The 55,450-nt window shown below is 67.8% G+C and carries 58 protein-coding genes (2 of these 58 only partly in view); 39 read left to right on the top strand and 19 right to left on the bottom strand.

Going from position 1 to position 55,450, the window contains the following annotated elements; all coding sequences use genetic code 11:
- Both ACNQR1_RS26265 and nrdF read left to right on the top strand, forming a co-directional pair.
- Positions 1-347 carry the final stretch of a flavin-containing monooxygenase gene (locus ACNQR1_RS26265; protein ID WP_418048555.1) on the top strand. The gene continues 1,195 nt to the left of window position 1, outside the view, so the window shows 347 of its 1,542 coding nt (coding positions 1,196-1,542); its start codon lies off the left edge, out of view; it ends in the stop codon at positions 345-347.
- 75 nt (positions 348-422) lie between these two features.
- Positions 423-1,385 (top strand): class 1b ribonucleoside-diphosphate reductase subunit beta, encoded by a 963-nt coding sequence (gene nrdF, locus ACNQR1_RS26260; protein ID WP_064865507.1) that lies wholly within the window; start codon positions 423-425, stop codon positions 1,383-1,385.
- Here nrdF and ACNQR1_RS26255 read toward each other — a convergent pair whose 3' ends face one another.
- From ACNQR1_RS26255 to ACNQR1_RS26245, 3 genes are all read right to left on the bottom strand, one after another.
- Positions 1,386-2,447, bottom strand: coding sequence for a YihY/virulence factor BrkB family protein (locus ACNQR1_RS26255; RefSeq protein WP_418048554.1), 1,062 nt, complete (start codon positions 2,445-2,447; stop codon positions 1,386-1,388). It lies immediately after the preceding gene.
- 31 nt (positions 2,448-2,478) lie between these two features.
- Positions 2,479-2,682, bottom strand: coding sequence for a hypothetical protein (locus ACNQR1_RS26250; protein WP_418048553.1), 204 nt, complete (start codon positions 2,680-2,682; stop codon positions 2,479-2,481).
- A gap of 107 nt (positions 2,683-2,789) precedes the next feature.
- Complete coding sequence (locus ACNQR1_RS26245; RefSeq protein WP_418048552.1) at positions 2,790-3,332, bottom strand: hypothetical protein; 543 nt, start codon at positions 3,330-3,332, stop codon at positions 2,790-2,792.
- A 126-nt stretch (positions 3,333-3,458) separates the two neighbouring features.
- Between ACNQR1_RS26245 and ACNQR1_RS26240 the strand changes: the two genes are divergently transcribed.
- A complete protein-coding gene (locus ACNQR1_RS26240) occupies positions 3,459-4,835 on the top strand; it encodes an alpha/beta hydrolase-fold protein (RefSeq protein WP_418048551.1) in 1,377 nt (458 codons plus the stop codon).
- 2 nt (positions 4,836-4,837) lie between these two features.
- Here the strand turns inward: ACNQR1_RS26240 and ACNQR1_RS26235 are convergent, their stop codons facing one another.
- The gene (locus ACNQR1_RS26235) at positions 4,838-6,289 is read right to left on the bottom strand and encodes an LLM class flavin-dependent oxidoreductase (protein WP_418048550.1); all 1,452 of its coding nucleotides are present in this window, start codon (positions 6,287-6,289) and stop codon (positions 4,838-4,840) included.
- A gap of 144 nt (positions 6,290-6,433) precedes the next feature.
- On the opposite strand from ACNQR1_RS26235, the gene ACNQR1_RS26230 reads away from it, so the two are divergent.
- The gene (locus ACNQR1_RS26230) at positions 6,434-6,784 is read left to right on the top strand and encodes a DUF3349 domain-containing protein (RefSeq protein ID WP_418048549.1); all 351 of its coding nucleotides are present in this window, start codon (positions 6,434-6,436) and stop codon (positions 6,782-6,784) included.
- Between the two features lie 111 nt (positions 6,785-6,895).
- Here the strand turns inward: ACNQR1_RS26230 and ACNQR1_RS26225 are convergent, their stop codons facing one another.
- From ACNQR1_RS26225 to ACNQR1_RS26210, 4 genes are all read right to left on the bottom strand, one after another.
- Positions 6,896-8,479, bottom strand: coding sequence for a transposase (locus ACNQR1_RS26225; protein WP_418045203.1), 1,584 nt, complete (start codon positions 8,477-8,479; stop codon positions 6,896-6,898).
- Positions 8,480-8,624: 145 nt separating this feature from the next.
- Entirely contained in the window at positions 8,625-9,677 is a 1,053-nt protein-coding gene (locus ACNQR1_RS26220; RefSeq protein WP_418048548.1) for an NAD(P)-dependent alcohol dehydrogenase, read from the bottom strand.
- 161 nt (positions 9,678-9,838) lie between these two features.
- A complete protein-coding gene (locus ACNQR1_RS26215; protein WP_418048547.1) occupies positions 9,839-10,114 on the bottom strand; it encodes a YciI family protein in 276 nt (91 codons plus the stop codon).
- Between the two features lie 10 nt (positions 10,115-10,124).
- A complete protein-coding gene (locus tag ACNQR1_RS26210) occupies positions 10,125-10,802 on the bottom strand; it encodes a TetR/AcrR family transcriptional regulator (RefSeq protein WP_418048546.1) in 678 nt (225 codons plus the stop codon).
- A 223-nt stretch (positions 10,803-11,025) separates the two neighbouring features.
- Here ACNQR1_RS26210 and ACNQR1_RS26205 point away from each other — a divergent pair, with 223 nt between their 5' ends.
- Genes ACNQR1_RS26205 through ACNQR1_RS26155 form a run of 11 tightly spaced genes read left to right on the top strand, consistent with a single transcriptional unit; the run spans position 11,026 to position 22,681 of the window.
- A complete protein-coding gene (locus ACNQR1_RS26205) occupies positions 11,026-13,083 on the top strand; it encodes a dipeptide ABC transporter ATP-binding protein (RefSeq protein ID WP_418048545.1) in 2,058 nt (685 codons plus the stop codon).
- Positions 13,083-13,952, top strand: a complete 870-nt coding sequence (locus ACNQR1_RS26200; RefSeq protein WP_418048544.1) for an ABC transporter permease — start codon at positions 13,083-13,085, stop codon at positions 13,950-13,952. Before ACNQR1_RS26205 ends, ACNQR1_RS26200 begins: the two co-directional genes overlap by 1 nt.
- 13 nt (positions 13,953-13,965) lie before the next feature.
- Positions 13,966-14,970 carry an ABC transporter permease gene (locus ACNQR1_RS26195; RefSeq protein WP_418048543.1) on the top strand — a complete coding sequence of 335 codons (1,005 nt, stop codon included), beginning with the start codon at positions 13,966-13,968 and terminating at the stop codon, positions 14,968-14,970.
- On the top strand, positions 14,971-15,606 hold the full coding sequence (locus ACNQR1_RS26190; protein WP_418048542.1) for a cysteine hydrolase family protein: 636 nt from the start codon (positions 14,971-14,973) through the stop codon (positions 15,604-15,606).
- Positions 15,603-17,183, top strand: coding sequence for an ABC transporter substrate-binding protein (locus tag ACNQR1_RS26185; RefSeq protein ID WP_418048541.1), 1,581 nt, complete (start codon positions 15,603-15,605; stop codon positions 17,181-17,183). Before ACNQR1_RS26190 ends, ACNQR1_RS26185 begins: the two co-directional genes overlap by 4 nt.
- Complete coding sequence (locus ACNQR1_RS26180; RefSeq protein ID WP_418048540.1) at positions 17,183-18,034, top strand: N-acyl homoserine lactonase family protein; 852 nt, start codon at positions 17,183-17,185, stop codon at positions 18,032-18,034. Before ACNQR1_RS26185 ends, ACNQR1_RS26180 begins: the two co-directional genes overlap by 1 nt.
- Positions 18,027-19,322, top strand: a complete 1,296-nt coding sequence (gene allB, locus ACNQR1_RS26175; RefSeq protein ID WP_418048539.1) for an allantoinase AllB — start codon at positions 18,027-18,029, stop codon at positions 19,320-19,322. The genes ACNQR1_RS26180 and allB overlap by 8 nt, the downstream gene beginning before the upstream one ends.
- Positions 19,319-20,071 (top strand): aspartate/glutamate racemase family protein, encoded by a 753-nt coding sequence (locus tag ACNQR1_RS26170; RefSeq protein WP_418048538.1) that lies wholly within the window; start codon positions 19,319-19,321, stop codon positions 20,069-20,071. Before allB ends, ACNQR1_RS26170 begins: the two co-directional genes overlap by 4 nt.
- Positions 20,068-21,093, top strand: a complete 1,026-nt coding sequence (gene alc, locus ACNQR1_RS26165) for an allantoicase (protein WP_418048537.1) — start codon at positions 20,068-20,070, stop codon at positions 21,091-21,093. The genes ACNQR1_RS26170 and alc overlap by 4 nt, the downstream gene beginning before the upstream one ends.
- Complete coding sequence (locus ACNQR1_RS26160; RefSeq protein ID WP_418048536.1) at positions 21,090-21,623, top strand: hypothetical protein; 534 nt, start codon at positions 21,090-21,092, stop codon at positions 21,621-21,623. The genes alc and ACNQR1_RS26160 overlap by 4 nt, the downstream gene beginning before the upstream one ends.
- Entirely contained in the window at positions 21,620-22,681 is a 1,062-nt protein-coding gene (locus ACNQR1_RS26155; protein ID WP_418048535.1) for an isopenicillin N synthase family dioxygenase, read from the top strand. Before ACNQR1_RS26160 ends, ACNQR1_RS26155 begins: the two co-directional genes overlap by 4 nt.
- Here ACNQR1_RS26155 and ACNQR1_RS26150 read toward each other — a convergent pair.
- Positions 22,674-23,756, bottom strand: coding sequence for an iron-siderophore ABC transporter substrate-binding protein (locus ACNQR1_RS26150; protein ID WP_418048534.1), 1,083 nt, complete (start codon positions 23,754-23,756; stop codon positions 22,674-22,676). The two genes, ACNQR1_RS26155 and ACNQR1_RS26150, sit on opposite strands and share 8 nt — an antisense overlap.
- A gap of 176 nt (positions 23,757-23,932) precedes the next feature.
- On the opposite strand from ACNQR1_RS26150, the gene ctaD reads away from it, so the two are divergent.
- The 3 genes from ctaD to ACNQR1_RS26135 are packed head-to-tail and all read left to right on the top strand — an operon-like array spanning position 23,933 to position 27,302.
- Complete coding sequence (gene ctaD, locus ACNQR1_RS26145; protein ID WP_418048533.1) at positions 23,933-25,660, top strand: cytochrome c oxidase subunit I; 1,728 nt, start codon at positions 23,933-23,935, stop codon at positions 25,658-25,660.
- Positions 25,661-25,702: 42 nt separating this feature from the next.
- The gene (gene serB / locus ACNQR1_RS26140; protein WP_418050514.1) at positions 25,703-26,947 is read left to right on the top strand and encodes a phosphoserine phosphatase SerB; all 1,245 of its coding nucleotides are present in this window, start codon (positions 25,703-25,705) and stop codon (positions 26,945-26,947) included.
- Positions 26,948-26,993: 46 nt separating this feature from the next.
- Entirely contained in the window at positions 26,994-27,302 is a 309-nt protein-coding gene (locus tag ACNQR1_RS26135) for a hypothetical protein (RefSeq protein ID WP_418048532.1), read from the top strand.
- Positions 27,303-27,311: 9 nt separating this feature from the next.
- On the opposite strand, the gene ACNQR1_RS26130 is transcribed toward ACNQR1_RS26135, so the two are convergent.
- A complete protein-coding gene (locus ACNQR1_RS26130) occupies positions 27,312-28,751 on the bottom strand; it encodes a PLP-dependent aminotransferase family protein (RefSeq protein ID WP_418048531.1) in 1,440 nt (479 codons plus the stop codon).
- Between the two features lie 64 nt (positions 28,752-28,815).
- On the opposite strand from ACNQR1_RS26130, the gene ACNQR1_RS26125 reads away from it, so the two are divergent.
- From ACNQR1_RS26125 to ACNQR1_RS26090, 8 genes are all read left to right on the top strand, one after another.
- The gene (locus ACNQR1_RS26125; protein WP_418048530.1) at positions 28,816-28,962 is read left to right on the top strand and encodes a hypothetical protein; all 147 of its coding nucleotides are present in this window, start codon (positions 28,816-28,818) and stop codon (positions 28,960-28,962) included.
- Positions 28,959-29,675, top strand: a complete 717-nt coding sequence (locus ACNQR1_RS26120) for a YczE/YyaS/YitT family protein (protein WP_418048529.1) — start codon at positions 28,959-28,961, stop codon at positions 29,673-29,675. The genes ACNQR1_RS26125 and ACNQR1_RS26120 overlap by 4 nt, the downstream gene beginning before the upstream one ends.
- Positions 29,606-30,475, top strand: a complete 870-nt coding sequence (locus ACNQR1_RS26115; RefSeq protein WP_418048528.1) for an ABC transporter ATP-binding protein — start codon at positions 29,606-29,608, stop codon at positions 30,473-30,475. The genes ACNQR1_RS26120 and ACNQR1_RS26115 overlap by 70 nt, the downstream gene beginning before the upstream one ends.
- A complete protein-coding gene (locus ACNQR1_RS26110) occupies positions 30,472-31,341 on the top strand; it encodes an NUDIX hydrolase (protein ID WP_418048527.1) in 870 nt (289 codons plus the stop codon). The genes ACNQR1_RS26115 and ACNQR1_RS26110 overlap by 4 nt, the downstream gene beginning before the upstream one ends.
- Positions 31,338-32,006 (top strand): enoyl-CoA hydratase, encoded by a 669-nt coding sequence (locus tag ACNQR1_RS26105; protein WP_418048526.1) that lies wholly within the window; start codon positions 31,338-31,340, stop codon positions 32,004-32,006. The genes ACNQR1_RS26110 and ACNQR1_RS26105 overlap by 4 nt, the downstream gene beginning before the upstream one ends.
- A gap of 79 nt (positions 32,007-32,085) precedes the next feature.
- The gene (locus tag ACNQR1_RS26100; RefSeq protein WP_418050513.1) at positions 32,086-33,048 is read left to right on the top strand and encodes a class I SAM-dependent methyltransferase; all 963 of its coding nucleotides are present in this window, start codon (positions 32,086-32,088) and stop codon (positions 33,046-33,048) included.
- 9 nt (positions 33,049-33,057) lie between these two features.
- Positions 33,058-34,230, top strand: a complete 1,173-nt coding sequence (locus ACNQR1_RS26095; RefSeq protein WP_418050512.1) for a THUMP-like domain-containing protein — start codon at positions 33,058-33,060, stop codon at positions 34,228-34,230.
- Between the two features lie 75 nt (positions 34,231-34,305).
- A complete protein-coding gene (locus ACNQR1_RS26090; protein WP_418048525.1) occupies positions 34,306-34,995 on the top strand; it encodes an esterase in 690 nt (229 codons plus the stop codon).
- A 7-nt stretch (positions 34,996-35,002) separates the two neighbouring features.
- Here the strand turns inward: ACNQR1_RS26090 and ACNQR1_RS26085 are convergent, their stop codons facing one another.
- Positions 35,003-36,286 (bottom strand): PQQ-binding-like beta-propeller repeat protein, encoded by a 1,284-nt coding sequence (locus ACNQR1_RS26085; protein WP_418048524.1) that lies wholly within the window; start codon positions 36,284-36,286, stop codon positions 35,003-35,005.
- A 117-nt stretch (positions 36,287-36,403) separates the two neighbouring features.
- On the opposite strand from ACNQR1_RS26085, the gene ACNQR1_RS26080 reads away from it, so the two are divergent.
- Positions 36,404-37,147 (top strand): acyltransferase, encoded by a 744-nt coding sequence (locus tag ACNQR1_RS26080; protein ID WP_418048523.1) that lies wholly within the window; start codon positions 36,404-36,406, stop codon positions 37,145-37,147.
- 9 nt (positions 37,148-37,156) lie between these two features.
- Here ACNQR1_RS26080 and ACNQR1_RS26075 read toward each other — a convergent pair whose 3' ends face one another.
- The 6 genes from ACNQR1_RS26075 to ACNQR1_RS26050 all read right to left on the bottom strand — a co-directional run bounded on the left by ACNQR1_RS26075 (position 37,157) and on the right by ACNQR1_RS26050 (position 43,682).
- A complete protein-coding gene (locus ACNQR1_RS26075; RefSeq protein ID WP_418050511.1) occupies positions 37,157-37,753 on the bottom strand; it encodes a hypothetical protein in 597 nt (198 codons plus the stop codon).
- Between the two features lie 71 nt (positions 37,754-37,824).
- Positions 37,825-38,583, bottom strand: a complete 759-nt coding sequence (locus ACNQR1_RS26070) for an ArsR/SmtB family transcription factor (RefSeq protein ID WP_418048522.1) — start codon at positions 38,581-38,583, stop codon at positions 37,825-37,827.
- Positions 38,576-39,970, bottom strand: a complete 1,395-nt coding sequence (locus ACNQR1_RS26065; RefSeq protein WP_418048521.1) for an MFS transporter — start codon at positions 39,968-39,970, stop codon at positions 38,576-38,578. The genes ACNQR1_RS26070 and ACNQR1_RS26065 overlap by 8 nt, the downstream gene beginning before the upstream one ends.
- Before the next feature lie 40 nt (positions 39,971-40,010).
- Positions 40,011-41,252: a glycosyltransferase family 4 protein gene (locus tag ACNQR1_RS26060; protein ID WP_418048520.1), complete on the bottom strand. Its 1,242-nt coding sequence runs from the start codon at positions 41,250-41,252 to the stop codon at positions 40,011-40,013.
- A 91-nt stretch (positions 41,253-41,343) separates the two neighbouring features.
- A complete protein-coding gene (locus ACNQR1_RS26055; RefSeq protein ID WP_418048519.1) occupies positions 41,344-42,900 on the bottom strand; it encodes a 1,4-alpha-glucan branching protein domain-containing protein in 1,557 nt (518 codons plus the stop codon).
- Positions 42,897-43,682, bottom strand: coding sequence for a class I SAM-dependent methyltransferase (locus ACNQR1_RS26050; RefSeq protein WP_418048518.1), 786 nt, complete (start codon positions 43,680-43,682; stop codon positions 42,897-42,899). Before ACNQR1_RS26050 ends, ACNQR1_RS26055 begins: the two co-directional genes overlap by 4 nt.
- A gap of 217 nt (positions 43,683-43,899) precedes the next feature.
- Here ACNQR1_RS26050 and ACNQR1_RS26045 point away from each other — a divergent pair, with 217 nt between their 5' ends.
- From ACNQR1_RS26045 to ACNQR1_RS25990, 12 genes are all read left to right on the top strand, one after another.
- A complete protein-coding gene (locus tag ACNQR1_RS26045; RefSeq protein ID WP_055112679.1) occupies positions 43,900-44,691 on the top strand; it encodes an electron transfer flavoprotein subunit beta/FixA family protein in 792 nt (263 codons plus the stop codon).
- A gap of 33 nt (positions 44,692-44,724) precedes the next feature.
- The gene (locus ACNQR1_RS26040) at positions 44,725-45,681 is read left to right on the top strand and encodes an electron transfer flavoprotein subunit alpha/FixB family protein (RefSeq protein ID WP_418048517.1); all 957 of its coding nucleotides are present in this window, start codon (positions 44,725-44,727) and stop codon (positions 45,679-45,681) included.
- Positions 45,682-45,965: 284 nt separating this feature from the next.
- Complete coding sequence (locus tag ACNQR1_RS26035) at positions 45,966-46,709, top strand: SDR family oxidoreductase (RefSeq protein WP_418048516.1); 744 nt, start codon at positions 45,966-45,968, stop codon at positions 46,707-46,709.
- Between the two features lies 1 nt (position 46,710).
- Positions 46,711-47,121 (top strand): cupin domain-containing protein, encoded by a 411-nt coding sequence (locus ACNQR1_RS26030; RefSeq protein ID WP_418048515.1) that lies wholly within the window; start codon positions 46,711-46,713, stop codon positions 47,119-47,121.
- Complete coding sequence (locus tag ACNQR1_RS26025; RefSeq protein ID WP_418048514.1) at positions 47,121-47,780, top strand: nitroreductase; 660 nt, start codon at positions 47,121-47,123, stop codon at positions 47,778-47,780. The genes ACNQR1_RS26030 and ACNQR1_RS26025 overlap by 1 nt, the downstream gene beginning before the upstream one ends.
- An 87-nt stretch (positions 47,781-47,867) precedes the next feature.
- Positions 47,868-48,716, top strand: a complete 849-nt coding sequence (locus ACNQR1_RS26020) for a GNAT family N-acetyltransferase (RefSeq protein ID WP_418048513.1) — start codon at positions 47,868-47,870, stop codon at positions 48,714-48,716.
- Positions 48,710-49,555 carry a lysophospholipid acyltransferase family protein gene (locus ACNQR1_RS26015; protein ID WP_418050510.1) on the top strand — a complete coding sequence of 282 codons (846 nt, stop codon included), beginning with the start codon at positions 48,710-48,712 and terminating at the stop codon, positions 49,553-49,555. The genes ACNQR1_RS26020 and ACNQR1_RS26015 overlap by 7 nt, the downstream gene beginning before the upstream one ends.
- A 47-nt stretch (positions 49,556-49,602) precedes the next feature.
- Positions 49,603-50,829 (top strand): cysteine desulfurase family protein, encoded by a 1,227-nt coding sequence (locus ACNQR1_RS26010; RefSeq protein ID WP_418048512.1) that lies wholly within the window; start codon positions 49,603-49,605, stop codon positions 50,827-50,829.
- The gene (gene mnmA, locus ACNQR1_RS26005) at positions 50,826-51,896 is read left to right on the top strand and encodes a tRNA 2-thiouridine(34) synthase MnmA (protein WP_418048511.1); all 1,071 of its coding nucleotides are present in this window, start codon (positions 50,826-50,828) and stop codon (positions 51,894-51,896) included. The genes ACNQR1_RS26010 and mnmA overlap by 4 nt, the downstream gene beginning before the upstream one ends.
- Complete coding sequence (locus ACNQR1_RS26000) at positions 51,893-52,903, top strand: methionine synthase (protein WP_418048510.1); 1,011 nt, start codon at positions 51,893-51,895, stop codon at positions 52,901-52,903. The genes mnmA and ACNQR1_RS26000 overlap by 4 nt, the downstream gene beginning before the upstream one ends.
- 69 nt (positions 52,904-52,972) lie before the next feature.
- Positions 52,973-53,467, top strand: coding sequence for an SRPBCC family protein (locus tag ACNQR1_RS25995; protein ID WP_418048509.1), 495 nt, complete (start codon positions 52,973-52,975; stop codon positions 53,465-53,467).
- The gene (locus ACNQR1_RS25990; protein ID WP_418048508.1) at positions 53,464-53,787 is read left to right on the top strand and encodes an ArsR/SmtB family transcription factor; all 324 of its coding nucleotides are present in this window, start codon (positions 53,464-53,466) and stop codon (positions 53,785-53,787) included. Before ACNQR1_RS25995 ends, ACNQR1_RS25990 begins: the two co-directional genes overlap by 4 nt.
- Here ACNQR1_RS25990 and ACNQR1_RS25985 read toward each other — a convergent pair.
- Both ACNQR1_RS25985 and ACNQR1_RS25980 read right to left on the bottom strand, forming a co-directional pair.
- Positions 53,784-55,358, bottom strand: a complete 1,575-nt coding sequence (locus ACNQR1_RS25985; RefSeq protein WP_418048507.1) for a 4-coumarate--CoA ligase family protein — start codon at positions 55,356-55,358, stop codon at positions 53,784-53,786. The genes ACNQR1_RS25990 and ACNQR1_RS25985 overlap by 4 nt on opposite strands.
- Positions 55,359-55,370: 12 nt before the next feature.
- On the bottom strand, positions 55,371-55,450 hold the end of the coding sequence (locus tag ACNQR1_RS25980) for an MmcQ/YjbR family DNA-binding protein (RefSeq protein WP_418048506.1). Its footprint extends 322 nt past the window's final position; 80 of the gene's 402 nt are visible here — the last part of the coding sequence; the start codon falls outside the window, past its right edge — the gene reads right to left on this strand; it ends in the stop codon at positions 55,371-55,373.

Raw genomic sequence — 55,450 nt, 5'->3', positions numbered from 1 at the left:
CGCTGGGGCACAACTCGGTGGTGTTCATGATCGAGCAGCAGATCCGCTACGTGGGTCAGGCGATCGCCGCCGTCGACAAAGCAGGCGCCGAGGCGCTCTCACCCAGCCCCGGTGCCCAGGCGGCGTTCAACGCCGAGCTGCAACACGATCTGGCCGACACGGTGTTCAACACCGGAGGTTGCCGGAGCTGGTACATGGACGCCCACGGCGTCAACCGCACCTTGTGGAGCGGCATGACCTGGCAGTACTGGCTGGCAACGCGCAAGCTGGACCCCGCGGAGTTCGATTTCATCCATGAGGCGCGCGACACGGAAACACAAGGTGTTGCGGTCACCGCTGGTGGCTGACCCCAGGGGTAGTGTCGTGGGTGCCGTCCGGCAAACACATCAACCTGGCGAAATGGGGTTCCGGTGAGCGAAGGCATGAAGCTGATCGACCGTGTCTCAGCGATCAACTGGAACCGACTCCAGGATGAGAAGGATGCCGAGGTCTGGGATCGGCTGACCGGTAATTTCTGGTTGCCGGAGAAGGTGCCGGTGTCCAACGACATCCCGTCGTGGGGAACGCTGACCGCGCACGAGAAGCAGCTCACCATGCGGGTGTTCACCGGTCTGACGCTGCTGGACACCATCCAGGGCACCGTCGGCGCGGTCAGCCTGATCCCCGATGCGCTCACCCCGCACGAGGAAGCCGTCTACACCAACATCGCCTTCATGGAGTCGGTGCACGCCCGCAGCTACTCCAACATCTTCTCGACGCTGTGCTCGACGGCCGAGATCGACGACGCGTTCCGCTGGTCGGAGGAAAACCCGAACCTGCAGCGCAAGGCCGAGATCGTCATGCAGTACTACAAGGGTGACGAGCCGCTCAAGCGCAAGGTGGCCTCCACGCTGCTGGAGAGCTTCTTGTTCTACTCGGGCTTCTACCTGCCGATGTACTGGAGCAGCCGGGCCAAGCTGACCAACACCGCCGACATGATCCGGCTGATCATCCGCGACGAGGCCGTGCACGGCTACTACATCGGCTACAAGTACCAGCGCGGCCTGGCCCTGGTCGACGAGGAAAAGCGTACGGAGCTCAAGGATTACACCTACGAGCTGCTCTTCGAGCTCTACGACAACGAGGTCGAGTACACCCAGGACCTCTACGACGAGGTCGGCCTGACCGAGGACGTCAAGAAGTTCCTGCGCTACAACGCCAACAAGGCGCTGATGAACCTCGGCTACGAGGCGCTGTTCCCCAAGGACGAGACCGACGTGAACCCGGCGATCCTGTCCGCGCTCTCGCCGAACGCCGACGAGAACCACGACTTCTTCTCGGGCTCGGGTTCCTCATACGTCATCGGCAAGGCCGTCGTCACCGAAGACGAGGATTGGGACTTCTAGTCACACGCGGCGGCCGCGCGTGCGCCGCAACAGTCGGCCGCTCAGCAGTCCGCGGCGCTGCTTCTTGGCGCTCTTGTCGATGGCGTCGGTGTCGCGCAGCGGCAGCTGCAGTTCGTCTTCGCCGGGGATACCTGCCTGCAGCTGACGGCCGCGCTCGAGTTCGGCGTCGATCTCCGCGCCGAACAGCAAGGCCACGTTGGTGATCCACAGCCACAGCAGGAACACCGCCACGCCGGCCAGCGAGCCGAATGTCTTGTTGTAGCTGCCGAAATTGGCAACATAGACCCCGAACATCAGCGACGCCACGGCCCACACCACGATGGCGATGCCGGCGCCCACGCTGATCCAGCGGAACTTCGGCTGCTGCACGTTGGGCCCGAAGTAATACAGCACGGCCACGCCGACAGCCACCAGGGCCAGCAGCGCCGGCCAACGAGCCACGGTCCATACCGTCACCGTCGTCTCGCCCAGGTGCAGTGCCGAACCGACAGCCTTGGCGACGTCACCGCTGAGGGTCAACAGCAGCGCCCCGACGGCGCCGCCTATCAAACCAACTGCGGTGAGCAACAACTGCTGCGAACGCAGCTTCCAGGCGGGGCGGCCCTCCTCGACGTCGTAGATCCGGTTCATCGCCCGTCCGAACGCCCCGGCATAACCCGACGCCGACCACAGCGCGCCCAGAATCCCGATCACCAGAGCCAGACCGGCCGTGGGTGCATCGACGAGCTGCTCGATGGGCTGGCGCAGCGTGTCAGCCGCTCCGCCGGGACTGATGTCACCGACGATCTCCAACAGAGTCTGCGCCGTTCGCCGGCCCTGTCCGATCACCCCCACCAGCGACACCACGACCACCAGAGCAGGGAACAACGACAGCACCGCGTAGTAGGTCAACGCAGCGGCCAGGTCCATACACTGATCACTGCTGAACTCGGAGAAGGTCCGCCGCACCACGTAGCGCAGCGAGGGTCGGGTCAAGTCGGTGGGCGAGTCCGGCTTACTCGGCGCGTCCGGCGCTGGGCGCGAACGGTTTTCGTCCTCGTTCACGTGCTCGGTGCTGGTCATCTTTCGGGTGAAATTCGCTCGCCGGCGTCTCTCATCGCCCGCTGTGGCGGCGTTCCTGCTGATTGGACAGGCCGAGCGCCACGCCGAGCGTCGACAAGGCGACGATCCCGGCCATCACACCCGGACCCGGCAGGCCGAGGCTCAACGCAGCGATGCTGACGAGCACCGAAGCGGTGATCACGATGACGAACACGAGGGTGGCGGACGGTACGTTGATCGTCGGCTTGCGTTCCATGTCTGCCGGTTACCCGCCCGGCGCCCGCACCACACTGTTTCTCCCGGCACACTCGGCATGGTCGTCGGTGCAGCGGTCGCCGAAGACGAGGCGATCAGGGCTGCCGACTAGTTGGCGTACGGGTTGCGGCCTTCACCGGTGTTGAGCAGCAGCGGATTGTTCACATCGAGGGTATGGCTGCCTCCCGGGCTGAGGACGAACCCGGCCCCGTCAAAGGAGTTGGCACACACCGTCACCGTGCCGTCGGTCCCGCACGTCACGTTGCGGAAGCTGATGCGCGATCCGGGCAGCAACCGATTCGGCAGCGTGTCGAAGACGAACAGTGGCCGGTTGTCGCTGACGAACGTGGGCAGCCCCTGTTGTCCGCCCGTGACCGCGTTGGCCCCATCTGGAGCTGCGGGAAGCGGTCCGCTGCAACCGTAATTGCCCGACCCGCGGCTGATGGCACACGCGATATCGCCCGGTACGGCGAAGGCGTAGTACTGGCCGTTCTGCATCGCGAAGTCTGACGGCTTCACGGGCGTGAGCGCGTTGAGATTGAGCGGCGGCGGGGGCGGAGGCGGCGGCGGATCCGCTGCTGCCACCCCGGGGACGCCGAGGCCGGCGCCGGCCGCCACGCTCATCAGAGCCACCAGAATCCTCATGCGCATCACGCCACTGTAAGAGGTGCCGTCCTGGCACGCAGTACCACTGGCGAAGATCCCGCAGCTGTTCACGGCCGCTCGCTCAGCGTCCCTCCAGCGAGCTGACAGCTGGCGTTGATATGAAATGACCTGATGTACCAGCTCATTGCGCAGATCTCGCTGATCCACGGCTGGTTCCCCGTCGTCGTGCAGCTGATCGCGGCACTGCTGCTGGGGACCGCCGTGGGCTGGCGCTCGCCGCGCTGGCGCTTCCGGATCCTGCCGGCACTGGTGATCATGGCCGCTGTGCTGGCGGGCGTGACCTACTGGTACATCGACTCCATCGGGGTGGCCGGCAATGCGGGTCCGCTGGAATTGTGGGTCTGGATCGCGTTGACCGCGCTGTCCGCCGGCGTCGCGTTGGTGGGATGGGTGAGTGCCCGGTGGTGGCGGCGCGCCGCATCGGTGGTGGCGATCGGGGCCTGCGGGCTGGCCTGTGTGCTGACCCTCAACATCTGGGTCGGATATTTCCCGACCGTGGACGGCATGTGGAAGCAGCTCACCTCGAGTCCGCTGCCGGGGCAGACGGACCGGTTGACGGTGACGAAGATGCAGCTGGCCCACTTCCAGCCGCCGAGCGGAGTCCTGGTCCCGGTGACGATCGATTCGGCCGCGTCGGGCTTCGCGCACCGCGGTGAACTCGTCTATCTTCCGCCGGCCTGGTTTGCCAGCAATCCGCCGCCGCAGCTTCCCGCGGTGATGATGATCGGGTCACAGCTGAACACCCCGGCCGACTGGCTGCGGGCGGGCAACGTGCTGGGCATCATCGACGGATTCGCAGCCGCCCACGGCGGGAATGCGCCGGTGTTCGTGTTCGTCGACGCCACCGGCTCATTCACCAACGACACGGAGTGCGTCAACGGAACTCGGGGCAACGCGGCCGATCACTTGACCGAAGACGTTGTCCCGTACCTGATCTCGAACTTCGGCGTGCGCGCCGACCGCGACGGGTGGGGGATCGCGGGCTGGTCGATGGGCGGCACCTGTGCGGTGGACCTGACGCTGATGCACCCCGACATGTTCCGGTCGTTCATCGACATCGCCGGTGACCTGCGACCGAACGCGGGAGACAGGACGCAGACGATCAACCGGCTCTTCGGCGGGGACGCCGACGCGTGGGCGTCCTACGATCCGGTCACCATCATGCGTCGACATGGTCCGTACTCCGATGTCACAGCGTGGTTCGAGGTGCCCGTTTCGCAGCGTGGCGGGACCCACGATCCCACAGCCAATCCCGAGGCTCAGGATGTCGCCGCGACCACGCTGTGCAACGCCGCGCATGCCGACGCGATCGCGTGCTCGGTGCAAACCGCGCCGGGCCGGCACGACTGGGCGTTCGCCGCCAACGCCTTCGGCGCCGCGCTACCGTGGCTGGCCGGACAGTTGAACACGCCCGGGGTGGAAGAGACCGAGTTGCCGCCGTCGACGGTGGGACAACAACCCTCCAGCGTCCAGGCCGCGCCACGTTGAGACTAGCGGCCCCGGGCGGGCTGGGCAGCCGTCGATGCCGACGAGGACGGCAGGGTTGACGGACGCTCGATGATCGTCGAATTCTTCCCGCCCACACGGTAACTGGCACCGCGGTGCTCGTCGTCCAGGCGGTCGCCGTTGCCCAGCAGCTTGTTGCGCAGGCTGCCCGGTGCATACGCCGTCTGGTACGCGCCGCGCTCGGTGAGGACCGGGACCACGTGGTCGATGAATTCCGCGAAGGATCCGGGCGTGATCGCGTACGCCAGGTTGAAGCCGTCGACGTCGGTCTCCTCGACCCACTCCTGCAAGGTGTCGGCGACGTGCACACCGGACCCGACGATGCGCGGCCCCATCCCGCCGATCTCGCCCCACTCGGCGATGTCGCGCACGTTCCACTCGCCGCCCTTGTCCGAGGCGGACTGAAAGGCCTTGACCGCCGACAGGATGGCATTGGAGTCGACGTTGCCGATCGGTTCGTCGAGGCCGTAGCGGGCGAGGTCCACTCCCATCCACCCGGACATGAACACCAGTGCGCCCTCGGGGTCGCCGTAGGCCAGATACTCGGCGTGCCTGGCGTGGGCGTCTTCGTCGGTGTCGCCGGTGATGATGGTGGTGAGGTTGAAGATCTTGGCCGAGTACGGGTCCCGGCCCGCCAGTTCGAGTTCGGCGCGGATCGTGGAAACCGTCTCGCGCAGAAGGGTTTTGGTGGGCGCAGCGGTGAAGATCGCCTCGGCGTTCTCGGCGGCGAACCGCACCCCGCGTGGTGAGGAGCCGGCCTGGTAGATGACCGGCGTGCGCTGCAGCGACGGCTCGGCCAGATGCACCCCTGGGACGCTGAAATGCGCGCCGGAATGGCCGATGTGATGCACCTTGGCCGGATCGGTGAAGACCCCGCGTTCGGCGTCACGCACTACGGCGTCGTCCTCCCAGGAGCCTTCCCACAACTTGTAGAGCACCTCGAGGTACTCGTCGGCGTGGTCGTAGCGCGCATCGTGTGCGGGCTGGTCGGTCTGGCCCATGTTGCGGGCCGCAGCGGGCAGATATCCGGTCACCACGTTCCAGCCGACCCGGCCGTTGGTCAGATGATCCAGCGTCGACATGCGCCGGGCGAACGGGTAGGGGTGCTCGAATCCGGTTCCGGTGGTGATCCCGAACCCCAGGTTCTCAGTCACCAGTGCCATCGCCGACACCAGCAGCATCGGGTCGCCGACGGGGATCTGTGCGGCCTGGCGGATCGCCGCCTCGTCGCTGGCCCCGTACACGTCGTAGGTGCCCAGCACGTCGGCGATGAACAAGCCGTCAAAACGACCGCGTTCCAACAACTTCGCCAGTTCGGTCCAGTAGGTGATGTCTTTGTAGCGCCAGGACTGGTCTTCGGGATGGCGCCACAAACCGGGCGATTGGTGGGCGACGCAGTTCATGTCAAAGGCGTTGAAACGGATCACGCGGGTCACTGCGCCGAGAATGCCGGGATGCGGGGAACCGGTCACCGGTTGCGCTCAGCGGGATTGTTTTGGCGATGAACCACGAATGAATGGCCGCACAACTGTCGGCGCGTCCAGTGGTGGGTTTGCCGGGCAGCCGCGAAACTTAGCCGGGTGTCAACAAAGTCGCTGCTGATCTCGGTCCTGAACTGGCTGCGTGCCGGCTACCCGGAAGGGGTCCCTGGCACCGATCGCGTTCCGCTGCTCGCGTTGCTCCGGGCCACGCCGCTCACCGAGGAGCAGGTGGCCGAGGTGGTGCGCAATATCGCCGAGGCCTCGGCACCGGCCGACATCGACGATCCGATCGACCGCGACGACATCGCGGAATTCATCGCCGATGTCACCGACCACGACGCGGGTCCGGAGAACATTGCGCGCGTGGCGGCCAAACTGGCCGCAGCGGGCTGGCCGTTGGCCGGCGTCGAACTGGAAGCCGACGCGGCCCCAGATTCAGACATCCAATAACGCGTTACGCCGCGGTTTGCGGTCACCAGGTGGCTGTTGCATTTTCTGGGCGGCTGACGAATGGCCTGGCCTGTCATTGGATGTGGCAGGGCTTTCGGTTTCCCATGGTCTCTAGGTGGCCGGTTGTGCGTTGTGCAGGCGCAGGAGGTTGATGACGGTGGCGGCGAGGTTGAGTTCAGCGGTGACTGCCGGTAGTCCTCGGCGGGAGAATCGGCGCAGTTTGATCTGGTCTTTGAGGTGTGCGAAGACGGGTTCAACGGTGGCGCCGCGGCGTTTGTAGGCCTCAGCGTTGGCGGGGTCGCGTAGCCGGTAACGCATGGCGTCTTTGGGTGCCAGCTCTGGCGGTGGTGGCTCGTCGGTGGGATCTTCGCGGGCTTCGGTGTGCAGGTCGCGGTTCTTTCCGGGAGCGATGAGCCGTTCAGGACCTGCGGCGGTGAGGTTTTCGTCGGTGAAGTAGCCCGAGTCCATCAGGACCAGGCCAATCTGTTTTCCCAATGCGTCAGCCTGGGTGGTGGCTTCGGCGATGGCCGGCAGGTAGCAGTGGGTGTCGTTGGCGTCTTGACTGGTGTGCACGCCCAGGACGTAGTGGTCATCGGTAACGATGAACTGGGCGTTGTAGGCCTGCACCGATCCGCCGCTGTTGCCTTCGAGCATCAACCGGGAATCGGGGTCGGTGGTGTTGACCGGGTCTGCCGAGGCGCCGCGGGCCTGCGCTCGCCTGGCGCGACGATCACGTGCCTGGGCGGCTTTGCCGCGCAGGACAGGCTGGTGGCCGGCCGCGATGTCTGCCTGGACCTTGCCCAAGGCCTTTTGGGCGGCCTTGAGCTTGCCTCGGGCATCACGGCGGATCCTGGAGGCGGCGGCCCCTCCGACGCCATCGACTGCATCAATGCGGTTCTGGGCGTGTTGAATTCGTGCTTGGTGGTAGCGCACCGGATCCACGTTTTCTGGTGGCCGCCCGACCGGCCCGCCGGCCTGGACCCTAACCAGATACTGCTCGGCATCCTGGCGATCGGCGGCGTCGGCGTGCGCGTCGGCGTCGCGGCGGCGGTGCAGTTCTGCGACGGCTTTGGCGATGTTGGCTGCCCGGCCACTGCGACGGGCGAACTGCTCGGGCAGACCATCGCCGCCGCCACCTGGCCGATCGTGTTCGGCGTCTTCTGCGGCATCGACGGCCACCGCTTCGGACACGACGGTCTGCGCGATCTCGCGGCTGATCCGCTCAACCTCGCGCCCCACCGACTCCGGTGACCGGTTCGCGCCCCGCGACGCGTTCGCGGCGATCTTGCTGCCATCGATGGACACCAGCCCGACCTTGACCATCCCCGCAGCCGAACACAATGCCAGGACCTGGGCGAACAGCCCGGTGAACGCGTCGTGATGGGCGGCGCGGAACCGGGCGATCGAGGTGTGATCAGGAGCGTCCTGAGCACACAACACCCGAAACGCCACGTGATCGCTGCAGAGTCGTTCGATGCGGCGCGAGGAGCGTTCCCCGCTGGCGTAGGCATAGATCAGTAACGCCAGCAGCATGTCCGGGTCATAGGCCCGCCGGCCTGCCCGACCCAGCTTGCGATTGGCATGAAACGCCGCGGTATCCAGCTGCTCGACAACCTCGATCACAAACCAGACCAGATGATCTTCGGGCAACCAGTCGACCATGTTGGGCGGCAACAGGAACTGCTGATCACGCACCACCGGACGATACCCACGAGCCACACCCCAGTGTCTCGAGAACAGCGCCTCCAGTCACGCACCCGGCAAGGCGATTCCCCAGACACGCGATTCTGCAACAGCCACCAGGTGACTGCAAACCGCGGCGTTGACGAAATGCCGTGACTCAGCCGCGCAGCGAGGCGGTGTCGATCACGAAGCGGTACCGCACGTCACTGGCCAGCACGCGCTCGTAGGCCTCGTTGATGTAATCGGGCTGGATGACCTCGATCTCCGGGGTCACGTTGTGCTCGGCGCAGAAGTCGAGCATCTCCTGGGTCTCCGGGATGCCGCCGATCATCGAACCGGACAGGCTGCGGCGCATGCCTGCCAGGGGGAACGGCGGAACCTCCATCGCATGCTCGGGCATGCCCAGCTCCACCAGCGTGCCGTCGACGGCCAGCAGGCCCAGGTACGCACCCAGGTCGAGATTGGCCGACACGGTGTTGAGAATCAGGTCGAACTTGCCGCGCAGCTTGCGGAAGGTGTCCGGGTCGCTGGTCGCGTAGTACTCGTCGGCGCCGAGTCGCAGACCGTCTTCCATCTTCTTCAGCGACTGAGAGAGCACGGTGACGTGCGCGCCCATCGCATGGGCGAGCTTGACGCCCATGTGGCCCAGGCCGCCGAGGCCGATCACGGCGACCTTCTTGTCCGGCCCGGCGTTCCAGTGGCGCAGCGGCGAGAAGAGTGTGATGCCGGCGCACAGCAGGGGAGCGGCCGCGTCCAGCGGGATGCTGTCGGGGATGCGCAGGACGTAGTTCTCGTCGACGACGATCGCCCCGCTGTAGCCGCCGTAGGTGGGGGAACCGTCTCGTTCGGTGGAGTTGTAGGTGCCGTGCATGCCGTAATCGCCGGTGCAGTACTGCTGCAGACCGGCCTTGCAGTTGTCGCACTCCCGACAGGAGTCGATGAAACAGCCGACCCCGACGTGGTCGCCGACCTTGTACTTGGTCACCTCCGAGCCGACCTCGGTGACGACGCCGGCGATCTCATGACCGGCTACCACGGGGTAGTTGGGGGTGCCCCACTCGCCCTTGACGGTGTGGATGTCGGAATGGCAGATGCCGGCGAAGTGGATGTCGAAGGCCACGTCATGCGGGCCTACCTCGCGGCGGGTGATGGTGGTCTTGGCCAGCGGCTCGGTCGCCGAGTTGGCGGCATAGGCATAAACAGTGCTCATCAAAGCCCTCTTTGTTCGTCGTCTGTGCGTGTCCCGGAAAGATTAGTCCGGTTAACTGACTACTGCCTGTGACGGCAGTGCCTAGCGTGCAACGACGCAGGCGACGGCGATAATCCCGCTACCGGGTGTGACATATCTCCCCGAACAAAGCCGGGCGCAGGTCACAACCCTGGCGCGCGGACCGACCCGTTGAAGGACGTGCGTTCGCAGCGGATGAGCCCTTCCAAGGTGTAGGGATCCCGGGCGATCACGTCCTCGACTTCCTCATCGGTGAGGTCACCGGTGATGAGCACCGCGCCGGTGGCCGATTCCAGACGCCCGGCCAGCAGGATGCGGCCTGCGGCCACTTCCTCCTTGAGCCACGCGACGTGGGCGGGGCGGGTCTGGTCGACGACGTCGACGGGCTGCAGGTAAGTCGTGGTGAGGACGTGGAACATGCCATGCAGACTACGGGTCGGACGAGCGGCTCCTCATGTGTCTGTCGATCTCCCGGTGGCTACGTGACCGCAGTGCGGCGGCTTCTTCGTCGGGGATGCCCAGAACGCGCATGCAGGCGTCCGCCACGTGGAACGGCATCTCGCAACGTTCCGGACCGGGCGGCATCGACCACACGTTGACCAACGATTCGACGAGCCGGAACGGGAGGTCGGCGGCCGCTTCGTGAACGCCGGTCCGCCGGCTCAGCGCGCGACTCACAGACAGATAGTGCAGCCGCAACCGCTCCCGGTCCGACCAGAACGGTTCGAGCTTGGCTTCACGCAGTTCGGGCAGCAGGTAGAGCGCGCCGAGGTTCCACCGGCCCGACATCAGCTGGGCACCGTCGAACGCCGCCAAGGCGTGCAGATGTTCGTCGGCGGTCAATGCGGGTTCGGTGCCCAGCAGGCTCGGGATGAACTCGAGGGTCGGCGCAACGGTCTGCTCCAGCAGTGCGCACAGAATGTCGTCCTTGGTCTTGAAGTAGTGGTACAGGGACGCTTGGCGGACGCCGACGGCTTCGGCGATCGCCCGCGTCGAGGTTCCCGCGTAGCCAGTTGCGGTGAACAGTTCCCCTGCGGCGTCAAGGATTTCGTCACGAGCCGTCAGCCCATGCCGACGCTGGGCATGTACCCGTGGTCTTCCTGCCATAGGGCCATGGTTGGCCCTTCGGCCACGAAGAGCCAGCGCACACGGTATCGGTCACTCGATAGAAACGCGCGACACGAGACGGTTACCGGGCCCGTCAATTCCTTTACACCTCATTAACGCCTCCGACACCCAGCGACGCCGCCTCCGGTGAAAACTGTCGCTCGACAGGCTGCGGCACAGGGTGGTGACGCGAAATCGCCAAATCGCTTCCGGGAGGCCCACGATGGCTGAGGCCACGATCGACATGACCTTCCCCGCGGATCTCGGGACCGATGACCCCGCGGTTGCCGACTCGGCGACACCCGCTGGGACAGGGACACTCTCGCCGCCACAACCGGTGGCCGCCGTCGACGCGCTGCGCGTCACCTTTCGCCGCAACGGCCGCAACGTCCACGCGCTGCGCGGAGTCTCTCTCACCGTCGCCCCGGGGGAGATCATCGGGCTGGTCGGTGAATCCGGTTCCGGCAAAACCGTTCTGGGCTTCACGATGCTCGGTCTGCTGCCCAAGAGCGCCAAGATCGACGGCACGGTCCGGGTGGCGAACTCCGATATGGTCAACGGCGGAACCAAGGCGTTGCGTAAGGTGCGCCGCCTCGACCTCGGTGCGGTGTTCCAGGATCCGATGACCTCGCTCAACCCGACGATGCGGATCGGCAAGCAGGTCGCGGAGGCGGCCGGCAGCGAGCACGAGGCGCTGCGTCTGCTCACCGCGGTCGGCATTCCGGAACCCAAACGCCGGATGAGCGCATATCCGCACGAACTCTCCGGCGGGCTGCGTCAGCGGGTGATGATCGCGATGGCAGTCGCGGGGGACCCCGAACTCGTCATCGCCGACGAGCCGACCACAGCGCTCGATGTCACGGTGCAAGCCCAGGTGTTACGCCTGCTGCAGCGGCTGCGGGACGAGATCGGTTGCAGCATCGTGCTGATCACCCATGACCTGGGCGTTGCCGCTCAGATCTCGGACCGCATCGCGGTGCTCTACGCCGGGCGTATCGCCGAAATCGGCCCCGCATCCGAGGTGCTGGCCAGCCCTGCCCATCCCTATACGAAAGGACTGCTGGCCAGCCGGCTCACCCTGGACACCGCACGGGACCGGAAGCTCGCGGCGCTGCCCGGCGCGGTGCCCAGCCCGGCCTCGCCGTTGCCCGGATGTGCCTTCGAACCACGGTGTGCCGTTGCCTCCGGGGACTGTTCGACGTCGCTACCGGAACCCATTGTCGTTGCGGCGGAACGGGTCAGTGCGTGTATCCGGCCGATGGCGGACTTCGCCGGCACGGTGGGGCCCTCGACCGCCGATGCCGGGGAACTGTTCGCGACCAAGGCCACGGAGCCGGTCGACTCCGAGCAGCCGCCGGCTGTGGCGCTGGCCAATGTCGCCAAGACGTTCGCGGTATCGCGACGGTGGCTGGATCGTTCGGCGGACAATCACGGGAAGCTGCACGCGCTGCGCGGCGTGACCATGCGTGTGCGCCAAGGCGAATCCGTTGCATTGGTCGGGGAGAGCGGTTCGGGTAAGTCGACACTGTTGCGGATCATCGCCGGGCTGGAAAGTCCGACCTCGGGATCCGTCCAGGTGGCCGGTGGTCAACGCCCGCAGATGGTCTTCCAGGACGCCGGCGCATCGCTGACACCGTGGTTGACGGTCGGTGAGCTGATCGCCGAACGCCTGCGCGGCACCAAGATGTCGGCGGGTTCGCGCCGCGCCGCCGTGGCGGAGGTACTCGACCGGGTCGGTCTCCCCGCCGAGGTGGCCAAAGCGCGCTCAGGGGAGCTGTCCGGCGGTCAGCGCCAACGGGTCTCGCTCGCTCGGGCCACCGTCGTACCACCGTCGGTGCTGCTGTGCGACGAGCCGACCAGTGCGCTGGACGTGTCGTTGGCGGCGTCCGTCCTCAACCTGATCGGGGACCTGCGCCGCAGCCTGGACATGTCCGTCGTCTTCGTCACCCACGATCTGTCCGTCGCCCGGGTGGTGGCTGACCGGATCGCCGTGATGTACCTGGGTCGCATCGTCGAGATCGGGCCCGCGGATCGTGTGATCGGCGACCCGGCCCATCCGTACACCCGGGCGCTCGTCGATGCGATCCCCGACCTGGGCCGCGAATCCCACGTGCTGCCCGGCGAGCCGGCCAGCCCACTGTCGCCGCCGGATGGCTGCGCATTCCACCCGAGATGCCCGATCTCGGTACCGGCGTGTGCCGGCAGTGAACTCGACGTCCGGTTGGAGGGCACACCGGGCAACCCCCATCTCGTTGCGTGTATCGAAAGGCGGGCGGTCTGATGGCGATTGCCGTTGCGTTCCCCACGCTCAACCGCGGGCGTACGCGCCCGCGGTTGTCGTGGTCATGGCCGCGGTCCACGGTGCTCAACTGGGCCGGGTTCTCGATGGTGATCGTGCTGACGATGCTCGTCATCGCGGTGCCGCTGATCGCCCCGCACGACCCGCTCACACCGGTGGGCATGCCACTGCAAGCCCCGGGGAAGAACGGGTTCCTGCTGGGCACCGACAGCGTCGGCCGCGACATCCTGTCCCGAGTTCTCTACGGCGCCCGTTCCAGCTGGTTCGCGGCGCTGGTCGTGGTCACCGCCGGCCTGGCGATCGGCGGGCTGGTCGGCCTGATCGCGGGCGCGTCGGGAGGCTGGATCGACTCCATGTTGATGCGCGTCACCGACGCGTTTCTGTCCCTGCCCGCCCCGGTGCTCGCGATCGCCGTAGTCGCCGCGCTCGGACCGGGTTTCGTGCACACCCTGATCGCGGTGTCGATCGTCTGGTGGCCGTTCTACGCCAGGCTGGTACGCGGCGAGATTGCCCGCCTGGCTGCCCGGCCACACGTAGAGGCCGCCAAACTCGCCGGGGTGAGCAGATTCCGGCTCGCGACGCGCCACCTTCTCCCCGGTGCGGTGCCGAACGCTCTCGTCGCCGCCAGCCTGGATCTGGGCACGCTGATCCTCACGGTCGCCGCATTGTCGTTCCTCGGGCTCGGGCAGGCCGCGCCCGCACCTGAACTGGGTGCCGACTCAGCCCGCAACCTCAGCTATTTCCTGCAGCAGTGGTGGATTCCGGTGATGCCGGGTCTGGGCGTCCTGGTGCTGGCACTCGTGGGGAACATCGCCGGGGACTGCCTGCGCAATCTGATGAAGAACCGGTGAGAGGAGCATTTGAGTGAAGACCTTCGTGGCTTCGCGGCTCGGTGCGATGGCCGCCATCCTGATCGCCCTCACCGGAGTGATGTTCGTGCTCCAGCACGTCTCGCCGCTGGACCCCGTGAAGGCGCAGTTGGGGGCCCAGGCCTCGGCGCAGGCAGTCGCCGACAGGCGAGAGGAACTCGGCCTGAACGAGCCTGTGCTCGTACAGTTCTGGCATTACCTGACCAACGCGGTGACCGGTGACCTCGGAACCTCCTATCGCACCCGTCACCCGGTGTTGTCGGACCTCGGCAGCTTTCTGCCGGCGACCTTGGAACTCGCGCTCTTCGGGATTGCCATCGCGCTGGTGCTGGCGGCCCTGCTGGCGTTCAGCACCACCTTGAAATGGCCTGGGGCTCAGGTGCTTCGGGCGGTGCTGTTCACCGGTGCCGCAGCACCGATGTTCCTGCTCGGCATCCTCGGGCTGATCGTGTTCTACCAGAACCTGGGGTGGGTACCGGCCAACGGGCGTATCGCCGTGCCGAATCCGCCTACCGGTCCGACAGGCCTGCTCACCGTCGACGGACTCGTGCACGGCCGGTTCGACGTGGTGGTCGACGCACTACAGCATCTGATGCTGCCGGCCCTGGTGATCGCGATCGCGCCCGCCGTGGCGATCGGGCGGGTGTTGCGCAGCAGCCTGATGACCGACATCGACAGCGACTACGCGCGGACCGCCCGGGCCAAGGGACTGTCCGAGCGCCGGATCATGACGCGCCACGTGCTGCGCAACTCGGTCGGGTCCGCGTTGTCGATGACCGGTCTTCAAGTGGGCCTGATGTTCTCGGGCGTGCTCGTCGTCGAGCAGGTGTTCGGATGGCCGGGTATCGGCCAGTACATCGCGCAGAGCATCCCGGTCGCCGACTTCCCGGCCATCGCGGGCGTCACCTTGATGCTGGGTGCGCTCTACGTAGTCATCAACACCGCCGTGGACCTGCTCCAGGCGGCAGCCGATCCCCGTATCGCAGCAATAGGAGGTTAGGTGCCCAAACAGCCACTCATCGTGGGTAATCCGGTTCTTGTCGTGGTCGACATACAGGAAGGCGGTGGAATGTCGGCCCAGGACGCCGGGATTCCGGTGATGCCCGGTCACGCCGAGCGCGTCGCCATCGCCGAGAAGCTGCTCGCCGCGGCACGTGCGGCCGATGTGCCGGTGGTGTTCTTCCAGGAAGTCCACCGGCCCAGCGGCATCGACTTCGGCCGCGAGCTGGACGGCACCGAGGGCGTCCACTGCGTCGAGGGCCAGCCGGGCACCGACCTGGAGCCCACCCTGCGGCCGCTGCCCGACGAGTTCCACATCGTGAAGCGGCGCTACTCCGGTTTCATCGGAACGGATTTCGAGATCGTGCTGTCAGGCCTCAAGGCGTCGACGCTCATCCTCATCGGCGGACTCACCGATGTGTGTGTGCACTACACCTTCGCCGATGCCCACCAGCGGGATTTCTACGTCCGCGTCGTCACCGACTGCGTGGGCGGATCGTCGCAATACCGGCACGACGCCGCGCTCGATGCCATGGAGTACCTGCAGACCGGCGCGTTACGAACCTCCGACGAGATTCTCGCCGCCTTCTCCGAACTCGCCACGTCCCAGCCCGTCCTCGAAGGAGCCGCCCGATGATCAAGCGATGGAAGACCATGGCCGCCGTGAGCGCGGTGGCCGCATTGATGCTGAGCGCCTGTGGCGGATCGGATTCCGGCGGTGGCACACCCAGTGCGGCGCCCACCGACAAGGTGCTGCACCTGTCGTTCCTGCAGGACCCCGGTCAGCCGCCCGACCCTGACATCTACTACGCCGGCCAGGGCCTGTTGCTGACCACCAACATCTACGAGGGGCTGCTGCAGTACAAGGCGGGGACAGACAAGCCCGTACTGGAACCTCTGCTGGCCACCGAGTGGAAAGCGTCGCCGGACAACAGGGTGTTCGATTTCAAACTGCGCGAAGGCGTCAAGTTCCATGACGGCACACCGTTCACCGCGGATGCCGTCAAGGCGTCCTTCGATCGCAGACTGGCGGTCGACCAGGGCCCGGCCTACATGGTCAAGGACGTGGAATCGGTCACCCCGCACGGTGATTACGACGTCACCATCACCCTGAAGGCGCCCAATGCGGCCTTTCTCGACTATCTCGCGTGCGCATACGGACCCAGGATGCTGAGCCCTGCGGGCCTCCAACAGAACGCGGGTTCCGATCACGCACAGAGCTACCTGACGAATCACGATCTGGGAACCGGTCCGTACACGCTCACCGCAGCCGAGGTCGGATCGCGCTATGCGCTGGCGTCGTTCCCGGAGTACTGGGGCTCCAAGCCGTACTTCGAGAAGATCGAGATGCCGGTGATAACCGACGTTTCGGCACAACAGCTGCAGTTCAACAACGGACAGCTCGCCGCGATCCTGCATGACCTGCCTTCGTCGGCGGTCCAGTCCTACCTGGACAACAAGGCATTCGCCAACTACTCGCTGCCGACCATGATGTCCAACTACCTGTACGTGAACCCGCACAAGGGCATGATGACCGACGCCAGGAACCGCACCGCGGTGCTGCAGGCGATCAACGTCGACGAGCTGGTCAAGCAGACATACTTCGGACGCGGTGACGTGGCCGGACAGATCTATCCGCCCAACATGATGGCCTCGGATTTCGCCAATCAGGGTGTGGCTCACGATCCCTCGGCGCTCAGCGGCATCGCAGCGGCACTGCCCGCCGATCAGAAAGCCATCACGATCGGCTACGACTCCAGCAATCCCGACAATCAGCTGGTCAGCAATCTCCTGCAGACGCAACTCGCCGCGGCGGGACTGACCGCCAAGGTGCAGGCCTACCCGACGTCAGAAATCTACGGTTGGGTCGGCACCGACGGTCAGTCGGCTCCGGAGATCTTCACCGCCCTGGCATGGCCCGACGCGCCGTCGCCCTACACCTGGGGGCACATCTCGTGGGATCCCGACGGCGGGCTGAACTACCTCGGGTGCTCGGCACCACCGGTCACCGAGGCGTTGGCCAGTGGCCTGCCCACCGGTGATTCCGCGGTGTTCTCGCGGGCCGGGCTGGAAGCCGTGAAGACCGGCTGCTGGCTCAACATCGCCGACGTCAACGACTTCGTGGTGGCCCAACCCTGGCTCAAGGGCGTCGAACAGGCCCATGTGGTGACCAATCCCAACTCGCTGCGACTCGCCGCGCTCTCGGTGGGCTGATGGCGACGTTGGTCCGCAAGAGCGGAGTCCGCCACATCATTCTGCTCACGCTGGGTTGGGAGGAGCTGCCGAAATCGGTCTCGGTGTATGGAGCGCCGGCCGCGGAACGCATGCGCGAACCGGTACCGGGCGTGTTGCTCCAAACCGACGGGGGCTGGGTGCTGCTCGACACGGGATTCAACACCGCGCTCGTCCGTGACCCCGCGTTGTACCGCCGGTTCTTCCCGACGGTGGAGTACCGGCCGGTGCTACCGGGGCCCGGCGAGCCGATCGAGCAGCGGCTGGCCGAGGTCGGCGTCGACTTCGACGACATCCACACCGTCGCGGTGAGCCATCTGCACCACGACCATGCCGGCGGGCTCAAGTTGTTCGCCGGCAAGGTTCCGGTGCACGCCCAACGTCGCGAGCTCGAGTACGGCCTGTCGAATCACCCAGAGCCGGAACGCAACGCGATCGTCCGGGTGGACTTCGACGATCCGAACATCGACTGGCGGCTGGCCGACGGTGAGGCAACGATCGCGCCCGGCATCACCGCGATCCCGACGTACGGACACACGCCCGGACATCAGAGTTTCGCGGTGGAGCTCGACGAGTCCGTCGGTGGTGGCGGGTTCGTGTTCGCCTTCGACGCCGCGGATCTGACGGAGAACATCGAGCATGAACTCCCGATCGGAGGATTCATCGACGTCGAGCCCGAGGAAACGGTCGAACCGATCCGCAAGCTCAAGAAGCTGGCTCGCGACAAGGGATATCAGTTGATTCCCGGCCATGACCCAGAGGTGTGGCCCGGGCTGACGGAGCACTTTCACGGGCGCTTCGGACCCGTCACCTCGGGAGCCCCTCATGGCTGACCTCGTGCTCCGGGCGCAGCGGGTGCTGCTCGACGGGGAGCTACGGCCGGCGTCTGTGGCGGTCACCGACGGAGTCATCACGGACGTCGGGGTGGTGGATGCCGCAGCCGTGGCACCGGTCGAGATCGATCTGCCGGACCACACGGTGCTGCTACCCGGATTCGTCGACACCCATGTCCACGTCAACGAACCGGGCACGGACTGGGAGGGATTCCGGACGGCGACCGCCGCGGCGGCCGTTGCCGGGATCACCACCATCGTGGATATGCCGCTGGATTGCCGTCCGGTGACCACGACCGTAGCGGCCTTGAGAACGAAACAGGCGGTGGCCGAGGGGAACTGCCGCGTCGACGTGGGGTTCTGGGCGGGTGTCGTGCCCGAGAATCTGGATGAGCTGGGGTCGCTGGCGGCCGCGGGTGTGCGCGGCTTCAAATGCTTCCTCGCCGACTCCGGCAATCCCGACTTCGGGTATCTGACCCCCGCGCAGTTCCGGACCGCGATGAGTCGGATCGCCGAACTCGGTTCGGTCCTGTTGGTGCACGCCGAAAGCCATCGGGTGATCGCCGACAGCACGCCGCCGCATGGGCGGCGCTACGCGTCGTTTCTCCGGTCCCGGCCCGACGCCGCCGAAGAGGACGCGGTGGGGCTCGTGGTCGATACAGCGGCCGCGAGCGGGGCGCGCGCCCACATCGTGCATGTGTCGAGCGCAAACGTGCTTCCGATGCTTGCCGATGCCAGACGTGCGGGTATTCCGGTCACAGCCGAGACCTGTCCGCACTACCTGACGTTCACCGCGGAGGCGATTCCTGACGGCGGCACGGAGTTCGCCGCGTGCCCACCTGTTCGGGACGCCGCCAACCGTGACCGACTGTGGGATGGCCTGCTGGACGGGACCCTGGACATGGTGGTGTCGGATCACTCGCCGTGCTCTCCGAAACTCAAGGCGGACGGGGATTTCGGCCAGGCTTTCGGCGGGGTCAGCTCCTTGCAGGTCGGGCCGGGCGCGGTGTGGGCACATGCCGCGCAACGCGGGTTCGGACTGCCTGATCTGAGTCGCTGGATGGCGCAACAGCCTGCCGCGCTTGCCGGGTTCGGCGATCGGGGAAGCATCGCGCCCGGACTTCGGGCCGACCTGTGCGCGTTCGACCCCGATGCGGAAACACCCGTGCACACGGATGATCTGCTCCACCGCCACCGGGTCAGCCCGTACGACGGGGTGACGGTCCGGGGTGCGGTGCTGCAAACCTGGGTGGCCGGCGTGCCGGTGCTGGAGAAGGTGGCCGCATGAGGATTCTGGTGCTCAATCCCAACACCTCGGCGTCGATGACCACCGAGATCGCCGCAGCGGCCACCGACGTGGCGCATACCGGGACCGAGATCATCTGTCTGGCGCCGCGGTTCGGCAGTGTGGCGATCGACTCGGCCGCCGAGAGCTACCTGGCTGCGGTCGGGATGATGGACCTGGTCACCACGCTGACCGACGCGGGTGAATTCGATTTCGACGCGGTCGTGGTGGCCGGGTTCGGAGAGCACGGCAGGGATGCGCTCGCCGAGATGCTGACCGTGCCGGTGTTCGACATCGCCGAATGTTCGGCTCACGTCGCGCATCTGATCGGCCGGAGGTTCTCCGTCGTGACCACGCTGGCCCGATCGGTGGCCCCGATCGAGGACCGGCTGGTGCTGGCCGGGCTCGACGCGCACTGTGCGTCGGTACGGGCTTGCGGACTCGACACCGCCACAGTCGATGCCGACCCGCAAGGCGCGATCCAGGCCATCGTGGACGAAGCGGCGCGGGCGATCGGCGACGACGGTGCCGACGTGATCTGTCTCGGGTGTGCGGGGATGTCCGGAGTGGTCGAGGCGGTCAGCGCCAAGCTGGGCGTGCCCGTCGTCGACGGTGTCGCCGCGGCGGTTGGTCTCGCCCAGGCCGTGGTCGGGTTGGGCTTGTCGACCAGCAAGGCCGGGGTCTACGCGCCAGGTCCGGACAACCCGCGCAGCCACTGGCCGATCTCGCGTGCCCTGGGGGTGGACGGATGATCCCGACGGTACCGGGGGTGGACCTTGCCTCACGCGTTGTCGGAGGCAGCGTGGTGGCCGCCAGCGATGAATCGTTCGGCTTCAAGGAGCGCCTGGTGGATCCGGCCGAACCGGCGTTCGTGCCGGGTACCTACGACCTGCGCGGGGAGGTGGTCGACGGCTGGGAGACCCGCCGTCACGCCGGGCCCGGCGGCGACTGGGTGATCGTGCGTCTGGGTACGCCGGGGCGGCTGCGCGCCGTCGACGTCGACACCCGGTTCTTCTCGGGCAACCATCCGCAAGCCTGCCGGCTGGATGCGGCCGTGCTCGCACCGGGTGCGGACGCGACCGATCCCTCCGTGGATTGGACGATGATCGTGGAAACCACTGTTTTGAAACCTGATTCGAACAACATGATGCCGGTGACCGACCGTCGCCGCTGGACGCACATACGGCTGGCGCTGACGACCGACGGCGGCGTGGCACGGCTACGGGCCTACGGCGAGGTGATACCCGACCCGGCACTGTGGTCCGACGTCACCGTCGAGGTGTCCGGCCTGGAGCAGGGAGGCCGCGTCGAATGGTGCAGTGACGCGTTCTATTCCGACGCTGCGTCGCTGGTGGCGCCCGACCGGCCGCGCAACATGGGAGATGGCTGGGAGACCCGCAGGCGCCGGGATGTCGGCCCTGAGGACCACGACGCAGTGGTGATCTCTTTCGCGGTACCGACCGATCTGAAGCGCGTCGAGATCGACACGTCCTACTACGTGTTCAACGCATCGCTGGAGGTCGCCGTCCTCGGTGCCAGGGTACGAGCGAACGGTGAACATGGTTGGGCAGCAGTGCCATTCGACATTCCGGTGCTCAGCCGGGTCCGGCTGGCCGCCGATTCCAGGCAGGTGTTCGTGGTCGATGCCCGTGCCGTCACCGCGTTGCGGGTGCAGGCCTATCCCGACGGTGGGATCGCCAGGGTGCGCGCGTTGGGCACACCGACCGGGCAAGGGCTGCACCAGCTTCGAGAGCAGTGGACGGAGTGCTCGTGAGCGATGTTCTCGCATCGCAGTGCGCCGGATTGTGGCGGCGCACCTTGCTGATCGAGGCCGACGGATCACGTGACACCGGGACAGGCGTCGCGTGGTTGCAGGCCGGCAGCGCCTACGTCGACTCACGTGGCTTCGGCGGTGAACTGGTCCAGCGCGGTGCCGTCTTCTCCTGGCGACGCGACGTCGAGCTGATGCCGTCGGGACCGGTCCCCGACGAGGGTGAGATGCGTTGGGATGGTGACACTCTGATCGAGACCGGGGTGCATGAGGATTACGTCGAGCATTGGGTGCGCGACGTCGGTCCGACGACTCCACACGGCGGGTTGCATCTGCGGGCACCAGACGGAGACCGGGCCATGCTGGTGCGGGTCGGGCCGATCTTCGGGTGGCTGGGCGCCGGTGGGGTGGTGATCGACAGGATAGGCGGGCCACGATGGGCCGCGCTCGCAATCGACATGGCAGGTCAGCAGATTCAGGCCAACGGCGTGCTCTGGGTCGTGGAACGAACTGAAGGGACAGTGAATCTGTGAGTGGCACAACATCGTTGGCGGCGTTCATGTCCGTGCCGATCATCGACATCAGCGGACTGCGTTCGGCCCGACCCGAAGAGCGGGAACGGGTCGCGGCCGAGATCGGCGCGGCGGCCCGGGAGGTCGGCTTCTTCTACATCAGTGGATCCGGCATCGACGAAGCGGTGTTCGAGCGGATGCTCGCAGCCACGAAGGAGTTCTTCGCGCTGCCGCTTGAGGAGAAGATGCGCAGCTACATCGGGTTGTCGCAGTGCCATAGGGGCTATGTGCCGGTAGGGGAGGAAGGTCTGGAGACCGACAGCCGCCCCGATCTGAAGGAGGCCTTCGACACCGCACTGGACCTGCCGGCCGACGACCCCGACCACCTCGCGGGCAATCCGATGCTCGGACCGAACACCTGGCCCGATCTCCCTGGATTCGCCGAAGCCGTGACCTCCTACTACCGGGCCGTACTCGACGTGGGCAAGCAACTGTTGTGGGCGTTCGCCGTGGCGCTGGGGGAGGACCCCGAGGTGTTCTCCCGTCACGCCACCAAAACGCCAAGCCAATTGCGGTTGATGCACTACCCGTACAACGCCGACGCGCAGGACGGGCAGGGCATCGGTGCGCACACCGACTACGAGTGCTTCACGCTGCTCAAGCCCACCGCGCCCGGCCTGGAGGTGCTCAACGGAGCCGGCGAGTGGATCGACGTGCCGCCGGTGGACGGAACGTTCGTCGTCAACATCGGGGACCTGCTCGAACTGTGGACCAACGGAACATTCGTGGCGACCAGTCACCGGGTGCGTCGGGTGGCGCAGGAACGGTACTCGTTCCCGCTGTTCTTCAACGTCGACTACGACACCGAGGTGAAACCGCTGCCGCGGTTCGTCACCGGCGACGGGCCGCAGCGGCCGGCACTGCGGGCCGGTGAGCATCTGTTCGCCCAGACCGCGCAGACCTTCACCTATCTGCGCCGACGCATGCAGACCGGGGAACTGGTGCTACCCGACGGGTCGCTGGCCACCGGCCAGTTCGGCCAGCAGGCCGTACACGGAGTCGACGGCCGGATCAGTTGATCGGGGCGTTCACCCAGCGCAGGTCATCGAGGATGCCGCGGGCTGCCACGATGTTCTGCCCGGTCTGCCAGACCTCGTTGTTCACCACGAACACCCGGTTGTCCTTGGCGGCCGACAGGGCCCGCCAGGCTGGGCTCTGCAGGATCTTGGGTGCGTTGTCCTTGGCCGCCGCCGAAGCGAACGAGACGTAGACGATGTCCGCATCGACGATCCGGTAGTCGGCGTCGGTGGTGCCGAGCTCTTCGTAGGGCTTGTCGGTGAACCGTTGCGCGGCAGGGCGATCCAAGCCGACCGCGGCCAGCACGCTGCCGGCGAAGGTGTCGGCGCCGTACACGCGGACAGCGTTGTCGGTCAGCTGCACCACCGAGGCCTGGAAGTGTCCGGCGTCGTTCTGTGCTCCGGTGTCGCGGGCGGCGTCGTCGAACTTCGCGATCAGGTCCGCTGCGGCGTCCCTGCGACCCGTGGCCTCGCCGACCGCACGCAGTGTGTCGCGCCAGGCGGCGCCGGGCGCCCCGGTGAACACGGTCGGGGCAATCGCCGACAGCGGACCGAACGACGCGGGTGTGAGGCTCGCCGACCCGAGGATGAGCTCGGGGTCGGCCGATCTGACGGCGTCGAGGTCCGGCACGTTCCGAGAACCGGCCGGGGCGACGCCGTGCACGACGGCTCCCAGATAGGAGGGCTGCTCGGAGGAACCGTCCGGAAGCGCGGCCGCGACGATGCGGGACTGCAGACCCAGCGCGCACAGCGCATCGAGCTGGTCCCCAGACAGCGCAACGATGCGCTGCGGATCGCCGCGCACCTCGGTGGACTCCGAGATATCCGAGCTGTCGGCTCCGCCTCCTCGGGCATTGCGGACCTGTCGCGCGGACTGATCGGCGGCGGCCGGCTCGGCCGCGCAGGATTCGTCGGGGCGGCGCTGATTACCCAGCACGCCGGAGTCGGCGATCTTGGTGACGCTCGTGGTCATCGACGTCTGCCCCTGCGGCGTCTGCTCGGCGGAGCCGCACCCACTGGCGAGGGTCGCAGTCGCGGCGATCACCGCGACTGCGGCGCGGGGTCGGATGGTCAGCACCGGGCGACCGTAACATTCACCGCTTTCACGCTGGTCAGGCCCTCGCAGCCGAAACCCGCGACGCCGGACCGGCACGCAGTACGACAGTTTGTAGGACCCACAGGCACTCGGGGCGCGGGGAGCGTTAGGATTCAGTTCGATAAGCGGGATTTCCCGACGAATCTTTGGAGGATCTCTTGGTAGCCGAAGCGCCCCCAATCGGAGAACTCGAGGCACGTCGTCCTTTTCCGGAACGGATGGGCCCCAAGGGCAACCTGATCTACAAGCTCATCACCACGACCGATCACAAGTTGATCGGCATCATGTACTGCGTCGTCTGCTTCGCCTTCTTCTTCATCGGCGGTCTGATGGCGCTGTTCATGCGTACCGAACTGGCGATGCCCGGCCTGCAGTTCCTGAGCAATGAGCAGTTCAACCAGCTGTTCACCATGCACGGCACGGTGATGCTGCTGTTCTACGCCACCCCGATCGTGTTCGGGTTCGCCAACCTGGTGCTCCCGCTTCAGATCGGCGCGCCCGACGTGGCGTTCCCGCGGCTGAACGCCCTGTCGTTCTGGCTGTTCCTGTTCGGCGCGCTGATCGCCCTCGGCGGCTTCATCACCCCCGGCGGTGCCGCGGACTTCGGCTGGACGGCCTACTCGCCGCTGACCGACGCCATCCACTCGCCGGGTGCCGGCGGTGACCTGTGGATCCTGGGTCTGGCCGTCGGTGGTCTTGGCACCATCCTCGGTGGCGTCAACATGGTCACCACCATCGTCTGCATGCGCGCGCCCGGCATGACCATGTTCCGCATGCCGGTGTTCACCTGGAACATCCTGGTGACCTCGATCCTGGTGCTGATCGCGTTCCCGATCCTGACCGCCGCGCTGTTCGGCCTGGCCGCCGACCGCCACCTGGGCGCGCACATCTACGACCCGGCCAACGGCGGTGTCCTGTTGTGGCAGCACCTGTTCTGGTTCTTCGGCCACCCCGAGGTGTACATCATCGCGCTGCCGTTCTTCGGCATCGTGTCCGAGATCTTCCCGGTGTTCAGCCGCAAGCCGATCTTCGGTTACACCACGCTGATCTACGCCACCATCAGCATCGCGGCCCTGTCGGTCGCGGTGTGGGCGCACCACATGTACGCCACCGGCGCGGTCCTGCTGCCGTTCTTCTCCTTCATGACGTTCCTGATCGCCGTCCCGACGGGCATCAAGTTCTTCAACTGGATCGGCACGATGTGGAAGGGCCAGCTGACGTTCGAGACGCCGATGCTGTTCTCGGTCGGCTTCCTGATCACCTTCCTGCTGGGTGGCCTGTCCGGCGTGCTGCTGGCCAGCCCGCCGATCGACTTCCACGTCACCGACAGCTACTTCGTCATCGCGCACTTCCACTACGTGCTCTTCGGCACCATCGTGTTCGCCACCTACGCGGGCATCTACTTCTGGTTCCCGAAGATGACCGGACGTCTGCTCGACGAGCGCCTGGGCAAGCTGCACTTCTGGCTGACCTTCATCGGCTTCCACACCACCTTCCTGGTGCAGCACTGGGTCGGTGACGAGGGCATGCCGCGTCGCTACGCCGACTACCTGCCCACCGACGGCTTCACCACGCTGAACGTCATCTCCACGATCGGTGCCTTCATCCTGGGCATCTCGACGCTGCCGTTCGTGTGGAACGTGTTCAAGAGCTGGCGCTACGGCGAGCCGGTGATGGTCGACGACCCGTGGGGTTACGGCAACTCGCTGGAGTGGGCGACCTCCTGCCCGCCGCCGCGGCACAACTTCACCGAGCTGCCCCGGATTCGTTCGGAGCGCCCGGCGTTCGAGCTGCACTACCCGCACATGGTCGAGCGGATGCGTGCCGAGGCCCACGTGGGCCGCGCGCACCATCCAGAGCTCGAGTCTGCGGACAGCTCCAGCTGACGGGTGGCAGCATCCGGGGGTGAGCACGTCGAGGATGTTTCGATGATCGGTGCTCCGCGCGAGCGCTCGTCGGTACTGATCACCGTCACCGGAGTCGATCAGCCCGGTGTCACATCGGCGCTGTTCGAGGTGCTCGCCCGCCATCAGGTCGAACTACGCAACGTCGAACAGGTCGTGGTCCGCGGCCGGCTCACCCTGGGTGTGCTGGTCGCGGCACCAGTCGAGACGGTCGACGGCGATGCGCTGCGCAGCGACGTCGAGACAGCGATCCACCGGCTCGGCCTGGACGTGACCATCGAGCGCAGCGACGACATGCCCGTCATGCGCGAGCCGTCGACCCACACCATCGTGGTGCTGGGCCGTCCGATCACCGCGGAGGCGTTCAGCGTGGTGGCCCGTGCGGTCGCGGGTCTCGGCGTCAACATCGACACGATCCGCGGGGTGTCCGACTATCCGGTGACCGGCCTGGAACTCCGGGTGTCGGTGCCCGCAGGAGCTGCGTACAGCCAACTGCAGACGGCACTGGCGCAAGTCGCCGTCGACGAAGGCGTCGACATTGCACTCGAGGACTACAGCCTGGCCCGGCGGGCCAAGCGTCTCATCGTCTTCGACGTGGACTCCACCCTGATCCAGGGTGAGGTCATCGAGATGCTGGCTGCCCGGGCCGGCATGGAAGCCCAGGTGGCCGCCGTCACCGAAGCGGCGATGCGCGGCGAACTGGATTTCGCCGAATCCCTGCACCGCCGGGTGGCGACCCTGGCCGGCCTGCCTGCCTCGGTGCTCGACGACGTCGCCGAGCAGGTGGAGCTGACACCCGGTGCCCGGACCACCATCCGGACCCTGCGGCGGCTCGGCTTTCACTGCGGCGTGGTGTCGGGCGGTTTCCGTCAGGTCATCGAGCCGCTGGCACACGAACTCATGCTGGATTACGTCGCAGCCAACGAGCTCGAGGTCGTCGACGGCAAGCTGACCGGGCGGGTCATCGGCCAGGTTGTCGACCGGCCCGGAAAAGCCAAGGCACTGCGCGATTTCGCCCAGCAGGTCGGTGTGCCCATGGAACAGACCGTGGCCGTGGGTGACGGGGCCAACGACATCGACATGCTGGCGGCAGCCGGCCTCGGCGTCGCGTTCAACGCCAAACCCGCACTGCGCGAGGTCGCCGACGCGTCGCTGAGCCATCCCTACCTGGACACCGTGCTGTTCATCCTCGGCGTCACCCGCGGTGAGATCGAGGCCGCCGACGCCCAGGACGGCGTGCTGCGCCGCGTCGAGATTCCCGACGACTGACATCACGCCGGCTGAACCGACAGCCTCCCTGAAGTAGGGTGTGGGCATGGCGAACCTGAAGCACACGGTCGTGGTTGGCGCGGTCGCCGTTGCGGCAGTCCTGGGACAGTTCGCGGTGGCGGCTCCTGCCGAAGCCAAGCGCTGCCCGTCGGGCACCGTGCAGACGAAGTTCGAGGGCGTGTGCGTGGCCGGCTCGTCCGGCGGCGGCATGGGCGCGGTGGCGCCGCCCGTGATGGCGCCCAGCGCCGGGGGAACCAACATCACGAACCAGCCGGGCCAGTTGCCGACGGTGAACGGGATTCCGTGCACCATCGAGCACTACAGCACCTGCTACGCGATGTCGCAGCAGCCTTAGCGTCTGCGCTCAGACCACCAACGTCTGAGGCTGTGGGATGAGCGTCCCGGTGATGCTGTGCCAGGCCCGGACCAGTAGGTGCACGGCCTCTTCGAGTTCGGCTTCCGGTAGCGCATAGGGCAGCCGGATGAACCGCTCCAACGTGCCGTCCACGCCGAACCGCGGCCCTGCGGGCACATCCAGACCCAGCCGCATCGCCGCGGCCGACAATGCGGTGCTCATCGGCGCGGGCAGCTTCACCCACAGCGACATCCCGCCGCGGCCGTGCCCGGGCTGCCAGTCCGGAAGCTCGCGGGCCAGCAGTGCCACCAGGAACTCCCGCCGGGCGCGGACGATCTCGCGCCGTTCGGGCAGTACTTCCGCGCGCATCGCGAGCAACCGCGCCGCCGCGAGTTGTTCGAGGATCGGGGTGCCCAGGTCCACCGACGGCCGGATCGCGGCGATGGTGGCCAGCGTGCCGCGCTCGGCGCGGATCCAGCCGACCCGCAGGCCGCCCCAGAACGATTTCGACATCGAGCCGATGGTCAGTACCAGATCGTTACGGGGCACCGAAGCCGCCAGCGGCTCGGGCGGCGCCTCGTCGATCCACATGTCGACGATCGATTCGTCGACGATGGTACGAGTGCGCGTGTCGGAAATGATCTGCCCCAACCGCTTTCGCTCTGCGGCCGGCAGGGTGAACCCGGTCGGGTTGTGGCTGTCGGGAACCAGGTAGGCCAGGCTCGGGGCGAGTTGCCGCAGCGCGGCCTGTACGGCGTCGAGCTCCCAGCCGTCCTCGGCGAGGGCGACCGGGACTGCCCGCGCTCCCGCGGTCGAGATCGCCGAGAGAGCACCGTGATAGGTGGGCTGCTCGACGAGGACGCGGTCGCCGGGCTGGGTGTGGCTGGCCAGGATCAGCCCGATGGCGTGCTGGGCGCCGCTGGTCACCATGATCTGGCTCGGATCGGTGGGTAACCCTCTGGCGCAATATCTTTCAGCGATCGCCGCGCGCAGTGGGCCGACTCCCATCAATTCGTGACCGGGTTCGCGCAGATACGGCGCGATATCTCGCGCGGCGTCGGCGAACGCTTCCAGTACGGCGGTGCCGGGTGCGGACAGGGCGGCCGCGGCCAGGCTGACCGTCGGCGTGGCGGCCTCGGGCTGGATGTGACCGGCAGCCGGGAGGGCGGTGATGCTGCGGGCTCCGCGGCGGGCGTGCAGGTAGCCGTCGTCGCGCAGCTGGGCGAAGGCCGCGGTGACCGTGGTGCGCGACACCCGTAGCGACTCGGCCAGCGCCCGTTCGCTGGGGATGCGTGACCCGACCGGGACCCGGCCGTCGACGATCAGCAGCCTGATGGCGTCGGCGAGGCCGAGATAGGCGGGTCCACTTTGGCTGGAGGTGCGCCAGTTGCCCAGCTCGCGAGCCAACAGGTCCACATCGAGGGCGCGTGCGGCCATATCCGTCGACATAATGAGGCCAGTATGTTCCAACTGGATATTGGAGAGCAAGCCACATGGCCGAGATCATGGACGTATGGCCCGGAACTGGATTTCCCGATTGGCGGAGAACCTCCGCCGTGTGTACGACCCCGGCAACTACCCGGCAGACCGCGATGTCGACGCCCGCCGGGTGCGCAGTGAGCTCGATGCGATCCGGGTCCGATTCCCAGACCACGCATGAGGACGGCGTTCAAGCGCGGTGTCCTGCTCCTGATCGGCCTCTGCGGGTACGGCGCGTCGATGGCGATCATGGTGCGCGCCGGGCTCGGCCTCGATCCGTGGGATGTCTTCCACCAGGGCTTGACCCGGCACACCCCGCTGTCCCTCGGGATGGCCTCGGCCGTCGTCGGCGTCGTGGTCCTGCTGGCCTGGATCCCGCTGCGTAACCGGCCCGGGATCGGGACCGTCGCCAACGTCATCGTCATCGCCGTCACGGTGGACGCGACCTTGGCGGTCCTGCCCGCGCCGTCGGCGCTGCCGGTGCGTATCGCGATGATGATCGGGGCCGTCGTGCTCAACGCGATCAGCACCGTGCTCTACATCGGTGCGGGCCTGGGCCCCGGGCCCCGCGACGGCTTGATGACGGGACTGGTCGCGCGCACCGGAATGTCGGTGCGTTTGGTGCGCACCGGAATTGAGGCGACCGTACTGGTCGTGGGCTGGTTGATGGGTGGCACCGTCGGGATCGGCACCGTCGTCTACGCGTTCGGGATCGGGCCGCTCGTGCAGCTGTTCCTGCGGCTGATGCCACGTTCACTGTTGTTCCACGATTTCAGCGGCGGGCGTGCCCGAGCGGATCGGGAACCGGTCACTACGATGAGCGAGTGGCCTCAGGGGAACGCACCGATTCGACAATCACCGATGACGGAGACGGAACCGACCCCGACCTGTTGATCGACTTCGCCAGGGTGACCCTGCGGCGTGGCGGCAACACCCTCGTCGGGCCGATCACGTGGACCGTCGAACTCGACGAACGCTGGGTCGTGATCGGGCCCAACGGCGCCGGCAAGACCTCGCTGTTGCGGATCGCCGCCGCCACCGAATACCCCTCGTCGGGCACCGCGTACGTGCTCGGGGAACGCTTGGGCCGCACCGACATGTCCGAGCTGCGCGCGCGCGTCGGACTGAGCAGCTCGGCGTTGTCCCAGCGGATTCCGGACCACGAGGTGGTACGCGACCTGGTGGTGTCGGCCGGCTACGCCGTGCTCGGCCGCTGGCGCGAGGACTACGAGGACGTCGACTACGCCCAGGCCGTCGACATGCTCGAGAGCGTCGGTGCCGAACACCTCGCCGAACGGACCTACGGAACCCTGTCCGAAGGCGAACGTAAACGGGTCCTGATCGCCCGCTCGCTGATGACCGACCCCGAACTTCTGCTGCTCGACGAGCCCGCGGCCGGGCTCGATCTGGGCGGCCGTGAAGAGCTGGTAGCCCGGTTGACCGACCTGGCTGCCGACCCCGATGCGCCGGCCATGGTCCTGGTCACCCATCATGTCGAGGAGATTCCGGTCGGATTCAGCCACGCGCTGATCCTCTCGGAAGGCAAGGCGGTTGCTTCGGGTCTGCTGACCGAGGTGTTGACTGCTGAGAACCTCTCCAAGGCGTTCGGCCAGTCGATCGCCCTGGACACGATCGACGGGCGCTACTTTGCCCGGCGAACCAGGACCCGAGCGGCGCACAGGAGGCGTGAATGACAGGCAGCGACGAGCGCTCGCGCGAGGAGCCGACCGGCACCGACGATCCGCTGGTGGCCCGGCCTGCGGCCACGGTGATGTTGGTCCGCGACGCCGCCGAGTCGATCGAAGTCTTCATGATGCGTAGGCACGCGGCGATGGAGTTCGTGGCCGGGGTGATGGTGTTCCCGGGTGGGGGAGTCGACGACCGCGACCGCAATGCCGACATCGCGTGGTTCGGACCCGAGCCGGACTGGTGGGCAGGGCGACTCGGGGTGGAAACCGGGCTGGCCGAGGCGCTGGTGTGCGCCGCGGCCCGCGAGACCTTCGAGGAGTCCGGCGTGCTGTTCGCCGGCCCGCACAGCGGATCAGGCGACCCGGGCATCGTGTCGGATGCCTCCGCGTACGGCGAGGCGCGGGCCGCACTCGCCAACCACTCACTGTCCTTCGCCGACTTCCTGCGCGACGAGAAACTCGTCCTGCGCGCCGACCTGCTGCGGCCGTGGGACAACTGGATCACCCCCAAGGAAGAGCGCACCCGTCGCTACGACACCTTCTTCTTCGTCGGCGCCCTGCCCGAGGGGCAGCGGGCCGACGGCGACAACACCGAAACCGACCGAGCGTTCTGGAGTACTCCGCAGGCCGGTCTCGACGACTTCGAGCAGGGCAATTCGTTCCTGCTGCCACCGACCTGGACCCAGCTGAACTCCCTCAACGGCCGTTCTGTCGCCGACGTGCTGGCGACCGAACGCAAGATCGTCGCGACCGAACCCAACCTCTCCCTCGGCGAAGGGAGCTGGCAGATCGAGTTCTTCGACAGCGGCCGCTACAACGCGGCCAGGAACCACCGGGCCCCCCTGGGTCGGGGTGGGGAATCGGTTCAGTGAACGAGTTCGTCAGTGTGATCACCGGGGTGCCCGAACAAGAGGGCGTCGGCACCCTGATGCTGTCGCGGCCACCGACCAACGCCCTCACCCGGCAGATGTACCGCGAGATCATCGCGGGCGCCCACGAGCTCGGTGAGCGCACCGACGTCTCGGTGGTGATCCTGTTCGGTGGGCACGAGATCTTCTGCGCCGGCGACGACGTTCCCGAGCTGCGCACGCTGAACATGGGTGAGGCCGCCGCCGCGGACGCGGCGCTGCGCCAGTGCATCGAGGCCGTGGCCGCCATCCCCAAGCCCACGGTGGCCGCGATCACCGGCTACGCGCTGGGCAGCGGGCTGACTCTGGCGATGGCCGCCGACTGGCGGGTCAGCGGTGACAACGTCAAGTTCGGAGCGACCGAGATCCTGGCCGGCCTGGCGCCCCGCGCCGGTGGCGGTGCGCGGCTGGCCGAGGTCATCGGCGCATCCAAGGCCAAGGAGCTGGTGTTCAGCGGCCGGTTCGTCGGCGCCGAGGAGGCGCTGGAACTCGGGCTGATCGACCAGATGGTCGCACCGGACCACGTCTACGACGAGGCGCTGGCCTGGGCGCGGCGGTTCGTCGACCATCCGGTGGACGTACTGGCCGCGGCGAAGGCCGCCGTCGACGGACAGGTGGACCGGCCCTGACGGTCACCGCACCCGGGCCGTTAGGCTGCCCTGCATGACTGACATCAAGGATTCCGGTACCGACGCCGACATTGCCGGCATGCCGACTCCTAACCCGCACGCCACGGCCGAGCAGGTCGAAGCCGCGATGCATGACAGCAAGCTCGCGCAGGTGCTCTACCACGACTGGGAAGCCGAGACCTACGACGAGAAGTGGTCGATCTCCTACGACCAGCGGTGCATCGACTACGCCCGCGGCCGGTTCGACGCCATCGTCCCCGAATCCGAGCAGCGTGAGCTGCCGTACGACCGGGCCCTCGAGCTGGGCTGCGGTACCGGGTTCTTCCTGCTCAACCTGGTCCAGTCCGGTGTCGCGCGGCGGGGTTCGGTGACCGACCTGTCCCCGGGCATGGTCAAGGTGGCAACCCGCAACGGTCAGTCGCTCGGCCTGGACATCGACGGACGGGTCGCCGATGCCGAGGGCATCCCGTACGAGGACAACACCTTCGACCTCGTGGTCGGGCACGCGGTGCTGCACCACATCCCCGACGTCGAGCTCTCGCTGCGCGAGGTGGTCCGGGTGCTCAAGCCCGGCGGCCGTTTCGTCTTCGCCGGCGAGCCCACCACGGTCGGCAACAAGTACGCCCGTGAGCTGTCCACCATGACCTGGCACGCCACCACCAACCTGACCAAGCTGCCCTGGCTGAGCAACTGGCGCCGGCCGCAGGCCGAACTCGACGAGTCGTCTCGGGCCGCGGCGCTGGAAGCCGTCGTCGACCTGCACACCTTCGATCCGGCCGATCTGGAGCGGATGGCCACCAACGCCGGCGCCGTCGAAGTACGCACCGCCAGCGAGGAATTCACCGCGGCGATGCTCGGCTGGCCGGTGCGCACCTTCGAGGCCGCGGTGCCGCCGGGGCGTCTGGGCTGGGGCTGGGCCAAGTTCGCGTTCAACAGCTGGACCACCCTGAGCTGGGTCGACTCCAACGTCTGGCGCCGCGTGGTGCCGAAGGGGTGGTTCTACAACGTGATGGTCACCGGGGTCAAGCCGTCAGCGGATTGAGGCCGCCCGCTGTTTGACATCGGAGCCGTCGCCTACCTGCGATCAGAGGCGGGCGCGCAGGCCTTGGGTGAGGTGGCCGGGCGCCGCCTCACCGGGGCCAGCTTGGTCAGCGATATCGCCGCTGTCCGAAGGCAATTCGGTGACCACGCCGGAATCCTGGTGGAAACGGTACAGCTGAGGCGCCGGGCCGCGGCCAAGTTCGACGAACCGGGGCACTGGCTGTTCACCGACGAAGCGCTGCAACAGGGCACGGCAGCGCCGGTGGCCGCCCACCGGGCCCGCCGGCTGGCCGGCGCCCGGGTGCACGATGCCACCTGCTCGATCGGCAGTGAGCTTGTGGCACTGCGCGATTGCGCTGCCCAGCTGCTGGGCAGCGACCTCGATCCGGTGCGGCTGGCCATGGCCGCCCACAACCTCGACGACGGCGGCCCCGCGGTCCCACTGTGCCGAGCCGACGCGTTGGCGCCGGTCACCCGCGACACCGTGGTGATCATCGATCCGGCCCGCCGCTCGGGTGGACGCCGCCGGTTCGACCCGCGGGCCTACACCCCGGCGCTCGACGCGGTCCTGGACGTCTACCGTGGCCGGGACCTCGTGGTGAAGTGCGCTCCGGGAATCGATTTCGACGCGCTCGCCGAGATGGGGTTCGGCGGGGAGATCGAGGTGACCTCGTTCGGCGGCAGCGTGCGCGAGGCCTGCCTGTGGTCACCCGGTCTGACCGAGCCCGGTGTACGCCGCCGGGCCAGCATGCTCGAAACCGGGGAGGAGATCAGCGACGCCGAACCCGACGACTGCGCCGTCGCGGCGGCCGGACGCTGGATCGTCGACCCCGACGGTGCGGTGGTGCGTGCCGGGCTGGTGCGCCACTACGCGGCGCGGCACGGACTGTGGCAGCTCGACCCCGACATCGCCTACCTGTCCGGTGACGAGTTGCCCGCCGGGGTGCGCGGTTTCGAGGTCCTCGAACAGCTGCATTTCCAAGAGCGGCGGTTGCGGGCCGCGCTGGCGGCCCGATCGGTCGGGGCGCTGGAAATCCTGGTTCGCGGCGTCGACGTCGATCCCGATGCGTTGCGGGCCCGGATGCGCCTTCGCGGCACCGATCACCTCGCGGTGGTGATCGCGCGGCTCGGTTCCGGGCCGGCCAGCCGGGCAACGGCATTCATTTGTCGCCCGTCGCGATAACCGCCAAGTAATCTGGTCCCAAACACGCCGGTGGATCCACCGGTGTGAGTTGATCGCCTGCGAGGACGACTGACGATGCGAATTCCCCCTGTGACAGCGCTGCTGGCGGCCGGTGCGCTGCTCGGCTGGCTCGGCATGCCGGTGGCAGCCACGCAGTCGGCCTGCGCGGATCTCGGCGGCAACGTCGACGGCGACCAGATCTGCCAGGTCCACGCCGCCAATGCCACCTACACTCTGGATTACTCTTTCCCGGTCGGTTATCCGGATCAGCAGGCAATCGCCGGCTATCTGATCCAGACTCGCGACGGCTTCGTGAACGTCTCGGACATGCCGGGCTCGCGTGATCAGCCCTATGTCCTGGACGCCAAGGGCACCGGATACGGTTCCGGGAACCCCGCGCACACCCAGAGCCTGGTGTTCGAGGTGTATCAGAACGTCGGTGGCGCCCACCCGCAGACCTGGTACAAGGCGTTCAACTACAACATGGCCACCCGGGCGCCCATCACCTTCGACACCCTGTTCAAGCCGGGATCCAAGCCGCTGGACGTGATCTTCCCGATCGTGCAGCGGGAACTGCAGAAGCAGTCGGGCGTCGAACAGGCCATCCCGCCGTCGGTCGGTCTGGACCCCGCGCACTACCAGAACTTTGCCGTCACCGACGACTCGGTGATCTTCTTCTTCGGGCAAGGTGAACTGCTGCCCGAGGCGGCCGGAGCCAGCCAGGCCAATGTTCCGCGGTCCGCCGTGGCGGCCCTGCTGGCTTGACGCCCGATCAGGCCGGTGCGAATCCGTACACCTGACCGTCACTGGTCGCGGTGACGATCCGGTGGTCGTTACCGATCGACACCCCGACGGGCCAGCCGGTGGCCTCCGGTACGGGATAGGCATTGAGGGTGTGCCCGTCTGCGGTGTCGAACACCAGCAGGGTCTGGCCGTGCCCGCCCTCACGGGCAACCGTGTAGCCGACGCTGTCCGCGCGGCTCGACGTGGTCAGCGGGACGACATCGTCACGGGTCCAGGTCACCTCGCCGTGGTCCCCGGCGTCGCGCACCGCGGTCAGTTTGGCCTCCGGCCCGCCGCCGGCCACGATCAGCCCGTCGGGTGACACCGACGGCGGGGTCTGGGCCAGATAGTTCAGTGGCACCGACCATTTCGGCGAGCCGTCGGAGGTGTTGAGGGCCCACAGCTTCTGGTCGCGCCCGTTGACGTACACCGTCGAGCCGTCGGTGGACAGGACCGGACTTGCCAGGGGCCCGCGGCCCACGGCGGTGCTGGTCCACTCCTGCGTCAGCAGCGTCTTCTCACCGGGGTGGTAGCGCAATCCGATCAGCACCGGCGCCTCAGCCCCGGGCTGCCACACACTGATCACCACCATGCCGGCCTGATGGGAGAACGCGGGTGCAGCCGCCACCGGGCACCGCGACCGGGCGGGCTGGCAGTCGCCGAGACCGCGCTGTGAATCGGTCGGGTCCACACCGGAGACCAGATCCAGCGGTGTTCCCACGACCGTGCCTCGGTGTCCGTCGAACACCAGCACCTGACCCAGGTGGGTGACCACCAGCAGTTGGCCGTCGTCGAGGAGCCTGGGGGTGGTCGGCATACCGATGACCGGCTGGCGCCAGCGGACCCACTGGGTCGGCGGGAAGGACAGGATGGTGCCGGGCTGCCCGACGTAGACGTTGTCGAATCCGTCGAACAGGGGACTGGACCAGCCACCGCCCAGCACCAATCGCGTGCACCAGCGCTGGCGGGCGTTGTTGTCGGCCTCCCACACCATCAACGAACAACCGCCCGCGGTCTGCGCGTTGGCCGCCAGGCGGTTGTCCGCGCTCAGCGCCACCTGGGCGCCGAGCTCACCCTTGACCGACCGGCTCCACTCCAACCGGAGCGCCTCGGGACCACGGGACCTGGTGTAGCTGCTGTTGGCGGCATCGCCGTATTGCGCCGACCAGCCTTGCGCAGCGTGAGCGTCCACCCAGGAATCGGTGTTCTCGCAACCGGCGAGCAGGCCCGTGAACAGCACCGCGACCGCCAGTGCAAGGTATCGCCGGAACACGATGTCCTTTCGTCGCCGAACACGCCGGGGCTGGTATGAGTGGGCCCTGGTGAGGGTACCCGGCCCCGCGGCGGGACCTGGTAACGCGCCCATTGTGCTCAAGTAGGCTGTCCGGCCATGACGACGATGTGGGGCGCCCCGATTCACAAGCGCTGGCGGGGTTCCCGGCTGCGCGATCCTCGCCAGGCCGATTTCCTGACGAAAGCGTCGCTGAAATGGGTCATCGACAACCGCGCCTACAGCCCGTGGTACCTGGTGCGGTACTGGCGGCTGCTGAAGTTCAAGCTGGCCAACCCGCACATCATCACCCGCGGCATGGTCTTCCTCGGCAAGGGTGTGGAGATCCAGTGCACACCGGAACTGGCGCAGATGGAGATCGGCCGCTGGGTCCACATCGGGGACAAGAACACCATCCGCTGCCACGAGGGTTCGCTGCGCATCGGCGACAAGGTGGTGTTGGGGCGCGACAACGTCATCAACACCTACCTCGACATCGAACTCGGTGACTCCGCGCTGATGGCCGACTGGTGCTACGTGTGCGACTTCGACCACAAGATGGACAACATCGACATGCCCATCAAGGACCAGGGCATCATCAAGGGTCCGGTGCGCATCGGCCCGGACACCTGGATCGCCGCCAAGGTGACCATCCTGCGCAACACCTCGGTCGGCCGCGGCTGTGTGCTGGGCGCCCACGCCGTGGTCAAGGGTGAGATCCCGGACTACTCGATCGCCGTCGGTGCCCCGGCCAAGGTGGTCAAGAACCGCAAGCTGGACTGGGAGACGTCGGCCGCCGAGCGTGCCGAGCTCGCCGCGGCGCTGGCCGACATCGAGCGCAAGAAGGCCGCCAACAGCAACTGACCCGGCTGCTCAGGCCCCGTTGCACACCCCGGAATCACGGATCACGTTGCCGTAGACATTCGCGGTGGCGATGTTGGCGTTGATGACGCCGGCGGGCTGCTGTTTGGCGATCTTGTCGCTGATCTGGGTCAGCTGATACCACAGGTGGTAGATCGAATCACCGTTGTACAGCGGTGAATACTGGCTCTGGTCGGGGTAATTGGTGATGTACAGGGTGTGAGCCCGGGGATCCAGGAACGCCGCCGACTGATCGACGTTGGCTCTCACGGCGTTGCCCGCGGCCTGCACGCCGGGCGCCGTCCAGTAGTCGTGCTGCCCGCCCAGGAAGTTCTGGAATCCCACGATCTGACTCATCAACGTGCCGTACTGGGCGTTGAACCACTGACAGGACTCGCGCTGGGCGTCGATCTGCTCGGGGGTGACGCGCACCTGCCACAGGTTGTAGGGGAACACCGTGTAGTTCGGCGCCCAGTCCGAGGGATGGGGCACGAACGCGGGCAGACTGGGCGTGGCGCCGTTGGGTTCGGCGGTCGCCGGTGCGACGGGGCCGAGTGTGAGCGCCGCGCCGACGAGCGCAACGCCGACCGTACGTAGTTGCCTGCGGATATGGACCACGCCTCGATTGTGCTCGGTGCGGGGGGCGCCGACAACGGTTCGGTGATTCTCGAACGCGCGCGTCAACCCGCCCAGTCGATGCCGAAGCGGGCGCTCAGGGCGGCCCGGCCCGAGTCGGTCACCGTGAGGGCTCGGTGGCGCGGGACGCGGCGCAGCCATTCCGCCGCCAGGAAATGGTCCAGAATCGCCCAGCCCAATCCGCCCGCGATGTGATGGCGCTGCTCGGTCCAGTCGACACAGTAACGCACCAGAGGCCTTGGGCCGGTGGGTAATTCGATACCCATCTGATGCAGCAGATCGCGACCGTGATCGGTGAGCTGATAGGGCACGTCATGGCCAGGGCTGCTCAGCCGGTCGGTGCCGCCGGGGTGAAACCCTCCGTCCCCACCGGTCAGTACGCCGCGATCGAGCAGGCTGCCCATGAGCGCGACGCCCAGTCGCCCGGCGATGTGGTCGTAGCAGGTCCGGGCGGAGCGGAGCCGCGCCGCGCGGGTGCCGTCGCGCAGCGAGGTGACCGGCCGGGCCGGCGCCAGCCGTCCGAGCTGCTCGATCAGCGCGCCGACCTCGGGCCCGGCCAACCGGTAGTAGCGGTGCCGCCCCTGGGTGCGGACCGTGAGCAGGCCGGCATCGGTCAGCTTGGCCAGATGGCTGCTGGCCGTCGGACGGCTGATGCCGGCTTCCTCGGCCAGAACACTGGCCGGTAGCGCACGGCCATCATCGAGTGCCAGTAGCACCTTGCAGCGCGCCGGGTCTGCCAGCAGTGCCGCAACCGCCGCGATGTCCACCTCGGTCGCCGAGGCCAGGTCCTGCGCCTCACGCATGGCACGACTCCTTCCCGACGGGCTGGTCACTCGGTCCTGCCGGTGCGCGGGTCCGCCGCGTCAGCCGTAGCGCCAGCGCGGCGCCGATCAACTGGCAGGCGGCACCGACCAGCAGTGCGGTCCGCACACCCGTCGCACCGCCGACAACCGTCATGGCACTACCCAACACCGCGACCCCGACAGTGATACCCAGCAGCCGGGCCAGATTCACCACACCGGCGGCCAGGCCCGCCCGCCCCAACGGGATCGCGTCCATCGCCAGCGTCACCGCCGGGCCCGTGTTGAGGGCCAGACCGGCGCCGGCGAGCACGAAGGACAGCTCCAGCCATCCGATCGCGCCCAGTGGCCCGGCTGTGGCGTAGAGCAGTGAGCCGGCCGCCATCAGAACCAGCCCCGCGGCCATCGCCGGGCGCGGGCCGGTGCGGCGGGCCATGACGTTGGCAACGGGGATCAGCAGCAGGTAGACGATCGCCATGGGCAGGAACCACACGGCTGTCGACAAGGCGCTCGCGTCCCGGAGTTGTTGGAATGCAAAGCTGTTGACCAGCAGCAGGCCGTAGATGCCGAACGTCATCGCGAATGTGGCGAGCAGGGCGCCGACCAGCCGTCGGCTTGCGAACAGATCCAGCGGGAGCATCGGGTGCGGGCTGCGGCGCTGGGAGGTCAGGAATGCCGTGAACGCGGCCAGGGCCAGCACGCCGATCGCCACGGTCTGCTGCCACCGCCAGTCGTGACCCTCGACCAGCACGAGTGTGGCGGCGCCGAGTGCCAGCACGGCCAGGCACTGACCTGGAACGTCGATGCGCGCGGCGTCCGGATCCCGCGAGTCGGGCAGATGCGAGACGCTCATGACCAACGCCAGGACGCCGATCGGGACATTGACCCAGAAGATCCAGCGCCAGCCGATGGTTTCGGCCAGGACACCACCCAGCAGGGGCCCCAGCGCGGTGCTGCTCGCTGCGGCCATCGCCCACGCCGCCGTGGCACGGGCCCGCCCGCGTGCGTCGGGAAAGACCGCCGCGGCGATGGCCAGGCCCTGCGGCAGCATCATCGCCGCACCGAGTCCCTGAATCGCTCGTGCCACCAGTAGCAACGTCAGTGACGGGGCCAGGCCGCAGCCGATCGACGCCGCGACGAAGGCCGTCAGCCCGATCCGCAGCATGCGCCGCCGGCTGAACCGGTCACCGAGCGAACCCGCGGTGAGCAGAAACGCCGCGAACGTCACGTTGTAGGCGTCGATGGTCCACTGCGCACCGCTCACCCCGCCGCCGAGGTCGGCGCCGATCGCGGGGAGGGCCAGATTGACCGCGTTCGCGTCAACCAGGCCGACGAACAGCCCGAGATAGGCGGCGATCAGCGTGAAGACGGGCGAACGTTGTGGTGCCATACCCGCACGCTAGGTGCGGATTGATTCGACGCCGGTCGAATCAACGGTCGGGCAGGGCGTGCTCGACGATGGGCCGGCGCGGATGCGGTTCGCGTTCGGCACGTTTGGCGGCCAGATAGACCTGACTGGTCTCGGCGGCCACGGTGTGCCAGTCGAAGTCGGCGCTGAGCCGCTCGCGGGCGGCGATCGCCCGGCGCTGGGCCGCCTCGGGATCGTCGAGTACGGCGCGGACCGCCGTGGCCAGCCCCACCACGTCCCGTGGTGCGAACGACATTCCGGTCTGGCCGTCGATCACCGCTTCGCCCAGGCCGCCGACGTTCGACGTCACCAGCGGGGTACCGGTGGCCGCGGCCTCCAGCGCCACGATGCCGAAGGGCTCGTAGTGACTGGGCAGCACCGCGGCGTCGGCGGACTGCAGGGCCTGCAGGAGTTCCTCGTGGCCGAGCCGTCCGACGAACCGGGTTGCCTTGAGTACCTTGTGCTTTCGGGCCTGATCGACGAGCCACTGCTGTTGGGTTCCGTCGCCGGCGATGGTCAGGGTGGTGCCGGGATGTGCGCGCCGGATCCGGGGCAGGGCCGCGATCGCGTCGTGCACGCCCTTCTCGTATTCCAGGCGACCGAGATAGAGCAGCTCGGGTGGTCCCTGCCGTTCGCGTCGCGGCGCGAACGGCCAGAGGTCGGCGTCGATCCCGTTGCGGATCACCCTGATCTCGGACAGCTCGGGCCCGAACAGTTCGGTGATCTCATCGCTCATCGAGGCCGAACACGTGATCAGCGAATCGGATTCGCGCACCAGCCAGGATTCCACGGCATGCACCTGGCGGCTGATCGCCCCGGAAACCCAGCCGGAGTGCCGGCCCGCCTCGGTGGCATGGATGGTGGAAACCAGTGGTACGTCGAAGAACTCGGCCAATGCGATGGCCGGGTGGGCCACCAGCCAGTCGTGGGCGTGGACCAGGTCGGGCACCCAGCGGTCACCCGAATTGTCTTTGACGGCAAGGCCGGTGCGCACCATGGCGTGGCCCATGGCCAGGGTCCAGGCCATCATGTCCGTGCCGAACTCGAACTCGTGCGGATCCTGGGCGGCGGCCACCACCCGCACGCCCTCGCTGACCTCGTCGGTGGACGGGTGCGTGCTGGGGTCGGTGTCGGTGGGCCTTCGGCTGAGCACCACGATCTCGTGGCCTGCCTCGGCCAGCGCGGTGGCCAGGTGGTGCACGTGTCGGCCCAGACCGCCGACGACGACGGGCGGGTACTCCCATGACACCATCAGGATCTTCATGACTGCGTGCCTTCATGCCGGTGCGAGTGTGCGGACAATGCTGTGGATTGGCGGCGTGTCAGGGGACAGACACGCACGCTCGCGCTGGTGGTCATTTTGGCAGACGCCGGGCGTCGAGGGCACCGAACAGGCCGTCGGCCTTGTTCCACCCGTCGGCGAGGCGCTCGGCGTGGTCGCGACGGCCCGAGGCCAGCGCGTCGGAGATCTCGCGGGTGGCGTGGGCGTGCAGGTGTGCGCGGTAGCGCGCGTAATCGGCGGCCGAATCCTTGCTCACCATGAACGGCCAGTCGCTCGACACGGTCAGCAACGTCTCCCGCAGGATCTGATCGGCCACCCGGTCGCGCGGGGTCGGTGCGCCGACCCCGGCGTGCTGGGTCAGCGCCTTGTCCACGGTGCTCAATGCGCCGTCGACCACCTCGCTGTTGAGCTGCACCAGATCGGCCACCTTCTCGCCGTTCCAGACCTGCCAGTTCTTGCCCGAACCCCATGAGCTGGGCGGCAATTCGACCGGAGCGCCGACGAATCCGGCCGCCTTGGCATCGGCGAGGGTGCCCACCCGCACACCGGCTTCGGGCAGTGCGCGCAGCACCCGGCCCAACCACTCCGGGCCCTCGTACCACCAGTGCCCGAACAGCTCGGTGTCGAACGCGGCCACGACATGGGCCGGGCGGCCGATCCGCTCGCTCTCGCTGATCAGCCGGCGGCGGACCACCTCGACGAAGTCGGCGACATGCTCGTCGATCGCCCGGTCGGCGCGCTGTGGATCGTAGGGCGCCTTCTCCTCGGACGGGACGTTGCGGCCGGTGACCCGGGCCGGCTTGAGGCCCGTGGTGTGGTCGTAGGTGTGGAAATCCCGGTACGCGGCATGACCGGGGTAGCCGGACTTGGGGGACCACACGCGATAGCTGACCTGCAGGTCGCGCCCGAACGCCACCACGCCGGAGTCGCCGACCGGCCGGCCGAGCGCCGTGTCGCCGTGCAGTGAGGGGCCGTCCACCATGAAATGCCCGACACCGGCCGCGGCGTAACCGGTTTCCATGCCCGGTGCGTACGCGCACTCGGGCGCCCAGATGCCGGCCGGGGTGTGGGCGAACCGCTGCTGTGCGTCGGCCAGGCCCTCGCGCAGTGCGAACTCACGCAGTCGCGGGTTCAGCAGCGGTTGGAACGGGTGGGACAGCGGTCCGCCGAGCAGCTCGATGGTCTCGGCGTCGATCAGCCGGCGCAGCAGCCCGCTGGCACCGTGCCGCCAATGGGTGGCGAATTCCTCGATGGCCGCGCCGGCCTCGGCGTACTCACGAATCCCGAACTGCTGCAAGGCCGGTTGCCCCTGCAGCGTCGTCGCCTCCTGGGCGCGCAGCTGCCAGTTGGCCAGCCAGTGGTGCATGCCCGTCAGGCAGTAGGGGTCGTCGAGCTGTGCGGTGACCACCGGCGTCATGCCGAGGGTGATCAGGTGGCTGCGATTCTCGTCGGCCAGGCCACGCAGCACACGCATCAACGGCAGGTAGGCGGCGGCCCACGACTGATAGAGCCACTCCTCGCCGACCGGCCAGCGCCCGTGATGAGCCAGCCAGGGCAGATGGGTGTGCAGGACGAGCGTGAACAAACCCGGTACAGGTTCGGGTTCGGGCTCCGGAGTGGGATGCGTCACGGTCGCACCGCGATCGCCACCAGGTCGAGGCTGTCGTCGATGTCGCGTTCGTCGGCGGAGGTCAGGTCGAAGTCGTCGATGCTCACCGCGGCGACGTCGGCGAGCAGTTGCTCCGGCCACGGTGCGTCGGCCACCGCGCGCTGCACCTGCGCCTCGATGATCGAGCCGCCGTGCCGGGCGTCGAGCTCTGCCAGCCCGGCGCCATGAAAGACCCCGTACAGCCCTTCGATCGCGAAACCGGCGTCCTGCAGAAGCTCGGTCAACTCGGCGCCGTTGAGCTCGCGGGTGTGGAACGGGTTGAGCGGGGTGTCGCGACCGGGGGAGAAGGTGATCCGGTTGGGGGTGGAGACCAGGAACACGCCGCCGGGCCGCAGCACGCGGAAACACTCGGACACGAACTGTCCTTGATCCCAGAGGTGTTCGATGACCTGGAAGTTCACCACGACGTCGACCGACCCGTCGGCCAGGGGCAGCTCGGCGAGATTGCCGTGGGTGATCTCCACCCGGGGGTAGCGGGCCCGCACGTGTGCCACCGTGGCCTCGTCGTAGTCCAGTGCGACCACCCGGCGGGCCACGTCGGCGATCAGATCGGCGCCATAGCCCTCACCGCAGCCGGCCTCCAGGACCTCGCGATCGACACACCGGCCGGCCAGTCGCTGATACACCACCTCATGGCGGCGGAACCAGTAGTTCTCCTCGGCCAGGCCGGGAATGGTCCGCTCGCCGGTCAGGGGTAGGGCCCGGGATTCGACGCCGTCCGGGTCTTCCACTAAAGCGCTCATTGGAAGGCAGGCTAACCCAGGCGAAGCACTGGTGGACTATCCGCGAACGGTTCCCCTACCTCAGGGGTGTGGTAGGGGAGGCCGGAATACAAACTCCGACCAGCTATGGTGATCCTGCGAACCATCAAAAGTTACCGACCGGTAACATGATGCTAGTTGCCTAGAACGTGATATGAGCCCGGGTCACCGGTCTCATCGAGGAGGACGAACCAGAGTCATGACGAACATCGTGGTCCTGATCAAACAGGTCCCAGACACTTGGTCGGAGCGCAAGCTGTCCGACGGCGATTTCACCCTCGACCGCGAGGCTGCCGACGCCGTGCTCGACGAGATCAACGAGCGCGCCGTGGAAGAGGCGCTGTTGATCAAGGAGCGTGAGGGCGGAGACAGCACTGTCACCGTGCTGACCGCCGGACCGGAGCGCGCCACCGAGGCGATCCGCAAGGCGCTGTCCATGGGTGCCGACAAGGCTGTGCACCTCAAGGACGACGGCCTGCACGGCTCCGACGTGATCCAGACCGGGTGGGCACTGGCCCGCGCGCTGGGCACCATCGAGGGCACCGAGCTGGTCATCGCCGGTAACGAGGCCACCGACGGTGTCGGCGGCGCAGTTCCGGCCGTGATCGCCGAGTACCTCGGCCTGCCGCAGCTGACCCACGTGCGCAAGCTGACCGTCGAGGGCGGCAAGGTCACCGCCGAGCGTGAGACCGATGAGGGCGTGTTCAGCCTCGAGGCCTCGCTGCCGGCCGTGGTCAGCGTCAACGAGAAGATCAACGAGCCCCGCTTCCCCTCCTTCAAGGGCATCATGGCCGCCAAGAAGAAGGAAGTCACCGTGCTCACCCTCGCCGAGATCGGCGTGGAAGCCGATGAGGTCGGCGTTGCCAATGCCGGTTCCAAGGTGCTGTCTTCGACCCCGAAGCCGCCGAAGACCGCCGGCGAGAAGGTGACCGACGAGGGCGAGGGCGGCACGAAGATCGCCGAGTACCTGGTCGCTCAGAAATTGATCTAGCCCACCCACTTCCGAAAGACGTAACGAGAACTCATGGCTGAAGTACTTGTGCTCGTTGAGCACTCCGAAGGCGCATTGAAGAAGGTCAGCGCCGAGCTCATTACCGCCGCCCGTGTGCTGGGTGAGCCTGCCGCCGTCGTGGTGGGCAAGCCGGGCACCGCGGCCCCGCTGGTCGACGGCCTCAAGGCCGCCGGTGCGGCCAAGATCTACGTCGCCGAATCCGACGACGCGGAGAACTACCTGGTCACCCCCGTCGTGGACGTGCTGGCCGGACTGGCCGAGTCGGCCGCCCCCGCCGCCGTGGTCGTGGCTGCCACCGCTGACGGCAAGGAAATCGCCGCCCGCCTGGCCGCACGTATCGGCTCGGGCCTGCTCGTCGACGTGGTCGAGGTCCGCGAAGGTGCAGTGGGCGTCCACTCCATCTTCGGTGGTGCCTTCACCGTCGAGGCCCAGGTCACCAGCGACACCCCGGTGATCACGGTCCGTCCGGGTGCCATCGAGGCCGCCCCGGCCGACGGTGCCGGCGAGGTCGTCAACGTCGAGGTCCCGGCCCAGGCCGAGAACGCGACCAAGATCACCAAGCGCGAGCCCGTCGTCGCCGGTGACCGCCCCGAGCTCACCGAGGCCAGCGTCGTGGTCGCCGGTGGCCGTGGTGTCGGCAGCGCCGAGAGCTTCTCGGTCGTCGAGGAGCTGGCCGACTCGCTGGGCGGCGCCGTCGGTGCCTCCCGCGCCGCGGTCGACTCGGGCTACTACCCGGGTCAGTTCCAGGTCGGCCAGACCGGTAAGACCGTGTCGCCGCAGCTGTACATCGCCCTGGGCATCTCCGGCGCGATCCAGCACCGCGCCGGCATGCAGACGTCGAAGACGATCATCGCCGTGAACAAGGACGAGGAAGCTCCGATCTTCGAGATCGCCGACCTCGGCATCGTCGGTGACCTGTTCAAGGTCAGCCCGCAGCTGACCGAGGCCGTCAAGGCCCGCAAGGGATAATTCCCCCCAAGGCGTCAACGCAGAACCCCGGTGCACCTCGTGCGCCGGGGTTCTGTGCTGTGTAGGGCACCTGTGTGGCGCAATCCGGGCACACAACGCGCGCCGGGTGTCACGCTGGAGTGGCGCTCGAGCCCGAGAGTCACTCTCGCGTGACAAGGCGGTGGTGCGGCCGGCCCCGCGGTGGTGCGGCCGGTCGTGCCGACTACGGACTTTCCAGGGTTTGAATCTCGGCCTGCGGTGCCAGGGTTGGTCCTGTCAGCACGCCAGAGAAAGGGATTCGCACAATGAAAATCACAGTCATAGGTGCCAGTGGACAGATCGGTTCGCGGGTCGTGCGGTTGCTCACCGAGGCCGGCCACGACGTGGTGGCCGCCTCCCTGTCGTCGGGCGCTGACGTCCTCACCGGCGAGGGCCTGGTGGACGCGCTGAGCGGCGCTGAGGTGCTGGTCGACGTGGTCAACTCGCCCTCGTTCGAGGACGGCCCCGTGATGGACTTCTTCACCAAGTCCTCACACAATCTGGCGGCCGCCGCGAAGGAGACCGGCGTCGGGCACTACGTCGCGCTGTCGATCGTGGGCACCGACGGCCTGCCGGACAGTGGCTACATGCGGGCCAAGGTGGCCCAGGAGAAGAACATCATCGACTCCGGGCTGCCGTACACCATCGTGCGGGCCACGCAGTTCCAGGAATTCGCCGAGGCCATCACCGGATCGCTGGTGGTCGGCGACGAGGTGCGCGTCCCCGATGCCCGGATCCAGCTGATCTCCGTCGACGACGTTGCCGCCGAGGTGGCCAAGGTGGCGCAGGCCGCGCCGCTGGACGGCATCGTCAACATCGGTGGGCCCGACAAGTTCTCGTTCGCCGACATGGCGCGCGCGGTGCTGGCGGCCAAGGGTGATGACAAGCCGGTCGTCGTCGATCCGCAGGCAACGTATTTCGGCACGGCGGTCGACGACAACAGCCTGGTCACCGGCGACGACGGGATCCTCGGCGAGACCCGTTGGGCTGCATGGATCGCGGTGCGCTGACATGCCCGTCTCAGCCGAGCGTGAGCAGGCGCTCCACGATGCGATGACCGTGATCGCCAGTGTGACACCGCCGTTCATCCCGCCGAACGCCGAAGTGATGACGACGGTCATCGAGTGGCCCGCGGGATCCCCCGGCGCGCCGCCACACCGGCATCCCGCAGGCCCCGCCTTCGGCTATGTGCTGGAAGGCGAGATGCTCTTCGAATTGGAGGGGGAGGCGCCGCGGGTGGTCAAGGCGGGGGAGGCCTTCTGGGAGCCGGGCGGTGACGTCATCCACTACTCGGACGCCAACAACCGTGACGACATCCCGCTGAAGTTCCTCGTCAACATGTTGTGTGTGCCAGGTGAACCCATGCTCGTCATCGTCGACGACGAGGAACTCGAAGCCCGCAAGGACCGGCGAGTGCGCTGATGGCCGAGTTCGGAGACGTCGTCCGGTCGCGTCGTTCGTCACGAATGTTCCTGCCGGACAAGCCTGTTCCGCGAGAGCTCTTGGACGAGGCGCTCGCGTTGGCGGTGCGGGCGCCGTCGAACTCGAACACCCAGCCCTGGCACGTCTTCTTCGCCACCGGCGAGCGGCGCGTCCGATTGGTGGACGCGCTGCTCGCCGCGGTCGAGGCGGCACCCCCGGCGATCGGGTCGGCGGGCCTTCCGCCGCGGTTCGCCCACCTGCGCCGGGAGAGCGGCGCCCTGGTCTACGGGGCCATGGGCATCGCCCGCGACGACGCCAAGGGACGCTGGGCGGCCCAGAAGCGCAACTGGGAGTTCTTCCACGCACCGGTCGCCGGGGTGGTCTGCATGCACCGGGATTTCACGAACGTCGACGCGATGGGGGTCGGGATGTTCCTGCAGACCCTGTTGCTGGCGTTGAACGAACGGGGTCTGGGCAGTTGCGTGCAGGTGTCCATCTCGTTCTATCCCGACGTGCTACGTGAACAACTCGACATTCCCGACGATCTGACCATCCTCAGCGGGCTGTCCATCGGCTACGCCGACCCCCAATTTCCGGCGAATCACCTGGACACACCGCGCAACCCGATCGCCGAGAACGTGGTGTTCCTCGGCGACTGACCGCCGGCCCAAAAAGTCACCTGGCGCTCACAGACATGTCACACGGGCGATGCCGTATGGAGACCCGGCTGGGCGACCGTGCTGGTTATGAGCACTGCATCTGTACTCATCGCCGCTGATCACGCCGACAGCGCGGCGCCCGATGCGCCGCGTTACACCCTCTTGTTGTCCGCCGACCACGAGCTCATCGAAGCCGCCCAGCGGCTCCGCCACGACGTGTTCACCTCCGAACCCGGATTCGCCCTTGCTGATGCCACCGATGGGCGCGATGCCGATCGGTTCGACGAGTACTGCGACCACCTGCTGGTACGCGAGGACCGCACCGGCGAACTGGTGGGCTGCTACCGGATGCTGCCCCCGCCCGGCGCGATCGCCGCAGGCGGCCTGTACACCGCCACCGAATTCGATGTCCGCGGTCTCGACGCACTGCGGCCGTCCCTGGTCGAGATGGGGCGTGCGGTGGTACGGACCGACCACCGCAACGGTGCCGTCGTGCTGCTCATGTGGGCGGGCATCCTGGCCTACCTCGACCGTTCCGGCTACGACTACGTGACCGGCTGCGTTTCGGTGCCGGTCGCCGGGAACGCCGACGGCCCACCGGGAACCCAGATCCGCGGGGTCCGCGACTTCGTGCGGCGTCGTCACGCCGCGCCGGCCGAACACACGGTGTACCCGTACCGGCCGGTGGTGCTGGACGGCAGAGGGCTCGACGACATCGACCCGCCGTCCCGGACCACGGTGCCACCGCTGATGCGCGGCTATCTGCGCCTGGGTGCGCAGGTGTGCGGGGAACCGGCCCACGATCCGGCCTTCGGGGTGGGGGACTTCCCGGCCCTGCTGGACAAGCGCCGCGCCGATGTCCGCTACCTCAAGCGCCTGCGCTCGGTCTCGGCAGCGGCTGACATGGCCGACGGGATGGCCGGGGGCGCATCGTGACCACCGCCTCGTGTGAACATTCCTGGCTGCCCAGGGCCTCGTGCGACGGCAGCTGTGTGTATGCCGGCGGCGCCGACGCCGGTCGCCGCCTGGTGGTCTGGATCCGCACCACGGTGCGGGTGGTCATGGCCGTCATCCTGTTCCCCTGCGCGGTGCTGCTGGCGGTGCCGATGCCGGGCCGCTCGCACGTGCAGCGGTTCTACTGCCGGTTGATGCTGCGCAGCTTCGGCGTTCGAGTCACATTGTCGGGCGGGCCCATTCGCAACCTGCAGGGCGTGCTCGTGGTCAGTGGGCACGTGTCGTGGCTCGACATCTTCACGATCGGTGCGGTGCTGCCGGGCTCGTTCGTGGCCCGTGCCGATCTGGTGGAATGGCCCGCGTTGGGCCGCCTGGCCCGGGTGATGAAGGTCATCCCGATCGACCGGGGCAGCCTGCGCCGGCTGCCCGCGGTGGTGCACACCGTGGCCGAGCGGCTGCGCGCCGGGCACACCGTGGTGGCGTTTCCGGAGGGCACCACCTGGTGCGGCCTGGCCTACGGACCGTTCCGGCCGGCGATGTTCCAGGCCGCGATCGACGCGGCCCGGCCGGTACAGCCGTTGCGGCTGGTCTACCGGCACCGCGACGGCCGGCCGTCGACGATCCCGGCCTTCGTGGGGGAGGACACCCTGCTGCGGTCGGTGCGGCGGGTCATCACCGCACGTCGCACGGTGTGCCACGTCCATGTGGGGTCGCTGCAGCTGCCCGGAGACGACCGACGGGCACTCGCCGGACGCTGCGAGGCGGTGGTGCGCGGCCACCAGGAGCTCCCTGGCGCTCCCGCGCACGTCCTGGCGGCCTGAGGCGGCTGGAGGGAGGGCCGCCTGCCAGCGGCTATCCTAGGAGGGTTATGGCCTCCATCCTGACTTCCTCCTCAGGCGGGCCGGTCTATCTCGATCACGCCGCCACCACCCCGATGCACGCCGCTGCCATCGAGGCGATGACCGCTGCGCTGGCCACCGTCGGCAACGCGTCGTCGCTGCACGGTTCCGGCCGGATGGCACGCCGCCGGATGGAGGAGGCCCGCGAGACCCTGGCTCGACTGCTGGGGTGTCGCCCGTCGGAGGTGATCTTCACGGCCGGTGGGACCGAGAGCGACAACCTCGCCGTCAAGGGCATTTTCTGGGTCCGCCGCGACGCCGAGCCGGCGCGGCGCCGCATCATCACCACCGCCGTGGAGCACCATGCCGTGCTCGACGCCGTGCAGTGGCTCGTCGACCACGAGGGTGCCGAGGTGACCTGGCTGCCGGTCGACGCCGAGGGTGCCGTGACACCCGAGTCGCTGCGCTCGGCACTCGAGGCCGGCGACGGACCCGCTGACGTGGCCCTGATCAGCATCATGTGGGCCAACAACGAGGTCGGCACGATCATGCCGATCGCCGAGCTGGCCGCCGTCGCGGCCGAGTTCGAGGTCCCCATGCACAGCGACGCCATCCAGGCCGTCGGGCAGGCCCCGGTGGATTTCACCGCGACCGGGTTGGCGGCGATGAGCATCGCCGCGCACAAGTTCGGTGGTCCGATGGGCGTCGGCGCGCTGGTGCTGCGTCGCGACACCGCCTGCGTGCCGCTGCTGCACGGCGGCGGTCAGGAGCGCGACGTCCGTTCCGGGACGCCCGACGTGGCCGGTGCCGTCGCGATGGCCGCGGCCGCCGAGGTGGCCATCGGAGGGCTCGCCGAGCACAGCTCACGGGTGCAGGCGCTGCGGGACCGGCTGATCGACGGGGTGTTGTCCACGATCGAGGACAGCTACCTCAACGGACCGCAGGGAGCCGGCCGGCTTCCCGCCAATACCCACTTCACCTTCCGCGGCTGCGAAGGCGATTCGCTTCTGATGCTGCTCGACGCCAAGGGCGTCGAATGTTCCACCGGCTCGGCGTGCACCGCCGGGGTGGCCCGGCCGTCGCATGTCCTGATCGCCATGGGCGCCGATCCGGCCACCGCGCGGGGTTCGCTGCGATTCTCGTTGGGCCACACCAGCATCGACGCCGACGTCGACGCGGTGCTGGAGGTGCTGCCTGCTGCGGTCGAACGGGCCCGGCAGGCCGCGCTGGCCAGCGCGGGGAGGACCTTCTCATGAGAGTCCTGGTCGCGATGAGCGGCGGCGTGGATTCCTCGGTCGCCGCCGCCCGGATGGTCGATGCCGGCCATGATGTCGTCGGTGTGCACATGGCGCTGTCGTCGGCGCCGGGGACGTTGCGCACCGGATCGCGGGGGTGCTGCTCCAAGGAGGATGCCGGCGATGCCCGCCGGGTGGCCGACATTCTCGACATCCCGTTCTACGTATGGGATTTCGCCGATCGGTTCAAGGACGACGTGATCGACGACTTCGTCGAGTCGTATGCCCGCGGCGAGACCCCGAATCCCTGTGTGCGGTGCAACGAGCGGATCAAGTTCTCCGCGCTGGCGGCCCGCGCCCTGGCGCTCGGTTTCGACGCGGTGGCCACCGGTCACTACGCCCGGCTGGCCGACGGCCGGTTGCGCCGTGCCGTCGACGCCGACAAGGACCAGTCCTACGTGCTGGGCGTGCTGACCGCCGAACAGCTGGCGCACGCGCTCTTCCCGATCGGTGACACGCCCAAGTCGCAGATCCGGGCCGAGGCCGCCGAGCGTGGCCTGGCTGTGGCGAAAAAGCCTGACAGTCACGACATCTGCTTCATTCCGTCCGGGGACACCCAGGCATTCCTGGGCGCCCGGATCGGCGTCCGCCGTGGCTCGGTGATCGACAACGAAGGCACGGTGCTCGCCGAACACGACGGCGTGCACGGTTTCACCATCGGGCAGCGCAAGGGGCTGGGTATCGCGGGCCCGGGTGCCGATGGGCGACCGCGCTATGTCACGGCGATCGACGCCGAGACGGGCACGGTCCGGGTGGGACCTGCCGAGGACCTCGAGATCTGGGAGCTGGTCGGCGACAAGCCCGTGTTCACCGGCGGGGCCGCCATTCGGGGACCGGTCGAGTGCCAGATTCAGGTGCGGGCGCACGGCGGGATCACCGACGCGGTGGCCGAGCTGCGCGACGGCAGACTGGAGGTCTCGTTGCGGGCACCGCTGCGCGGGGTCGCCCCCGGCCAGACGATGGTGCTGTACCGGCCCGACGCCGACGGCGACGAGGTCATCGCCAGCGCGACCATCGCACGCGCGTGAGCGTTTTCGCTGCGGCCACCGGCATCGGATCGTGGCCGGGTACGCACGCCCGCGCTGCGGCCGAAGTCGTCGTCGGTGAACTGCACACCCTCTCGCACCTCGTGGAGCTGCCTGCACGGGGGATCGGCGCCGATCTGATCGGGCGGGCCGGGGCCCTCCTGGTCGACATCGGCATCGACACCGTGCCCCGCGGCTACCGCATCGCCGGTGGCCGCAGCACTGCGCTGCGCCGGGCGGTGAGCCTGCTCGGCGAGGACATCGATGCGCTGGACGAGGCCTGGGAACGAGCCGGTCTGCGCGGCAGTGGCCGCGCGGTCAAGGTGCAGGCGCCGGGCCCGATCACGCTGGCAGCCCAGCTGGAGTTGCCCAACGGGCATCGGGCCATCACTGATCACGGTGCGCTGCGCGATCTTTCGGCTTCTCTGGCCGAGGGGTTGGGGATCCACCGGGCCGAGGTGGCCCGGCGGTTGGAGACCCCGGTGGTGGTCCAGCTCGACGAGCCGTCGCTGCCCGCGGCGCTGGCCGGCCGGCTCTCCGGCGTCACCAGCTTCACCCCGGTGCATCCGGTGGACGAGCCGTTGGCGATGAACCTGATCGACGCGTGTGTGGCAGCCTCCGGCTCGGATGTGGCATTGCACAGCTGTGCACCCGAGTTGCCGTGGAAGGCCTTGTTGCGCAGCACTGTTAAGGCGGTGTCCGTCGACGTCTCGACGCTGACGCCGGCGGATCTGGACGGTGTGGGGGAGTTCGTCGATTCGGGACGCACCGTCCTGCTCGGTGTGGTCCCGTCGATCGCGCCCGAGGGCAGGCCGTCCGTCGAGGAGATCGCCAAGGCGGCGGTGGCCCTGACCGACCGGCTCGGTTTCGCCCGGGCTGTGCTGCGTGACCGCATCGGCATCACGCCGTCGTGTGGGCTGGCCGGTGCCACGTCGCAATGGGCGCGCACCGCGGTGGAACTCACGCAGAAGGCCGCCGACGCATTCGCCGAAGATCCGGACGCCATCTAGTTAAGGCAACCAAAAGGTTGCGCTTGGTCGTGCGCGGCTCTACGCTGAAAGGCAACTGAAAGGTTGCATATGAGTACTGATCGGATCGAGAAGGAAGTTCTGCTCAAGGCGCCCCTGGACCGGGTGTGGCGCGCCATCAGTGATTCCGAGGAATTCGGCCGCTGGTTCGGGGTCCGCTTCGACGGGCCGTTCGTCGCCGGGAAATCGGTCAACGGGGTGATGACGCCGACCGAGGTCGACGAAGAGGTCGCCGCCATGCAGGAGCCCTACGCCGGTGAGGCCGACGCCTGGCACATCGTGGCGGTCGAGCCGCCGTATCGACTGGCCTTCCGCTGGCATCCGTACGCCGTCGAACCCGGCTCCCGTGAACCGGACGCTCCCACCACCCTGGTGGAGTTCACCCTGGCCGAGGCCGAGGATGGGGTCCTGCTGCGCATCGTCGAATCGGGATTCGACGCGATTCCCGCGGCGCGGCGCACGTCGGCCTTCGAGGCCAACAGCCAGGGGTGGGCCCACCAGGCCGAGATGGTGCGCAAGTACCTCGCGCGGGGAGCGGCTGTGTGACGGCCGCCGTCGACGACCGCGCCCCGCTGTTCGACGCGTTGGGCGATCCCAACCGGCTGCGCATCGTCACCCGGCTCTGTGACGGCGGGCCGTGTTCGACAGTGCAACTGACACAGGTGATTCCGGTGACACGCCAGGCCGCGACCAAGCATCTGCTGCTACTGGAGGCGGTGGGTCTGGTGACCAGTGATCGCAAGGGCCGAGAACGCATCTGGCGGATCCAGCCCGAGCCACTGGTACAGGCCAGTGACTACCTGACGGCCCTGTCGCGGCGCTGGGACGGCGCGATCGACCGCCTGCGGGCCTACGTCGAGGACTAGCTGCCGCGCAGTTCCCGGCGCAGGATCTTGCCTGCCGAGGACTTGGGGATCGCGTCGATGAACTGCACCTGGCGCACCTTCTTGTAGGGAGCCACCAAGCCGGCCACGAACGTCATCACGTCCTCGGCGCTCAAGTCCGCTGAAGGCTGTTTGACCACAAAGGCTTTCGGCACTTCCTCGCCGGACTCGCTGTCTTGCACCCCGATCACCGCGGCGTCGGCGATGCCGGGGTGGCCCAGCAACACGGCCTCCAGTTCGGCCGGCGGCACCTGGTAGCCCTTGTACTTGATGAGTTCCTTCAGCCGGTCGACGACGTAGACGCAGCCGTTGGCATCGACCTGGGCCAGATCCCCGGTGTGCAGGAACCCGTCGGCGTCGATGGTTTCCCGGGTGGCCGCCTCGTTGTTGAGGTAACCGGCCATCACGTTGGGCCCCTTGAACCACAGTTCGCCGGTTTCGCTCAAACCTTCTGCCGGGATCTCGATTTCGTTGCCGGTGTCGGGGTCCACCAGCTTGCTCACGCCGTTGGGAACGGTCCAGCCGCACGAGTCCAGCGGCGCGACCGTGCCGGCCGACGCCAGTCCGCCGTCGTGCGGGGTGATGTGGCTGACCGGGCTCAGCTCGCTCATGCCGTAGCCCTGAGACACCGTGCAGCTCAACCGATCTGCCACGGCGCGGCCGAGGTCGGCATCGAGCGAGGCGGCACCGGACAGCACCGCCCGCAGCGAGGACAGGTCATATGAATCGACGAGTGGGTGCTTGGCCAGGGCGACGGCCACCGGCGGCGCGATGTAGACGAACGTGCACCGGTGGGTCGCGATGTTGTCCAGGAACTCGGTGAGGTCGAACGACGGCATGATGACCAGTCGGGCGCGCGCGTGCAGGGCGGCGTTGAGCAGCACCGTCATGCCGTAGATGTGGAAGAACGGCAGCACGGCCAGCAGCCGGTCATCGGAGGTCATGCCCTGCAGCGGCCGGATCTGAGCCACGTTGGCGGTCAGATTGGCGTGGGTCAGCATGACGCCCTTGGGGTTGGCCGTGGTGCCCGAGCTGTACGGGAGCGCCGCCAGATGGGTGGCCGGATCGAAGCGCACCTCGGGTGCCGGACCGTCGGCGCCGAGTCCCTCGCCGTCGAGCACCACCACCTGGTCCTCGGTGAGGCCGGCTCCTACCGCTCCTTCCAGGGCCTGCGGCAGCAGTGCGTTGACCGTGACGAGCAGGCGGGCGCCGGAATCCTTGAGCTGCTTGGTGATGTCGCGCGCGGTGAACAGCGCGTTGACCGTCGTGGCGGTGGCGCCCGCGCGCAGGATCCCGTGGAACGCGATCGCGAAACCCGAACTGTTGGGCGACAGCAGGGCAACCACGTCACCGACACCGATGCCGCGGGCCGCCAACCCGCCGGCGAACGCGTCGATGCGGGCCACCAGCTCGCCGTAGCTGGTTTCGGCGCCGGTCTTGGCGTCCACCAGGGCGATCCGGTCGGCATCGGCCGCCGACATGCCGGCGAACAGATAGTCGTAGACGCTGACGGTGGGCAGGTCGACGTCGGGGAATGGACTGGCAAAGCTCATGGCTGTTTCCGATCAGTTCTCGTCGAGTTGTTTGATGAGCCGGCGTGAGGCGACCAGGCGGAACGAGGCGTCGATGAGTTCGCGGACCTCGG

Origin of the sequence: Mycobacterium sp. 48b (assembly GCF_048282725.1) — a bacterium.
Classification (GTDB): domain Bacteria; phylum Actinomycetota; class Actinomycetes; order Mycobacteriales; family Mycobacteriaceae; genus Mycobacterium.
Note: the sequence above shows the minus strand (reverse complement) of the source record. Positions and strands in the feature narration are given on the sequence as shown.

What these genes read in the sequence shown, in the direction of transcription:
- nrdF (WP_064865507.1), top strand. Translation starts at nt 423, where the DNA reads ATGAAGCTGATCGACCGTGTCTCAGCGATCAACTGGAACCGACTCCAG.
- ACNQR1_RS26255 (WP_418048554.1), bottom strand. Translation starts at nt 2,447, where the DNA reads ATGACCAGCACCGAGCACGTGAACGAGGACGAAAACCGTTCGCGCCCA.
- ACNQR1_RS26250 (WP_418048553.1), bottom strand. Translation starts at nt 2,682, where the DNA reads ATGGAACGCAAGCCGACGATCAACGTACCGTCCGCCACCCTCGTGTTC.
- ACNQR1_RS26245 (WP_418048552.1), bottom strand. Translation starts at nt 3,332, where the DNA reads ATGCGCATGAGGATTCTGGTGGCTCTGATGAGCGTGGCGGCCGGCGCC.
- ACNQR1_RS26240 (WP_418048551.1), top strand. Translation starts at nt 3,459, where the DNA reads ATGTACCAGCTCATTGCGCAGATCTCGCTGATCCACGGCTGGTTCCCC.
- ACNQR1_RS26220 (WP_418048548.1), bottom strand. Translation starts at nt 9,677, where the DNA reads ATGAGCACTGTTTATGCCTATGCCGCCAACTCGGCGACCGAGCCGCTG.
- ACNQR1_RS26215 (WP_418048547.1), bottom strand. Translation starts at nt 10,114, where the DNA reads ATGTTCCACGTCCTCACCACGACTTACCTGCAGCCCGTCGACGTCGTC.
- ACNQR1_RS26210 (WP_418048546.1), bottom strand. Translation starts at nt 10,802, where the DNA reads ATGGCAGGAAGACCACGGGTACATGCCCAGCGTCGGCATGGGCTGACG.
- ACNQR1_RS26205 (WP_418048545.1), top strand. Translation starts at nt 11,026, where the DNA reads ATGGCTGAGGCCACGATCGACATGACCTTCCCCGCGGATCTCGGGACC.
- ACNQR1_RS26200 (WP_418048544.1), top strand. Translation starts at nt 13,083, where the DNA reads ATGGCGATTGCCGTTGCGTTCCCCACGCTCAACCGCGGGCGTACGCGC.
- ACNQR1_RS26185 (WP_418048541.1), top strand. Translation starts at nt 15,603, where the DNA reads ATGATCAAGCGATGGAAGACCATGGCCGCCGTGAGCGCGGTGGCCGCA.
- ACNQR1_RS26180 (WP_418048540.1), top strand. Translation starts at nt 17,183, where the DNA reads ATGGCGACGTTGGTCCGCAAGAGCGGAGTCCGCCACATCATTCTGCTC.
- allB (WP_418048539.1), top strand. Translation starts at nt 18,027, where the DNA reads ATGGCTGACCTCGTGCTCCGGGCGCAGCGGGTGCTGCTCGACGGGGAG.
- ACNQR1_RS26170 (WP_418048538.1), top strand. Translation starts at nt 19,319, where the DNA reads ATGAGGATTCTGGTGCTCAATCCCAACACCTCGGCGTCGATGACCACC.
- alc (WP_418048537.1), top strand. Translation starts at nt 20,068, where the DNA reads ATGATCCCGACGGTACCGGGGGTGGACCTTGCCTCACGCGTTGTCGGA.
- serB (WP_418050514.1), top strand. Translation starts at nt 25,703, where the DNA reads ATGATCGGTGCTCCGCGCGAGCGCTCGTCGGTACTGATCACCGTCACC.
- ACNQR1_RS26135 (WP_418048532.1), top strand. Translation starts at nt 26,994, where the DNA reads ATGGCGAACCTGAAGCACACGGTCGTGGTTGGCGCGGTCGCCGTTGCG.
- ACNQR1_RS26130 (WP_418048531.1), bottom strand. Translation starts at nt 28,751, where the DNA reads ATGTCGACGGATATGGCCGCACGCGCCCTCGATGTGGACCTGTTGGCT.
- ACNQR1_RS26125 (WP_418048530.1), top strand. Translation starts at nt 28,816, where the DNA reads ATGGCCCGGAACTGGATTTCCCGATTGGCGGAGAACCTCCGCCGTGTG.
- ACNQR1_RS26120 (WP_418048529.1), top strand. Translation starts at nt 28,959, where the DNA reads ATGAGGACGGCGTTCAAGCGCGGTGTCCTGCTCCTGATCGGCCTCTGC.
- ACNQR1_RS26110 (WP_418048527.1), top strand. Translation starts at nt 30,472, where the DNA reads ATGACAGGCAGCGACGAGCGCTCGCGCGAGGAGCCGACCGGCACCGAC.
- ACNQR1_RS26100 (WP_418050513.1), top strand. Translation starts at nt 32,086, where the DNA reads ATGCCGACTCCTAACCCGCACGCCACGGCCGAGCAGGTCGAAGCCGCG.
- ACNQR1_RS26090 (WP_418048525.1), top strand. Translation starts at nt 34,306, where the DNA reads ATGCGAATTCCCCCTGTGACAGCGCTGCTGGCGGCCGGTGCGCTGCTC.
- ACNQR1_RS26080 (WP_418048523.1), top strand. Translation starts at nt 36,404, where the DNA reads ATGACGACGATGTGGGGCGCCCCGATTCACAAGCGCTGGCGGGGTTCC.
- ACNQR1_RS26070 (WP_418048522.1), bottom strand. Translation starts at nt 38,583, where the DNA reads ATGCGTGAGGCGCAGGACCTGGCCTCGGCGACCGAGGTGGACATCGCG.
- ACNQR1_RS26065 (WP_418048521.1), bottom strand. Translation starts at nt 39,970, where the DNA reads ATGGCACCACAACGTTCGCCCGTCTTCACGCTGATCGCCGCCTATCTC.
- ACNQR1_RS26060 (WP_418048520.1), bottom strand. Translation starts at nt 41,252, where the DNA reads ATGAAGATCCTGATGGTGTCATGGGAGTACCCGCCCGTCGTCGTCGGC.
- ACNQR1_RS26050 (WP_418048518.1), bottom strand. Translation starts at nt 43,682, where the DNA reads ATGAGCGCTTTAGTGGAAGACCCGGACGGCGTCGAATCCCGGGCCCTA.
- ACNQR1_RS26045 (WP_055112679.1), top strand. Translation starts at nt 43,900, where the DNA reads ATGACGAACATCGTGGTCCTGATCAAACAGGTCCCAGACACTTGGTCG.
- ACNQR1_RS26040 (WP_418048517.1), top strand. Translation starts at nt 44,725, where the DNA reads ATGGCTGAAGTACTTGTGCTCGTTGAGCACTCCGAAGGCGCATTGAAG.
- ACNQR1_RS26035 (WP_418048516.1), top strand. Translation starts at nt 45,966, where the DNA reads ATGAAAATCACAGTCATAGGTGCCAGTGGACAGATCGGTTCGCGGGTC.
- ACNQR1_RS26030 (WP_418048515.1), top strand. Translation starts at nt 46,711, where the DNA reads ATGCCCGTCTCAGCCGAGCGTGAGCAGGCGCTCCACGATGCGATGACC.
- ACNQR1_RS26025 (WP_418048514.1), top strand. Translation starts at nt 47,121, where the DNA reads ATGGCCGAGTTCGGAGACGTCGTCCGGTCGCGTCGTTCGTCACGAATG.
- ACNQR1_RS26020 (WP_418048513.1), top strand. Translation starts at nt 47,868, where the DNA reads ATGAGCACTGCATCTGTACTCATCGCCGCTGATCACGCCGACAGCGCG.
- ACNQR1_RS26010 (WP_418048512.1), top strand. Translation starts at nt 49,603, where the DNA reads ATGGCCTCCATCCTGACTTCCTCCTCAGGCGGGCCGGTCTATCTCGAT.
- mnmA (WP_418048511.1), top strand. Translation starts at nt 50,826, where the DNA reads ATGAGAGTCCTGGTCGCGATGAGCGGCGGCGTGGATTCCTCGGTCGCC.
- ACNQR1_RS25995 (WP_418048509.1), top strand. Translation starts at nt 52,973, where the DNA reads ATGAGTACTGATCGGATCGAGAAGGAAGTTCTGCTCAAGGCGCCCCTG.
- ACNQR1_RS25985 (WP_418048507.1), bottom strand. Translation starts at nt 55,358, where the DNA reads ATGAGCTTTGCCAGTCCATTCCCCGACGTCGACCTGCCCACCGTCAGC.